Source organism: Citrobacter sp. Cf118 (assembly GCF_030334095.1).
GTDB lineage: Bacteria > Pseudomonadota > Gammaproteobacteria > Enterobacterales > Enterobacteriaceae > Citrobacter > Citrobacter freundii.
In genome coordinates, this window is record NZ_JAOWES010000089.1 from 527481 (window position 1) to 581970 (window position 54490).

Sequence of the window (54490 nt, forward strand, 5' to 3'; positions counted from 1 at the left end):
AAATGCCAAAGCTGACGGAAGATCTGGTGCCGGGCGTTGTGACGCTCACCACGCTGCATAAAGTGCTGCAGAACTTACTGGACGAGAAAGTACCGATTCGTGATATGCGCACTATTCTTGAAACGCTGGCGGAACATGCGCCGCTGCAAAACGATCCGCATGAGCTTACCGCGGTCGTCCGTGTTGCGTTGGGACGCGCCATCACTCAGCAGTGGTTCCCGGGTAATGAAGAGGTTCAGGTTATCGGTCTTGATACTCCGCTCGAGCGTTTGCTGCTGCAAGCGCTGCAGGGGGGGGGTGGCCTGGAGCCTGGGCTTGCAGACCGCCTGCTGGCCCAAACACAGGAAGCGCTGTCCCGGCAGGAAATGTTGGGCGCGCCGCCGGTCTTGCTGGTTAATCACGCGTTGCGTCCGCTGCTGGCGCGGTTTTTACGTCGCAGCATCCCGCAGTTGGTTGTGTTATCGAACATGGAGCTTTCCGATAACCGCCATATCCGCATGACGGCGACCATTGGAGGTAAATAATGCGCAAGTTACTGTGGTTGTTGTTTTTTCCTCTGGTGGCGCAGGCCGCCGGAGAAGGGGCCTGGCAGGCAAGCGGTATGGGGATCACCTTAAATCACCGTGGCCAGTCAGCCTCGTCTGCGCCTTTGGTTCCTGGCCAGCCGGTCTCTGGCTTAATGACGCTGGTAGCCTGGCGCTATGAGCTGAATGGCCCCACGCCCGCAGGTCTGCGGGTGCGTTTATGTTCTCAGTCCCGTTGTGTCGAGCTGGACGGGCAAAGTGGGACCACCAACGGGTTCAATAATGTTCCGGCCATTGAACCGATGCATTTTGTCTGGGAAGTCCCCGGCGGTGGTCGCCTGATCCCCGCGTTACGCATTCAGAGCAATCAGGTGATTGTGAACTACCGTTAACACCCTCCGTCATTCAAACCAGCAGTTGAAACTGCTGGTTGTTTCAACATTCCAGCCTCTCATTCAATTAAATAGAAACGCAGTTTTATAAAATAGGTGACGTACGTTGCCGGACTCTTTGTATTGTTGCCATTTCACGAATCCTTCTGGCAGAAATAGAAAGGTTTCGCTTCCTGTTTGCTTTTACTGTGCCTCTATAAGGATGCCCATTGTCAAAGCGAGGATTGCGGGGCCTCCCAAATACAGCTGCTGCGCCGCAACAGGGGCAGGTCACAGCATTGAATCCGACATTGACAGAGGTTAAGTAAATGATTGTTTACCCGGTTAAACATAGCCCGTTGTTGCGCCAGCCAGAACATTTTATTGCCAGGGATGAATTAAAAACGCTGATCAAAAAGGTGACGCATAACCTGGTCAATATTCATGACGAAACTGGTGAGTTCTTGCTGCGTCTGGACGATGGACGCGTAATTGATACCAAAGGCTGGGCGGGATGGGAGTGGACGCACGGCGTCGGCTTGTACGGGATGTATCAGTACTATCAGCAAACCGGCGATGAAACGATACGCGATATCATCGATAGCTGGTTTGCCGATCGCTTTGCTGAAGGTGCAACCACCAAAAACGTTAACACCATGGCGCCATTTTTAACGTTGGCGTATCGCTATGAAGAGACGCGTAATCCAGCGTATCTACCGTGGCTCGACAGCTGGGCTGAGTGGGCAATGCATGAGATGCCGCGTACCGAGTTCGGCGGTATGCAACACATTACGCTGGCGGAAGAAAACCACCAGCAGATGTGGGATGACACGCTGATGATGACGGTTTTACCGCTGGCGAAGATTGGCAAGTTACTCAATCGCCCTGACTACATCGAAGAGGCAACGTATCAGTTCCTGCTGCACGTGCAAAACCTGATGGATAAAGACACGGGGCTGTGGTTCCACGGCTGGAGCTATGAAGGAAATCATAACTTTGCCAATGCCCGCTGGGCGCGTGGCAACAGTTGGTTAACTATCGTGATCCCGGACTTTCTCGAATTACTTGATTTACCAGAAAACAATGCCGTTCACCGCTATCTGGTACAGGTCCTGAACGCACAAATCGCGGCGCTGGCGAAATGCCAGGATGAAAGTGGGTTGTGGCATACCTTGCTGGACGACTCGCAGTCGTATCTGGAAGCATCGGCAACTGCCGGATTTGCTTATGGGATCCTCAAAGCTGTACGTAAACGCTATGTTGGGCAAGAGTATACGCTGGTGGCCGAAAAAGCCATTCGTGGCATTGTGCAGCATATTTCACCGGAAGGTGAACTGCTGCACACCTCGTTTGGCACCGGGATGGGACACAATCTCGATTTCTACCGCAACATCCCTCGGACTTCTATGCCTTACGGACAAGCGATGGCGATGCTGTGTCTTACCGAATACTTGCGTAAGTATTTTTGATATCGGTATTCGATGGCGCTACCGCTATCGGACCTGATGGTTGAGTCGTCACTGTTTGTACCGTGTTGTCCTGCGGGGCAAAGAGATGATCCATGATTTGACGCATAACCGGCGCGGCGGTGACACCATCGCTGCCGCCGTTTTCCAGAATTAACGCCACCGCGACCTTCGGGTTCTTATAGGGCGCAAATGCGGTATAGAACACGTGGTCGCGCAAGCGGACAGGGATCATCTTCGCATTGTAGGTCTGATTTTCTTTCAGGCTAAAGACCTGCGAGGTGCCGCTTTTCGCCGCAATGCCGTAAGGTGCGGTGTGAAAGAACTTATAACCTGTACCATTTGGTTCATTCGCCATGCCGAACATCGCCTGACGCACCAGTTCCCAGTAGGGTGACGAGGCTGAGGCGATTTGTGACGGTGCTTCTGGAGCCTGATACGGCGTGAGGGTTTTGCCATTTTCTTCATCGAGTAGCAGGTGAGGGACGATAACCTTGCCGTTGTTAATCAGTGCGACCATGGCTTTGACCATCTGGATAGGAGTGGCAATCCAGTAGCCCTGGCCGATGCCAACTGAGATAGTATCCCCCTGATACCAGGCTTTTTTATGCACTTTTTGCTTCCATTCACGGCTCGGGAGCAGGCCGTTATACTCCTCATCAAGATCGATGCCGGTCGGTTTACCGTAACCAAACTGGCTGAGCATGCTGTTAATCCGGTCGATCCCCATCATATACGCCACCTGATAGAAGAATGTATCGGCAGACTCTTCTATCGCTTTGGTGACATCCAGCATACCGTGGCCCGTTTTTTTCCAGTCACGGTAATGTCGCTCGGTGCCGGGTAGCGTCCAGGTAGGAGCACCGAAGAAACTGGTCTGCGGCGTGATCACACCGTTTAGTAATGCTGACATCGCCATATACGGTTTGACCGTTGAAGCGGGGGGGTACAATCCCTGTGTGACGCGGTTGATTAATGGCAGGTCTTTATCCTGGAGTAGCTTGTTATAGTCCTGATAGCTAATGCCTTTGACAAACGGATTAGGGTCATAGCTGGGGTTTGAGACCATCGCCAGTACAGAACCGTCGTGTGGATCTTCAACTAAAACGGCGGCACGCTGGCCAGCCAACAAGCTCTCAATATATTGCTGTAAATGTAAATCCAGCGTCAAATGGATATTTTTTCCGGCAACGGGCGGCACATCTTTGAGCAGGCGTACGATGCGTCCGTGGTTATCTACTTCCACCTCCTGATAACCGGTCTTTCCATGCAGTTCATTTTCGTAATAGCGCTCAATACCTTGCTTACCGATATTGTGATCGGCGGCGTAGTTCTCAGCCTGACCCTTTTGATCCAGAGCTTTCAGGTCGTTGTCATTGATTTTTGAAACATAGCCAAGGACATGTGCCAGCGCCGCGCCATAGGGATACTGGCGGTCTTCGTAGCTATTGATGTTTACGCCGCTAAAATGAAACTGGTTTACCGAGAAACGGGCGATTTCCACATCGGTAAGCGCATTTTTTAGCACGACCGGACGATAGCGGCTGCTGGCTTTTAGCTCATGGCGAAACTGATCAATATCATCAGGAGTGAGGTCAACGATGGGCGTGAGCTGCTGGATTAACGCATTCATATCGCTGATTTTATAAGGCGTAACGGAAATATCGTACCAGGTGACGTTGCGCACCAGCGGGATGCCGTTGCGATCGTAAATCATGCCACGCGTGGGGGCGACGGGTAGCATTTTGATGTCGTTTGCATTCGACCGGGTGGTGTAATACTGGTGCTGACAGATTTGTAAGTTATACAGATTGTAAATCAGGATGCCAAAACAGATGACCACCAGGCCAAAGGCCACCAATACACGCCGCTGAAAGAGTTTTTCTTCCGCCTCAAAATCTCTGAATGTCATTGACCCGTACCCGATTAATTCGCCGCCTAATGATACGGAGGCTTAAACGGGATGACAGGCAAAAAATGTTCCATATCTCTAGGGAAATGTGTCATTCCTTGTGGGCTGTTACAAATTACAGTGAACGTAGCCGCTTCTCGTAGGCCTGATTGCGCTGCCATGAGAACGGGTCAGGGAAAATAAAAAAGCCCGCGACATAGCGCGGGCTTTCACATTACTTGAGGTAATTACATACGTTCTACGGTTTCGATACCCAGTGTATCCAGACCCAGCTTCAGGGTTTTCGCCGTCAGTTGTGCCAGTTTCAGTCGGCTGTTACGAACCTCTTCGTTTTCAGCGCTGAGGATAGGGCAGTGCTCGTAGAAGCCAGAGAACAGACCGGCAACGTCGTATAGGTAAGCACACATCACGTGCGGTGTACCTTCACGTGCAACAACGGTCAGCGTTTCTTCAAACTGCAGCAAACGCGCAGCCAGCTGAGCCTCGCGATCTTCGTTGATAATCACCTGCGCATTTGCCAGCGCGCTTTCGTCGATATCCGCTTTACGGAATACGGACAGTACGCGGGTGTAAGCATACTGCATGTACGGCGCGGTATTGCCTTCGAACGCCAGCATGTTGTCCCAGTCGAAGATGTAGTCGGTGGTACGGTTTTTGGACAGATCCGCGTATTTCACCGCGCCGATACCGACCGCATTTGCCAGCTTTTCCAGCTCATCGGCAGGCATGTCTGGGTTCTTCTCCGCGACCAGGCGACGTGCGCGCTCCAGCGCTTCATCCAGCAGATCGGCCAGTTTAACCGTGCCGCCAGCGCGGGTTTTGAACGGTTTACCGTCTTTGCCCAGCATCATACCGAACATGTGGTGTTCCAGCGGCACCGAATCCGGCACATAACCAGCTTTACGTACGATGGTCCAGGCCTGCATTAAGTGCTGATGCTGACGAGAGTCGATGTAATACAGTACGCGATCGGCATGCAGGGTTTCGTAACGATACTTGGCACAGGCGATGTCGGTTGTGGTGTAGAGATAGCCGCCATCTTTCTTCTGAATGATAACGCCCATCGGTTCGCCTTCCTTGTTTTTATACTCATCAAGGAATACGACGGTAGCGCCTTCGCTTTCAACAGCCAGGCCTTTGGCTTTGAGATCGGCCACGATGCCAGGCAGCATCGGGTTGTAAAGGCTCTCGCCCATGACGTCGTCACGGGTCAGGGTAACGTTGAGGCGATCGTAGGTTAACTGGTTCTGCGACATGGTAATGTCGACCAGTTTACGCCACATCTCGCGGAAGTATTCGTCGCCGCCTTGCAGCTTCACGACATAACTACGGGCGCGTTCCGCGAAGGCTTCATCTTCGTCGTAATGTTTTTTCGCGTCACGGTAGAAACCTTCCAGGTCAGCCAGCGCCATCTCTCCGGCATTTTCCTGCTGCTGTTTTTCCAGCCATGCGATGAGCATACCGAACTGAGTACCCCAGTCGCCGACGTGGTTGGCGCGGATAACCTTGTGACCAAGGAATTCCAGCGTACGCACCGCCGCGTCACCGATGATGGTGGAACGCAGGTGACCAACGTGCATCTCTTTCGCTACGTTAGGCGCGGAGTAGTCAACCACAACGGTTTGTTTAGCCGGTTGGGTGACGCCCAGACGATCGGAAGCCAGCGCCTGCTGAACGTGCTGCGCCAGAAATGCCGGGTCGAGAAAAATGTTGATAAAGCCCGGGCCTGCAATTTCAACTTTGCTGGCAATCCCGTTGAGATCCAGATGAGTCAGCACCTGCTCAGCCAGTTGTCGCGGCGCCATACCCAGTTTTTTAGCGACAGCCATCATGCCGTTAGCTTGATAGTCGCCGAACTGTACTTTTGCTGACTGACGAACCTGTGGTTCGCAATCTGCAGGCGCGCCTGCAGCAATCATGGCCTGACTGACTTTTTCTGAGAGAAGAGCCTGAATATTCACCGGAATACCTTACATTTATGAAGCGGTCTAAAATTCACCGCACCAGTTTAAGAATTAAGGGCGGGATTATACTGCAAATGCCCGTTGCCGTCAGCATTGTGTGTACCGCCAGTAGCCTGAAATATAAACCATGCAATGGCGTAAATTTATCCATGATGTGTTCGGAGAAAACAGCGGTTGGATGGCGCAGCGCAACAGAGTAAATTAGCGACTTTGAACATGGATATGAGCTTTTAATATGGCGAACTGGCAAACCGTTGCAGAACTACAGGATATTTCTGCAGATTTACCGCATTTCACGCAGGCATTAACGGAACTTTCTACCCGTCTTGGGCTGGATATCACAGGCCTGGAAGCCGATCACATTTCCTTGCGTTGCCATCAAAATACCACTGCAGAACGCTGGCGTCGTGGGTTTGAACAGTGCGGTGAATTGTTGTCAGAAAACATCATTAACGGCAGACCTATTTGTCTTTTTAAACTGCATGAGCCGGTTTGTGTGCAACATTGGCAATTTTCCATCGTCGAACTGCCGTGGCCGGGCGAAAAACGTTACCCACATGAAGGCTGGGAACATATTGAAATTGTTCTGCCGGGTGAGGCACAAACGCTGAATGCGCGAGCGCTGGCGCTGCTTTCCGATCACGGTCTGAGTCAACCTGGTATATTTGTGAAAACCAGCTCGCCAAAAGGAGAACGTGAACGTTTACCGAATCCGACGCTGGCGGTTAGCGATGGTAGCGTGACGATAAAATTCCACCCGTGGTCGATTGAAACCATTGTGGCAAGCGAACGTCAGGAGTGAGCATGACTATACTGGAAATCTGCTGTTACAGCATGGAGTGCGCGCACGCGGCGCAGCAAAACGGCGCGGATCGTATTGAGCTTTGCTCGGCACCCAAAGAAGGGGGCTTAACGCCTTCACTGGGCGTCTTGCGTTCTGTTCGCCAGCACATTTCGATTCCCGTCAATCCCATTATTCGTCCACGTGGAGGCGACTTTTGTTACACCGAAGGTGAGTTCGCTGCAATGCTGGATGATATAGCGATGGTCAGAGAACTGGGGTTCTCAGGGCTGGTGACCGGCATTTTAGATGCGAATGGCGATGTCGATATGCCGCGCATGGAGAAAATAATGATCGCCGCCGGTTCACTGCAAGTCACTTTTCATCGTGCCTTTGATATGTGTGCTAACCCACTCAATACGCTTAAAAAATTAGCTGATTTGGGCATCGCCAGAGTACTCACCTCCGGGCAAAAATCAGATGCGGCGCAAGGTTTAACAAAAATAATGGAACTTATTGCGCAGCCTGGTGCTCCAATCATTATGGCCGGAGCGGGGGTTCGCGCCTCGAATTTGTCCCTGTTCCTTGATGCTGGGGTGCAGGAAGTCCACAGTTCTGCCGGAGTATGGCTGGCTTCACCAATGCGTTATCGCAATTCGGGGTTGTCGATGTCTTCGGATGCGCAGGCGGATGAGTATTCTCGCTATGCGGTAGACGGGGCGGCGGTTGCTGAAATGAAAGCAATCATTGCACACCATCAGGCCAACTGATTTTACCGTTGCATCATGTCGCCCAATATGATGCTTGCTCGTACCAGGCCCCTGCAATTTCAACAGGGGCCTTTTTTTCTCCTTCTCCTGCATATTTCGGTCTGCAACTGTGTTGGCTTTCCTCGCTCACCCTGGTCACGTAGTTATCTACGCTCCCAGGGATTTGCTGCGTCGCCGCCTTGTTGCAAACCGAACTATTTTGGAAAAATGGTGCTATACGTAATAGTCATTTGGCAAAAATGACTACGGTTTACGCGCAATCAATACCGCACGCAGTGGGGCAGGGTAGCCTTCCACCGTCTTGCTGTGGTCGTTCGGGTCAAGGAAGTCGGCCAGCGATTCGGTAATCATCCATTCGGTGCGGCGCTGTTCTTCGGTAGTGGTCACACATACGTCGGCAATGCGCACATCAACAAACCCGCATTTTTCCAGCCAGTTTTTTAGCGCCAGTGCAGACGGGATAAAGTAAACGTTACGCATCTGGGCGTAGCGATCGCCCGGCACCAGCACGGTATTTTCATTGCCTTCGACGACCAGCGTTTCCAGTACCAGTTCCCCATCATTAACCAACTGATCCTTTAACTGCCACAGGTGTTCCAGCGGCGAGCGGCGGTGATAAAGCACGCCCATGGAGAATACGGTATCAAAGGCGTTGAGCGCCGGAAGCTGTTCAATACCCAGCGGCAGCAGATGCGCGCGCTGGTCATTGCCCAGCAGTTTACGCACCGCCTCAAACTGGCACAGGAACAGTTGGGTCGGGTCGATACCGACCGCCAGATGTGCGCCCGCGCCAATCATGCGCCACATGTGATAGCCACTGCCGCAGCCGACATCAAGAATGGTACGTCCGGTGAGATCAGACAAGTGCGGCAGGACGCGATCCCACTTCCAGTCGGAACGCCATTCGGTATCGATGTTGACGCCGTACAGCGAGTACGGTCCTTTACGCCATGGCATCAGGTTACGCATCAGGGTGTCTATGCGTTTAAGCTGACCTTCGCTGAGCGGCTCTTTGCTTTCTGCGGTAACGCTATGCAGTAAGTCCAGACGATGCGGCGTTAGCTCGGGCAGAAACTCGACGGCGTTTGACCATTGTTTAAAAAGACCGTGCTGATCGCGCTGCCAGGCAGCGATTTGCGCCGGAAGTGTTTCCAGCCAATGGGACAGATGATTTTTGGCAATCAACTGATAAAAGTTACCAAAATCGATCATGCGCTAACCTCAGCTTTCAACGCCACCAGAGAGCCAAAGTTGAAGCACTGGAACCACAATTCGCTGTGCTCAAAGCCGGCCTGATGCAGTCGCGCTTTGTGCGTTTCGACCGAGTCGGTGAGCATCACGTTCTCCAGCATGCTGCGTTTCTGGCTGATTTCCAGTTCGCTATAGCCATTGGCTCGTTTGAAGTCGTGGTGCATGTTGAACAGCAACTCGCCTACGTTCGCGTCTTCGAAGCTGAATTTTTCAGATAGCACCAACGCGCCACCGGGATTCAGCCCCTGATAAATCTTATCCAACAACGCCTGGCGCTCAGGTGGCTCAAGGAATTGCAGGGTAAAATTCAGCACCACCATCGAGGCATTTTCGATAGTAATGTTGCGAATATCGCCTTCGACAACCTCAACCGGAGTCGGTGCTTTATAAGCGTCGATGTGACGACGGCAGCGCTCAACCATCGCCGGGGAGTTATCGACAGCAATAATTTTGCAATTCTCGTGATGAATATTGCGACGCACCGAGAGCGTCGCCGCGCCCAGAGAACAGCCCAGATCGTAGACCTGCGTGTTGGGTTGTACGAAACGTTCGGCCAGCATGCCAATCATAGAAATAATATTGGAATAGCCAGGAACGGAACGCTGGATCATATCCGGGAAGACTTCAGCTACCCGTTCATCAAAGGTCCAGTCACCCAGACTGGCGATAGGCGCAGAAAAAAGCGTGTCGCGGTGAGACATAACGTAAAAATCCGGGAAAAATAAAGTGGCGTATTGTGCGCTAATGCAGGGAGAAAACCAACTCCCAGGGCATATACCAAAGATTCGCCAGCACCATTAGCAACAGCGAACACCAGGTTGCGCTCATGCCTGAACGGCGCCAGCGGAAAAGCCGGTGGTGGAATCCGTAATAATGCATCAGTCGTCCGGCAATCAACATCAGCCCGCAAAGATGCACCATCCACGTCTCTGCGCCGTTCATTTCCATAAATAACAGCAGCACTAACGCGACGGGAATATATTCCACCGCGTTACCGTGAATGCGGATAGCGCTTTGCAGTTCGCTAAAACCTCCATCGCCATAGGCAACGCGATATTGCATGCGCAGGCGAACAACGTCAAAGGAGAACTTTATTAACAATAACGCACCCAATACGGCATAAAGCGCGCTTACCATACAAACTCCCTTTTAAAATGGCTGATGGCCTTGACTATGATAGGTGGCATTTTCAGAAAAGAGAAGATTGCTGTGGAATAGACGGTGCTGATCCGATCTCTGGCAGAGCACTGCGTAAATCTGACCATAGTGTATCAACAAGCTCCGGGGCCTGCGCGATGTCCGGCGTATGCAAAAACAGATACGGCGTCGTGGTGTGTTGCCATAGTGACAGCTTGGTCAGCCAGACGGCAAAAAGCGCGCTGTTTTGTGCCATATCATCGCTACCGATAAAGCGTACCATCGGATGGTTTGCCGTCACCACCACATGCACCGGAACCTTTGGTTTCTTACGCTGGGCGTCACGTATCGCTTCGGTATGTGGGATTGCGGCATGTACCGGGCGGCTGTCCAGAATCACCCGGTTTACTCCACGCTCGTGTAACCCGCGATTAAATAGCTGTTCGGCTTCGCCTTTGGCAAAGAAGTCTGGATGGCGAACTTCCACACCGTAGGTAAAACATTTGGGGAGCGCGTCGAGAAACTGCCACAGGGCAGGCAGGTCGCGTGGGCTAAAAGTCGCGGGTAATTGCAGCCAGTATTGTCCAATGCGCGATTCCAGCGGCGACATGCGCATAAAAAATTCCTGTACCAGGTCATCACAATTACGCAGCGCGGCCTTATGCGAAATGGTCGCCGGAAACTTAAAACAAAATCGAAACGTATCGGTGGTCTGTGCCTGCCAGCGGGCAACAATATCGGCTTTAGGCAGCGCATACAGCGTGGTATTGCCCTCCACGCAGTTAAAGTGGCGGGCATACTCTTCAAGGCTTGTGATCCCCAAACGCACCCATTTTGGATGCGACCACTGGGGTAAACCGATATAGATCATAGCGCTTGCAAAATCTCCTCCACGCTGCGAACGCGCGCAATGCGGGGGAAAATGTGAGTCATGCTACCCTGGTGTTGCTCAGCACTGGCGGCGCTACAGGCATCCTCTGCAATGATAAGACTGAAACCCAGCTCCCACGCATTTCGCGCCGTCGACTCAACGCCAATGTTCGTAGAGATGCCGCACAGGACGATGGTATCGATACCCCGGCGACGCAGCTGTAATTCCAGATCGGTGCCATAGAAGGCTCCCCACTGGCGTTTGGTTACTTCGAGATCGCTGGTGCATTTACCCAGAGCAGCCGGGTAATTCCACCAGTTTTCGGGCAACGCTTTTGCTGGAGTCTGAGCATCTACTGGTTGTTTCAGCGCTTCGGCGTAATCGTCAGACCACCCGACGCGCACCATTACCACCGGGGAACCGTGGGTACGGAATTTTTCCGCCAACTGCGCGGTGCGGGCAACCACAGCGTGTGCCGTATGAGGTCCGCCAGCGAAAGGCAGGATCCCTTCCTGTAAGTCAATCACGACAAGGGCAGTTGTTTTTGCGTTCAGTTCCAGCATGTTCACTCCAGTAAAAAATAGAATTCCGTTACACCTTAAGCGCGAATCAGTGTGAAAGGGGCGACAATTTTTGTTATTTTTTGTGAGATTACGCAATGCCCGTCCAGGAAACAGGCGTACAGTCAGTACCGGACTTATCGTGCGGCAGAATTTCCAGTATAATAGCCGCCTTTTTTCATTCAGTTGTGACATTCAGCTAAAGCTGCGACTTCGTCATCTGCGAGACAGGTGACAATCCGCCTGCGGCAAAGTTAAGGGATATCTCATGCGTACAGAATATTGCGGACAGCTACGTCTGTCCCACGAGGGGCAGCAGGTGACTCTGTGTGGTTGGGTCAACCGTCGTCGTGATCTTGGTAGCCTGATCTTTATCGATATGCGCGACCGCGAAGGTATCGTGCAGGTATTTTTCGATCCGGACCGTGCGGACGCGTTAAAGCTGGCCTCCGAACTGCGTAATGAGTTCTGCATCCAGGTTACGGGCACCGTGCGTGCGCGTGACGCGAAAAACGTCAACGCCGAGATGGCGACGGGCGAAATTGAAGTGCTGGCCTCCGATCTGACCATCATCAACCGTTCAGACTCGCTGCCGTTGGACTCTAACCACGTCAACACCGAAGAAGCGCGACTGAAGTATCGCTATTTAGATCTGCGTCGCCCTGAAATGGCGCAGCGCCTGAAAACGCGTGCCAAAATTACCAGTCTGGTGCGTCGTTTTATGGACGACCACGGCTTCCTCGACATCGAAACACCGATGCTGACCAAAGCGACGCCGGAAGGCGCGCGCGATTACCTGGTACCTTCTCGCGTACATAAAGGTAAATTCTACGCGCTGCCGCAATCACCTCAGTTGTTCAAACAGCTGCTGATGATGTCTGGCTTTGACCGCTACTATCAGATCGTAAAATGCTTCCGTGATGAAGACTTACGTGCTGACCGTCAGCCTGAATTTACCCAGATCGACGTTGAGACTTCCTTCATGACCGCACCGCAGGTGCGTGAAGTGATGGAAGCGCTGGTGCGTAATCTGTGGCTGGAAGTTAAAGGGGTGGATCTGGGTGATTTCCCGATCATGACCTTTGCCGAAGCTGAGCGTCGTTACGGTTCCGATAAACCAGACCTGCGTAACCCGATGGAGCTGGTTGACGTTGCCGATCTGGTGAAAGACGTTGAGTTCGCAGTGTTCTCTGGTCCGGCAAACGATGCGAAAGGCCGCGTAGCTGCTCTGCGTGTACCGGGCGGTGCCGCACTGAGCCGTAAGCAAATTGACGATTACGGCAACTTTATTAAGATTTACGGCGCGAAAGGTCTGGCTTACATCAAAGTCACCGAGCGTGCGAAAGGTCTGGAAGGTATCACCAGCCCGGTTGCTAAGTTCCTGAACGCAGAAATCGTGGAAGCGATTCTGGCGCGTACCGGTGCGCAAGACGGCGACATGATTTTCTTCGGTGCCGACAACAAGAAAGTGGTTGCCGACGCGATGGGCGCGCTGCGTCTGAAACTGGGTAAAGACCTGAACATTACCGACGAAGCCAAATGGGCGCCGCTGTGGGTTATCGACTTCCCAATGTTTGAAGACGATGGTGAAGGCGGACTGACCGCAATGCACCACCCGTTCACCGCGCCGAAAGATATGACAGCTGCTGAGCTGAAAGCTGCGCCGGAAGACGCGGTTGCTAACGCATACGATATGGTTATCAACGGCTACGAAGTGGGCGGCGGTTCTGTGCGTATTCACAACGGCGACATGCAGCAGACCGTATTCGGTATTCTGGGCATTAACGAGCAAGAGCAGCGTGAGAAATTCGGCTTCCTGCTGGATGCGCTAAAATATGGTACACCACCGCATGCGGGCCTGGCGTTTGGTCTGGACCGTCTGACTATGCTGCTGACCGGTACTGACAACATTCGTGACGTTATTGCTTTCCCGAAAACCACTGCTGCAGCGTGTCTGATGACTGAAGCGCCGAGCTTTGCCAACGAAGCTGCGCTGGCGGAACTGAGCATTCAGGTTGTTAAGAAGGCCGAGAATAACTGATATGAGATACAAACAGCCTGTCTCGGTGTTAGTCGTGATTTATGCAAAGGACACCGGGAGAGTGCTGATGTTACAGCGACGCGACGATCCTGATTTCTGGCAGTCGGTCACCGGCAGCCTTGAAGAGGGTGAAACCGCGTCGCAAGCCGCTATGCGCGAAGTAAAGGAAGAGGTCGCCATTGATGTTGCATCTGAGCAACTGACCTTAATTGACTGTCAACGCACGGTGGAGTTTGAGATTTTTAGCCATTTACGTCATCGCTATGCACCGGGAATTGAACGAAATACTGAATCCTGGTTTTGCCTGGCACTTCCCTCAGAACGAGAGATCGTGTTCACCGAACATCTGACCTATCGTTGGGTTAATGCGGTTGAAGCCGCCCAATTAACCAAGTCGTGGAGTAACCGGCAGGCGATTGAAGAGTTTGTAATTAACGTCGCCTGAAAAGGCGCGCTTTTTGGAGATATTATTTATGGCAGGTCATAGTAAATGGGCCAACACCAGACACCGTAAAGCAGCGCAGGATGCTAAACGCGGTAAAATTTTCACCAAAATAATTCGTGAGCTGGTGACGGCGGCAAAACTCGGCGGCGGCGATCCGGACGCTAACCCGCGTCTGCGTGCAGCGGTTGATAAAGCGCTGGCTAACAACATGACCCGTGACACCCTGAACCGTGCAATCGCGCGCGGTGTGGGTGGTGATGAAGATTCCAACATGGAAACCATCATCTATGAAGGTTATGGTCCTGGCGGTACAGCCGTTATGATTGAATGTCTGTCTGACAACCGTAACCGTACTGTTGCGGAAGTGCGTCACGCGTTCACGAAAACGGGCGGCAACCTCGGTACCGACGGTTCCGTGGCTTACCTGTTCAGCAAAAAAGGCGTGATCTCCTTTGAACAAGGCGACGAAGACGCCATCATGGAAGCGGCGCTGGAAGCAGGTGCTGAAGACGTGGTGACCTTCGACGACGGCGCAATTGACGTTTACACCGCGTGGGAAGAGATGGGTAAAGTGCGTGACGCGCTGGAAGCGGCGGGCCTGAAAGCGGACGCGGCTGAAGTGTCTATGATTCCATCCACCAAAGCAGATATGGATGCAGAAACAGCGCCGAAGTTGTTGCGTCTGATCGATATGCTGGAAGACTGCGACGACGTGCAGGAAGTTTACCATAACGGCGAGATCTCTGATGAGGTTGCAGCTACCTTAGAATGAGGTGGCTGTACCGCAACCTGACAGGAGGTGCGTGATGTCTATCATTCTCGGCATTGACCCGGGGTCGCGCATCACCGGTTATGGCGTTATTCGTCAGGTCGGAAGACAGCTGACCTACCTCGGCAGCGGTTGTATCCGCACCAAAGTCGACGATCTCCCGTCACGTCTGAAGTTAATTTACGCGGGCGTGACGGAAATCATCACCCAGTTCCAGCCGGACTATTTTGCCATTGAGCAGGTCTTTATGGCGAAGAACGCTGACTCGGCGTTAAAGCTTGGACAGGCACGCGGCGTGGCAATCGTTGCGGCGACCAATCAGGATCTACCGGTCTTTGAATACGCGGCCCGCCAGGTAAAACAGACTGTGGTGGGGATCGGTAGTGCGGAAAAAAGCCAGGTCCAGCATATGGTGCGCACGCTGCTAAAACTCCCGGCGAATCCGCAAGCGGATGCCGCGGATGCGCTGGCGATAGCTATTACCCACTGCCATGTCAGTCAGAATGCCATGCAAATGAGCGAGTCGAGGCTGAATCTGGCGCGAGGTCGATTACGTTAGTGACAAATGAGGCTGGATATCTATCCAGCCTTTTTTTATGATAGCGCATTACCTTTTAGCCCTTAACGCAGGAGCGTCACGTGATAGGCAGACTCAGAGGCATCATTATTGAAAAACAACCCCCGCTGGTCCTTCTGGAAACGGGTGGGGTAGGCTATGAAGTGCACATGCCAATGACCTGTTTCTACGAGTTGCCGGAAGCCGGGCAGGAAGCGATTATCTTCACCCATTTTGTGGTGCGTGAAGACGCTCAACTGCTGTATGGCTTTAACAACAAGCAAGAGCGCACGCTGTTTAAAGAGTTAATCAAAACCAATGGCGTGGGGCCGAAGCTGGCGCTGGCGATCCTCTCCGGAATGTCTGCGCAGCAGTTTGTTAATGCCGTTGAGCGCGAAGAGCTTGGCGCGTTAGTGAAATTACCGGGCATTGGTAAGAAAACCGCAGAGCGTTTGATTGTTGAAATGAAAGACCGCTTTAAAGGCCTGCATGGTGACCTCTTTACCCCGGCGGCGGATCTGGTTCTGACCTCTCCGGCCAGTCCGACAACGGACGACGCCGAGCAGGAAGCGGTTGCTGCGCTGGTGGCGTTGGGCTATAAACCACAAGAAGCCAGCCGCATGGTGAGCAAAATTGCCCGCCCTGATGCCAGCAGTGAAACCCTGATTCGTGAAGCGCTTCGCGCGGCATTGTGAGGTAAAGGATGATTGAAGCAGATCGCCTGATTTCGGCTGTCAGCACGACCCCTGAAGACCTGGTGGATCGTGCGATCCGCCCTAAATTGCTGGAAGAGTATATTGGCCAGCCTCAGGTCCGTTCGCAAATGGAGATTTTTATCCAGGCGGCGAAGCTGCGTGGGGACGCTCTCGATCACCTGCTGATTTTCGGTCCTCCAGGTCTTGGTAAAACCACGCTTGCCAATATTGTCGCCAATGAAATGGGCGTTAATCTGCGCACCACGTCCGGTCCGGTACTGGAAAAAGCGGGTGACCTGGCGGCAATGCTTACCAACCTTGAACCCCACGATGTGCTGTTTATCGATGAAATCCATCGTCTTTCGCCGGTGGTGGAAGAGGTGCTGTATCCGGCGATGGAAGATTATCAGCTGGATATCATGATTGGTGAAGGGCCGGCTGCACGTTCGATCAAGATCGATCTGCCACCGTTTACGCTAATCGGGGCGACGACGCGCGCCGGGTCGTTAACGTCTCCGTTGCGTGACCGTTTTGGTATTGTACAGCGCCTGGAATTCTATCAGGTGGCTGATCTGCAGCACATTGTAGGACGCAGTGCGCGTTTTATGGGCCTGGAAATGAGCGATGAAGGCGCGCTGGAAGTGGCACGCCGTGCTCGCGGTACGCCGCGTATCGCCAACCGCTTATTACGCCGGGTACGTGATTTCGCCGAAGTGAAGCATGACGGCACGATTTCAGCAGATATCGCCGCTCAGGCGCTGGATATGCTCAATGTGGATGCGGAAGGATTTGATTATATGGACCGTAAGTTGCTGCTGGCGGTTATCGACAAATTCTTTGGCGGACCGGTCGGACTGGATAACCTGGCAGCGGCGATCGGGGAAGAGCGTGAAACCATTGAGGACGTGCTTGAGCCATATCTGATTCAGCAAGGTTTTCTGCAGCGTACGCCGCGTGGACGTATGGCAACCGTGCGCGCCTGGAACCATTTTGGCATTACACCGCCACAGATGCCTTAATGCATGATGTCGCTACGCTTATAAGGCCTGGGCGATTTTGTAGGCCCGGTAAGCGCAGCGCCACCGGGCAACGCATGCTTAGCTCGCTTGTTTTTTCATCATGCTGAAAATAAACAGCAGCGCGGCACACAGCACCACGGAGGGACCTGCCGGGGTGTCATAGAAGGCCGAGAAGGTCAACCCGCCTGTAACCGCTATCATTCCCACCCCAACGGCAACTCCTGCCATCTGTTCCGGCGTACGGGCAAAGCGACGGGCGGTCGCCGCAGGGATAATAAGCAGCGAGGTGATAATCAACGCCCCGACAAACTTCATCGCCACGCCAATCGTTAACGCCGTAACCAGCATCAGCAGCAGCTTCACGCGTTGCAGCTTCACGCCATCGACAAATGCCAGATCCGGACTGATGGTCATCGACAGCAGGTTACGCCACTGCCAGAACAGAATCGCCAGAACAATAACCACGCCGATGGCGATGGAGATAAGATCTTCAGGCGTCACGGCGAGCAAATCACCAAACAGGTAAGCCATCAGATCCACACGGATGTTGGACATCAGGCTGACGACAACCAGCCCCAGCGACAATGCACTATGCGCCATAATGCCCAGTAAGGTATCGATCGCGAGGTGAGGGCGCTTTTCAAGCCATACCAGACCGCCAGCCAGCAACAAAGTGACGGCGATAACCGCATAGAAAGGGTTTACATCCAGCAGCAGGCCAAAGGCGACTCCCAGCAGCGAAGCGTGGGCCAGCGTATCACCGAAATAAGACATTCGACGCCAGACCACAAACGAGCCGAGTGGGCCAGCAGCACAGGCCAGCATGATCCCGGCTAACCAACCGGGTAATAACAATTCAATCATGAGTGACCATTTCCCCGGCGTAAGACGATACGACCCTGTAAATCGTGGCGGTGATTGTGATTATGACGGTAAATTCCGAGTTGTTCGGCGCCGCGTTGCCCGAACATTGAGATGAATTCCGGGTGCATGGAAACCACTTCCGGTGCACCGGAACAGCAAATATGATGGTTCAGGCACAGTACTTCATCGGTTTTGGCCATCACCAGATGCAGGTCATGGGAAACCATCAGTACGGCGCAATCCAGTTCACGTCGCAACTGGTCGATAAGGTCGTACAGTGCGACCTGCCCATTGACATCTACGCCCTGGGTCGGCTCATCGAGCACCAGTAGCTGAGGTTTATTCAATAAAGCACGGGCTAACAGGACGCGTTGCGTTTCCCCGCCAGAGAGCTTTTGCATCGGCGCATTCATCAGATGTCCGGCCTGAACGCGCTTCAGTGCCGGAAGGATATCCTCTTTTTTGGTGCCGGGACGTAAGCGCATAAACCGGCTTACCGTCAGCGGAAGCGTAGTATCGAGGTACAGTTTTTGCGGTACATAGCCAATCCGCAATTGGCCATTACGCTTGATAACTCCCTCATCAGCCGCTACCAGTCCTAATACAACGCGCACCAGCGTAGACTTCCCGGCACCATTTGGGCCGAGAAGCGTTAAAATTTTACCGGGTCGAAGTTCAAGCGATACGTCAGACAGGACGCGGCGTTGACCATAAGAGACCGAGACATTTTCCAGTGAAACCAAAGTCGTCATATCAATTTTAGTCTTGCAGAAGTTATAGAATGTTATAATATCACATTTCTTACATTCATTACGATGATTGGTCGCATTATGTTACATAAAAATACGCTTCTTTTCGCAGCATTATCCGCTGCTCTTTGGGGTAGTGCAACACAGGCAGCAAATGCTGCTGTGGTGGCCTCGCTCAAGCCGCTGGGATTTATTGCTTCGGCCATTGCGGACGGGGTAACAGACACTGAAGTTTTGCTGCCTGACGGGGCTTCCGAACACGACTATTCACTGCGTCCATCAGACGTAAAACGCTTACAGGGCGCGGACTTAGTCGTTTGGATTGGACCTGAGATGGAAGCGTTTATGGAAAAGTCAGTCAAGAATATTCCTAACGCGAAACAGGTAACGATTGCGCAGCTCAATGACGTGAAACCGTTACTCATGAAAGGTGCTGACGACGACGATGACGATCATGGACACAATGATGCTGGCAGTGAAAAAAGTGACGAGCATCACCATCACGGCGATTACAACATGCATCTTTGGCTTTCCCCAGAGATAGCGCGGGCCTCAGCGGTTGCAATCCATGAAAAATTAGTGGAACTTATGCCGCAAAGTCGAGCCAAACTTGACGCCAACCTGAAGGATTTTGAGGCACAATTAGCCGCAACCGATAAGCAGGTAGGTAACGAGCTCGCACCGCTCAAGGGAAAAGGTTATTTCGTTTTTCATGACGCCTATGGCTACTACGAAAAACACTACGGACTAACACCGCTTGGTCACTTTACCGTGAACCCTGAGATTCAACCTGGTGCGCAGCGTTTACATGAAATAAGAACACAGTTGGTTGAGCAAAAAGCAACCTGCGTTTTTGCTGAGCCACAGTTCAGGCCAGCGGTCGTTGAAGCCGTCGCGAGAGGGACATCCGTTCGAATGGGAACGTTGGATCCGCTCGGTACGAATATCAAACTGGGTAAAACAAGCTATTCAGCGTTTTTGAACCAATTAGCCAACCAGTATGCGAGCTGCCTGAAAGGAGATTAATGAGGAAGTGAATACGTGCAACAGATAGCCCGCTCTGTCGCTCTGGCATTTAATAATCTGCCGCGACCCCATCGTGTTATGCTGGGGTCGCTTACCGTACTGACATTGGCCGTCGCCGTCTGGCGGCCTTATGTTTACCATCCCGATTCTGCACCCATCGTTAAAACTATCGAGCTGGAAAAAAGCGAGATTCGTTCACTGTTACCTGAGGCAAGCGAACCTATTGATCAGGCTGCACAAGAAGACGAAGCCATTCCACAGGATGAACTGGATGACAAAACGTCTGGTGAAGCCGGTGTGCATGAGTATGTCGTCTCCACTGGCGATACGCTGAGCAGTATTCTGAATCAGTACGGCATCGATATGGGCGATATCAGTCAACTCGCTGCTTCCGATAAAGAGCTGCGTAATCTGAAAATTGGTCAGCAGCTTTCATGGACCTTAAGCGCGGAAGGTGACCTGCAGCGTCTGACCTGGGAAGTATCCCGCCGTGAAACCCGTACTTACGATCGCACTGCGACGGGTTTCAAAATGAGCAGTGAAATGCAGCAGGGCGATTGGGTTAACAGTCGTATCAAAGGCACGGTGGGCGGAAGCTTCGTCGCCAGCGCCAAAGATGCCGGGCTGACCAGCTCTGAAATCAGCGCAGTGATTAAGGCCATGCAGTGGCAGATGGATTTCCGCAAACTGAAAAAAGGCGATGAGTTCTCGGTGCTGATGTCTCGCGAAATGCTGGACGGCAAGCGCGAGCAAAGCCAACTGCTGGGCGTGCGTTTACGTTCTGAAGGCAAAGACTATTATGCCATCCGTGCTGCAGACGGTAAGTTCTATGACCGTAACGGTACCGGGCTGGCGAAAGGCTTCATGCGTTTCCCGACGGCGAAACAGTTCCGTATTTCCTCGAACTTTAACCCGCGTCGCCTGAATCCGGTGACTGGACGTGTAGCGCCGCACAAAGGTGTCGACTTTGCGATGCCTCAGGGGACGCCGGTACTGTCGGTGGGCGATGGTGAAGTGGTTGTAGCGAAGCGTAGCGGCGCTGCCGGATACTATGTTGCGGTTCGTCATGGTCGCACCTACACCACGCGCTATATGCACCTGCGTAAGCTGTTGGTGAAACCAGGTCAAAAAGTGAAACGTGGAGATCGTATCGCGCTGTCAGGTAACACCGGGCGTTCAACGGGTCCGCATCTGCACTATGAAGTATGGGTTAACCAGCAAGCCGTGAACCCTTTGACGGCGAAACTGCCGCGTACAGAGGGTCTGACCGGCTCGGATCGCACCGATTACCTGGCGCAGGTGAAAGAAGTTATGCCTCAGCTGCGTTTTGATTAATTAGCACACTGATAAAGCCGGTACGCTATGCGTGCCGGCTTTTTTATTTTGTACGGCGCACGGTGCGCCGCTACACTATCAGCAGATTTACTTTTCGCGGCACCAGACACTGGAAGAGCATGGAAACGAAAAAAAAGAATATTGAGTATATCCCTGAGTTTCATAAATCATTTCGCCATCCGCGCTACTGGGGCGCCTGGCTGGGTGTAGCGGCGATAGCTGGGATTGCGTTAACACCTGCGTCATTTCGCGATCCTATTCTGGCAAAGCTTGGACGGATGGTCGGACGCTTGGGAAAAAGCTCACGTCGAAGAGCACTGATCAATTTATCCCTTTGTTTTCCAGAACGCAGCGAAGCTGAGCGCGAAGCCATTGTCGATGAGATGTTCGCGACCGCCCCTCAGGCGATGGTCATGATGGCGGAACTGGCCATACGTGGCCCGGAGAAGATTCAAAACCGTGTTGACTGGCAAGGCCTGGAAATCATCGAAGAGATGCGGCGCAACGATGAAAAAGTTATTTTTCTCGTTCCACATGGCTGGGGTGTAGATATCCCGGCGATGCTGATGGCGTCCCAGGGACAGAAAATGGCGGCGATGTTCCACAATCAGGGGAACCCGGTATTCGATTACGTCTGGAACACGGTACGCCGTCGCTTTGGTGGTCGTTTGCATGCGCGTAATGATGGCATCAAACCGTTTATTCAGTCTGTCCGTCAGGGATATTGGGGATACTACCTGCCGGATCAGGACCATGGGCCTGAACACAGCGAGTTTGTCGATTTTTTTGCTACCTATAAAGCAACGTTACCGGCGATTGGACGTCTGATGAAAGTCTGCCACGCGCGCGTGGTACCGCTGTTCCCCGTATACGATGGGAGAACGCACCGCCTGACGATCCATGTTCGTCCACCGATGGATGACATCCTGACGGCGGATGACCACACCATTGCCAGACGGATGAACGAAGAGGTGGAGATTTTTGTCACGCCTCATGTCGAACAATACACCTGGATTCTGAAACTGCTTAAGACGCGTAAACCCGGCGAGATTGAGCCCTATAAGCGCAAAGATCTCTATCCGAAGAAATAAAAAAAGCCTCTCAAACGAGAGGCTTTTTTACATTTAAGCGACTTATTCTACGGTCAGAATACGCGTGGTATTGGTTGAGCCGATAGTGCTCATCACATCGCCCTGGGTCACGATCACCAGGTCACCAGAAACCAGGTAGCCTTTATCGCGCAGCAGGTTCACCGCTTCATTGGCGGCAACGACGCCGTCAGTTTCGCTGTCGAAGTGAACCGGGGTGACACCGCGGTACAGGGAGGTCAGATTCAGCGTACGCTCATGACGGGACATCGCGAAAATCGGCAGACCGGAACTGATACGAGAAGTCATCAGCGCAGTGCGACCGGACTCCGTCATTGCGATGATAGCGGTGACCCCTTTCAGGTGGTTAGCAGCGTACATCGCTGACATCGCAATCGCTTCTTCAACGTTATCAAACTGCACGTCAAGGCGGTGTTTAGAGACGTTGATGCTCGGGATCTTTTCAGCGCCGAGACAGACGCGCGCCATTGCCGCGACGGTTTCCGCCGGGTACTGACCTGCTGCTGTTTCTGCAGAGAGCATCACGGCATCGGTGCCGTCGAGGACGGCGTTAGCCACATCCATCACTTCCGCACGAGTCGGCATTGGGTTGGTAATCATCGACTCCATCATCTGCGTAGCGGTGATGACCGCACGGTTCAGCTGGCGCGCGCGACGAATCAACGCTTTCTGAATACCTACCAGCTCAGGGTCACCGATTTCAACGCCCAGGTCGCCACGTGCCACCATCACTACGTCGGAAGCCAGAATGATGTCATCCATCGCATTCTGGTCGCAGACGGCTTCTGCACGTTCTACTTTGGCGACAATTTTCGCATCGCAACCGGCATCGCGTGCCAGACGGCGGGCATAGTTCAGATCTTCACCGCAGCGCGGGAAGGAGACGGCCAGGTAGTCAACGCTGATTTGCGCTGCGGTAATGATGTCGGCTTTGTCTTTTTCGGTCAGGGCTTCAGCAGAGAGACCGCCGCCCAGTTTGTTGATGCCCTTGTTATTGGATAGCGGGCCACCGACGGTGACTTCGGTGAAGACTTTCATGCCCTGAACTTCCAGCACCTTAAGCTGTACGCGACCGTCGTCGAGCAGCAGGATATCGCCAGGCACGACGTCAGCAGGCAGCCCTTTATAATCAATACCGACTTTTTCTTTGTCGCCTTCGCCTTTGCCGAGGTTGGCGTCTAACAGGAACTTGTCGCCAACGTTAAGAAATACTTTACCTTCTTTAAAGGTGGATACGCGGATTTTAGGTCCCTGAAGGTCACCCAAAATAGCTACATGACGTCCCAGTTTTGCGGCAATTTCACGGACTTTATCCGCCCGCAGTTTGTGATCTTCTGGAGAGCCGTGGGAAAAGTTCATACGTACGACGTTCGCACCCGCGGCGATAATCTTCTCAAGGTTGTTATCGCGGTCAGTTGCCGGGCCTAACGTGGTAACGATTTTGGTTCTGCGAAGCCTTCTGGACATGTAATACTCCGTTGACTGAAACAACTTGGTGTTGCGTGAACATTGATCCGGCCGTTCTCAAACATTAACGGTAAATGAACAACCCGGATGATAAAAGGGTAGAACATTGTTATTGCTTTTAGCGGTCATCACTCTTGATGAGTAATTCTTTATCAAAACGCGATTCCTTGAGCGCTTCCTTGACACGCTTCAAGTTATCTCTAAATTTTGCCCCTCGGCGCAAAGTAAATCCTGTAGCCAGCACATCTATCACGGTCAGTTGAGCAAGTCGAGAGACCATGGGCATATAAATGTCAGTATCTTCCGGTACATCGAGGGTAATTGCCAGCGTGGCTTCCCGTGCCAGTGGCGTACCGGGAGAGGTGAGGGCGATAACCATGGCATCGTTTTCCCGCGCTAACTGCGCCAGTTCAACCAGACTTTTGGTTCTTCCGGTATGAGAAATAAGCACAATGACGTCGTCGTCGCTACAATTCATACAACTCATGCGTTGCAGAACAATATCGTCGGAATAAATTACCGGCACGTTAAAGCGGAAAAATTTATTCATCGCGTCATGCGCTACCGCGGCGGAAGAACCTAAACCAAAGAAGGCAATTTTCTTCGCCTGGGTTAATAAATCTACCGCCCGGTTTACCGCCGCGTTATCCAGCGACTGGCGAACGTGGTCGAGGCTTGCCATCGCTGACTCGAAGATTTTCCCCGTGTAAGATTCTACGCTGTCATCCTCATCCACATTGCGATTAACATAAGGGGTGCCATTTGCCAGACTTTGCGCCAGATGCAGTTTAAAATCAGGAAAGCCGCGGGTGTCCATGCTGCGACAGAAACGGTTCACCGTTGGCTCGCTGACATTCGCTTCTACAGCAAGTGCGGCGATGCTTGAATGGATTGCCCGCTCGGGAGAGGCAAGAATAATGTCGGCGACTTTACGCTCTGACTTGCTCAAATGTTCCAGTTTTAACTGGATTTTTTCCAGCATATTCATGATGTAGGTAGACTCATGGGTCATGGGCAAAAACGATTTCAGCGATACGGGGAAACCGATACACAATTTAGTGTATAGATATTACCCCTGCTAATGGAGCAACGGGGCAAAATGGACAGAATAGTTGTTGTTTTTTTTCATTACATGATCGGAGTCGGATTTTCATACTTCGTCATGGGTACGAAAAATACGACTTTTTTATCCATTTTGATGGGTTATACGCCAATAAAGCGGCTGTTCGCGGTAACAGCACGGCTGGATAAGCGTTTACGGTTTCCGGATTCACGTAAAAGCAGTACAGTGCACTGTAATAAAATTACAACCAGTGTCTGGCAAAAGCACCAGGCACTTAATTGAGGAGAATGACATGGCGGTAACGCAAACAGCTCAGGCATGTGACCTGGTCATTTTCGGTGCGAAGGGCGACCTGGCGCGACGGAAATTGCTGCCTTCCCTGTATCAACTGGAAAAGGCCGGCCAGATTAACCCGGAAACCCGTATCATTGGGGTTGGGCGTGCCGACTGGGACAAAGCAGCTTATACCAAGGTTGTGCGCGAAGCGCTCGAAACCTTCATGAAAGAAAAAATCGATGAAGGTTTATGGGAGACCCTCAGCGGTCGTCTGGAGTTTTGTAATCTGGACGTCAATGATACCGCCGCATTTAGCCGTCTGGGTGAAATGCTGGATCAGAAATCACGTACCACTATTAACTATTTCGCGATGCCGCCAAGCACTTTTGGCGCAATCTGCAAAGGTTTGGGTGAAGCAAAGCTGAATGCTAAGCCTGCCCGCGTGGTGATGGAAAAACCGTTAGGAACGTCGCTGGCAACATCGCGCGAAATCAACGATCAGGTTGGCGAGTATTTCGAAGAGTGTCAGGTTTATCGTATTGACCACTATCTCGGCAAAGAGACGGTCCTGAACCTGTTGGCACTGCGTTTTGCCAACTCCCTGTTTGTGAACAACTGGGATAACCGCACTATCGATCACGTAGAAATTACCGTGGCGGAAGAAGTGGGCATTGAAGGGCGCTGGGGCTACTTTGACCAGGCCGGTCAGATGCGCGACATGATCCAGAACCACCTGCTGCAAATCCTATGCATGATCGCGATGTCTCCGCCGTCCGATCTGAGCGCTGACAGCATCCGTGATGAAAAAGTGAAGGTACTGAAATCACTGCGTCGCATCGATCGTTCGAACGTGCGAGAAAAAACGGTTCGCGGTCAGTACACCGCCGGTTTTGCCCAGGGCAAAAAAGTTCCGGGATACCTGGAAGAAGAAGGTGCGAACAAGAGCAGCAATACGGAAACGTTTGTGGCAATCCGTGTGGATATCGATAACTGGCGCTGGGCGGGTGTTCCATTCTACCTGCGTACCGGTAAACGTTTACCGACCAAGTGCTCTGAAGTCGTGGTTTACTTCAAAACGCCTGAGCTGAACCTGTTCAGAGAATCCTGGCAGGACCTGCCACAGAACAAGCTGACCATCCGTTTGCAGCCTGATGAGGGTGTCGATATCCAGGTCCTGAATAAAGTGCCGGGCCTGGATCACAAGCATAACCTGCAAATTACCAAACTTGATCTGAGCTACTCCGAAACCTTCAACCAAACACATCTGGCCGACGCTTATGAGCGTCTGCTGCTTGAAACGATGCGCGGCATTCAGGCGCTGTTTGTGCGTCGAGATGAAGTTGAAGAAGCATGGAAGTGGGTCGACTCTATTACCGAAGCCTGGGCAATGGACAACGACGCACCGAAGCCTTATCAGGCCGGGACCTGGGGACCGGTTGCCTCTGTGGCCATGATTACCCGTGATGGTCGTTCCTGGAACGAATTCGAGTAAAATATCATCTAGCCCATAGGTGTTATTTTACCGGTAACATGATCTAACACAGATTGTAGAATAATTTTTGCACTTTTAAGCCTCGCGTGGATTCACCCGCGGGGCTTTTTTTATTACACTGCCTGAAACGATTTTGCCCCTGAGCTACGGATAACAAGCGATTCAGCTGTTTTTAACCCAACTGAAACACATTGTTTTTCCAACGCTCTGACAGATAAATTTTAGGAGCCTCTATGAATCCGAATTTGTTACGCGTAACACAACGTATCGTCGAACGTTCTCGCGACACACGTTCCGCCTACCTTGCCCGTATTGAACAAGCGAAATCGACTACCGTTCATCGTTCACAACTGGCGTGCGGTAATCTGGCGCATGGTTTTGCTGCCTGCCAGCCGGATGACAAGGCTTCGCTGAAAAGCATGCTGCGTAACAATATCGCGATCATTACCTCCTATAACGACATGCTTTCCGCGCATCAGCCGTACGAACATTACCCGGACATCATTCGTAAAGCGCTGCATGAAGCCAATGCGGTAGGCCAGGTCGCTGGCGGTGTTCCTGCGATGTGCGACGGTGTGACCCAGGGACAGGATGGGATGGAGCTTTCGCTGTTGAGTCGCGAAGTGATTGCTATGTCGGCTGCTGTGGGACTCTCACACAATATGTTCGACGGCGCGTTATTCCTTGGCGTGTGCGACAAAATTGTCCCGGGTCTGGTGATGGCGGCACTGTCATTTGGTCATCTGCCTTCGATCTTTATTCCCTCCGGCCCGATGGCGAGTGGTCTGGCGAACAAAGAAAAAGTGCGTATCCGTCAGCTGTATGCTGAAGGTAAAGTCGATCGTATGGCGCTGCTTGAATCCGAAGCTGCGTCTTATCACGCACCGGGTACCTGTACGTTCTATGGCACGGCAAACACCAACCAGATGGTGGTGGAGTTTATGGGGATGCAACTGCCAGGCTCCTCATTCGTGCACCCGGATGCGCCGCTGCGTGAAGCGTTGACCGCCGCTGCGGCTCGTCAGGTAACGCGTCTGACCGGCAACGGCAATGAATGGATGCCGATCGGTAAAATGATCGATGAAAAAGTGGTGGTCAACGGTATTGTCGCGCTGCTGGCGACCGGGGGCTCCACTAACCATACAATGCACCTGGTCGCAATGGCGCGCGCGGCCGGTATTCTGATTAACTGGGACGACTTTTCCGATCTGTCCGATATCGTGCCGCTGATGGCGCGTCTGTACCCGAATGGTCCGGCAGACATTAACCACTTCCAGGCGGCGGGTGGCGTGCCGGTGTTAATGCGTGAACTGCTTAACGCGGGTCTGCTGCATGAAGATGTGAACACCGTTGCCGGGTTTGGTTTATCGCGCTACACCATGGAACCCTGGCTCAACGAGGGTGAGCTGGACTGGCGTGAAGGTGCGGCGAAGTCGCTGGACAGCAACGTGATAGCCACCTTTGACCAGCCTTTCTCCCACCACGGCGGCACCAAAGTGCTGAGTGGAAACCTCGGCCGCGCAGTGATGAAAACGTCGGCGGTACCGGTAGAAAATCAGGTGATTGAAGCGCCCGCGGTTGTTTTCGAAAGTCAGCATGATGTATTGCCTGCCTTCGATGCGGGACTGCTCGACCGTGATTGCGTAGTGGTTGTGCGCCATCAGGGACCAAAAGCAAACGGAATGCCAGAATTACATAAACTCATGCCGCCACTTGGTGTATTATTGGACCGTTGTTTCAAAATTGCGTTAGTTACCGATGGACGACTTTCAGGTGCTTCAGGTAAAGTGCCTTCAGCAATCCATGTAACCCCAGAAGCCTATGATGGCGGGCTGCTGGCAAAAGTACGCGATGGCGACATCATTCGTGTGAATGGACAGACAGGTGAATTGACGCTGCTGGTTGATGAAGAGGAACTTGCTTCTCGTCAGCCTCATATTCCTGACCTCAGCGCATCGCGCGTGGGCACAGGCCGTGAAATGTTCAGCGCGTTGCGTGAAAAGCTGTCCGGTGCGGAACAGGGCGCAACCTGTATCACTTTTTAAGACTTATTTTGTAATCAGGCGAGAGAAAACTCTGATGAAAAACTGGAAGACAAGTGCAGAAGCAATCCTGACCACTGGCCCGGTTGTACCGGTTATCGTGGTTAATAAACTGGAACACGCAGTGCCGATGGCAAAAGCGCTGGTTGCAGGCGGCGTGCGCGTTCTGGAAGTGACCCTACGTACCGCATGTGCGATGGATGCCATTCGCGCGATCGCAAAAGAAGTTCCGGACGCTATCGTTGGTGCAGGTACTGTACTGAATCCACAACAGCTGGCTGAAGTTACCGAAGCCGGTGCACAGTTTGCTATCAGTCCGGGTCTGACCGAGCCGCTGCTGAAAGCCGCAACGGAAGGCACTATTCCGCTGATCCCTGGTATCAGCACCGTATCTGAACTGATGCTGGGTATGGACTACGGTTTGAAAGAGTTCAAATTCTTCCCTGCTGAAGCAAATGGCGGTACTAAAGCGCTGCAGGCGATTGCGGGTCCGTTCTCACAGGTCCGTTTCTGCCCAACCGGTGGTATCTCTCCAGCGAATTACCGCGACTACCTGGCACTGAAAAGCGTGCTGTGTATCGGCGGTTCCTGGCTGGTTCCGGCAGATGCACTGGAAGCAGGTGATTACGATCGCATTACCAAACTGGCTCGTGAGGCTGTTGAAGGCGCGAAGCAATAATTGCGCAAAATGCCCGGTAATCACTACCGGGCCTGCGAATCTGTAACGGGCCATTCGGCCCGTTTTTTTTATCCAGTAACTTTCACCTGTGCGGCCGCGTCTTTCGCGCGTATCACCGCATCTTCAATGCTCTGTGCTGTGGCCAGCACAACGCCCAGACGACGGCTCCCGTCGATTTCCGGTTTGCCAAAGAACCTAACTTGCATACCCGCACCTACAGCGGCCTGCACGTTATCAAACGTGATATTCTGACTGGTAAGTTGCGGCAGAATAACAGCGGAAGCAGAAGGCCCATACTGGCGGATTTCGCCAACGGGCAGACCGAGAAATGCACGTACGTGCAGGGCAAACTCAGACAGATCCTGCGAAATTAAGGTCACCATACCCGTGTCGTGAGGGCGAGGGGAGACTTCGCTGAAAATCACCTCATCACCGCAGACAAACAGTTCCACGCCAAACAGTCCGTGACCACCCAACGCCAGCACCACCTTGCGGGCAATCTCCTGCGCGCGCGCCAGCGCCAGTTCACTCATCTGTTGCGGCTGCCAGGACTCGCGATAATCGCCATCTTCCTGTCGATGTCCAACCGGCGCGCAGAAATGCACGCCATCAACGGCGCTAACGGTTAGCAGGGTGATTTCAAAATCAAAATTCACTACGCCTTCGACGATAACGCGTCCGGCACCAGCCCGACCGCCCTGTTGAGCATAATCCCAGGCTGCAGTGAGCTGATCGGCTGAACGGATAAAGCTTTGTCCTTTACCGGATGAACTCATTACCGGTTTCACGATGCAGGGGTAGCCGATTTCAGCGACGGCTTCGCGAAAGCGGACTTCACTGTCAGCAAAGCGGTAAGAAGAGGTCGGTAGAGACAATTCTTCGGCGGCGAGGCGACGGATTCCTTCCCGGTTCATGGTCAGTTGCGTTGCTCTTGCACATGGCACAACACGCTGGCCTTCCTGCTCCAGTTTTACCAGCATATCCGTGGCGATCGCCTCAATTTCCGGCACGATATAATGTGGTTTTTCACGCTCGACGAGCTGGCGTAATGCTTCGCCATCCAGCATGTTGATAACGTATGAGCGATGGGCAACGTGCATGGCTGGCGCGTCGGGGTAACGATCCACGGCAATGACTTCCACACCCAGGCGTTGACATTCAATTGCTACTTCTTTACCCAGTTCTCCCGAACCTAATAACATCACTCGCGTTGCTGCTGGACGCAGCGCTGTGCCTAATAACGTCATAAATTAATCCCCTGTTTTATCTGGGCGCAGTATATACGAAAACGTTTGCGTCTGTCTTTATTACCAGGTTGATTTCAGGGCTTAAAAAGAATATACTGTACATAAATACAGGTAATTTAAGAGGCTGCAAAATGGCGGTTGAAGTTAAATACGTAGTCATTCGGGAAGGTGAGGAAAAAATGTCGTTTACCAGCAAAAAGGAAGCCGATGCGTATGACAAAATGCTGGATACAGCAGATCTGCTCGACACATGGCTGGAGCAATCGCCGGTAGCGCTTGAAGACGAGCAGCGCGAAGCGCTTTCCCTGTGGCTGGCTGAGCAAAAAGATGTGCTGAGCGCCATTCTGAAAAATGGCAAGCTGCCTTCGCCGCAGGCTGTCGAAAACGATGCGCACGCTGGGGATGATACTCAGGCTGCCTGAAACGACTTGCGCTCCTGACGTTTTGTACCATGCTTTTCCCTGAATCATTGTGCAATCCCTGACGTTATTTCACGTTGCTACAGGCAATCTGAATGACGAAGGGGAGATTAAGGAGAAAAGAATGTATAAAAAAAGAACGTTATTGAGCCTGCTGCTGCTGTCTGCCAGCGTATCTGTATTTGCGGCAAATATGGAAAGCAAAAACGTCCAGTTCCCCAAGTGTGAGGGACTGGACGCTAACGGTATTGCGGCGAGCGTGAAACGTGATTATCAACAAAATCGCATCGCGCGCTGGGCTGACGATCAAAAGCGCGTCGGGCAAGTCGATCCTGTCGCCTGGGTAAACACGCCCGATATTACGGGCAAAGACGGGAAATGGTCAGTTCCCCTGACGGTTCGCGGTAAAAGTGCGGATATTCACTATCAGGTAAAAGTCGACTGCAAAGCTGGAACAGCGGAGTATCAGCCGCAGTAACGGAGGTATTTGCACATCTTTTGATGACCTGAACACTTCCTGACATCCCCTCGGGTACGCTTTGATGATTATTCGTCTGTACTTGAGGGGCAAAATGGCTAACTGGCTAAATCAACTACAATCTCTTCTTGGGCAAAAAGCTTCCTCCGCGTCATCTTCTGGCGAGCAAGGGCTGAGTAAACTTCTCGTTCCAGGCGCGTTAGGCGGTCTGGCAGGATTACTGGTTGCCAACAAATCTTCTCGTAAATTACTGAGTAAATACGGCACCAGCGCGCTTCTGGTGGGCGGCGGCGCGGTTGCCGGGACTGTGTTATGGAACAAGTACAAGGATAAAGTTCGCGCAGCGCATCAGGATGAGCCGCAGTTTGGCGCACAAAGCTCACCGCTGGATGAGCGAACTGAACGTCTGATTCTGGCGCTGGTTTTTGCGGCGAAAAGCGATGGCCATATTGATGCCAAAGAACGTAGCGCCATTGAGCAGCAGCTCCGTGAAGCGGGCGTGGAAGAGCAGGGCCGCGTTCTGATTGAACGCGCCATCGAACAACCGTTAGACCCTCAACGACTGGCGCATGGGATCCGTAACGAAGAAGAAGCGCTAGAAATTTACTTCCTGAGCTGTGCGGCGATTGATATCGACCACTTTATGGAACGTAGTTATCTCAATGCGCTGGGCGATGCGTTGAAGATCCCGCAGGATGTTCGTGATGGCATTGAACAGGATCTCAAGGAACAAAAACAGGCGTTACCGGGTTAATTACTTACCGCTAAGGCGCATGTTTCGCTTGCATCATTGCTGTCTTTTGCCACCCTTATAGGATGTTTAAGCAAAAGAACAATGACATGCTACCAAAAGCTTCTCGTATTCCCCACGCCATGACGCAGCATGGTGATACTCGTGTTGATAATTATTACTGGTTGCGAGATGACACTCGCTCGCAGCCAGAAGTGCTGGATTATCTGCAACAAGAAAATGCGTATGGCCGTCAGGTTATGGCCTCGCAGCAGGCTTTGCAGGATCGCGTCCTGAAAGAGATTATCGACCGTATCCCGCCTCAGGATGCTTCTGCCCCCTATGTGAAGAATGGTTATCGCTACCGGCATATTTATGAACCGGGGTGCGAATATGCCATCTATCAGCGTCAGTCTGCCTTCAGTGAAGAGTGGGATGATTGGGACACTTTGTTGGATGGGAACCAGCGCGCGGCACACAGCGAGTTTTATACGCTGGGAGGAGTGGCGATATCACCGGATAACACCATCATGGCACTGGCCGAAGATTATCTCTCTCGACGGCAATATGGCGTGCGTTTTCGCAACCTGCAAAGCGGCAACTGGTATCCGGAAGTGCTGGAAAACGTCGAAGCGGATTTGGTATGGGCGAATGATTCTCAGACTTTCTATTACGTGCGCAAGCACGAAACGACGTTATTGCCGTATCAGGTCTGGCGACATACAGTCGGCTCGCCATCGTCACTGGATGAGCTGGTGTATGAAGAAGCCGATGACATGTTTTATGTCAGTCTGCATAAAACCACATCATTGCATTATGTGATTATCCACATTGCCAGTGCGACCACCAGTGAAGTTTTGTTGCTTGATGCAGAACTGGCAGATGCCGAACCGTTGGTCTTTTTAGCGCGACGCAAAGACCACGAATACAGTCTCGATCACTATCAGCACAATTTTTATCTGCGCTCCAACCGTCAGGGGAAAAATTTCGGCCTGTACCGTACCCGTGTTCGTGATGAGCAAGCCTGGGAGACGCTGATCCCACCGCGTGACAACGTGATGCTGGAGGGCTTTACGTTATTCACCGACTGGCTGGTGGTAGAAGAGCGTCAGCGGGGCTTAACCAGCCTGCGGCAGATTAATCGTAAAACGCGCGAAGTGGTCGGGATCGCCTTTGACGATCCGGCATATGTGACCTGGCTTGCCTATAATCCAGAGCCGGAGACATCGCGCCTGCGCTATGGCTATTCCTCCATGACTACCCCGGACACATTGTTTGAACTGGATATGGACACCGGGGAACGTCGTGTGCTTAAGCAGACGGAGGTCCCCGGATTTGATGCGGCGAATTACCGTAGCGAACACGTATGGATAACGGCACGTGATGGCACCGAGGTTCCGGTTTCGCTGGTTTATCATCAAAAGTATTTCCTGAAAGGAAAAAATCCGTTACTGGTTTATGGCTATGGGTCATATGGCGCCAGCATGGATGCCGATTTCAGCAGTAGCCGTTTAAGCTTACTGGATCGCGGCTTTGTTTACGCCATTGCCCATGTGCGTGGCGGTGGTGAATTAGGACAACAGTGGTACGAGGACGGTAAGTTTCTGCGCAAGAAAAATACTTTTAATGATTACCTCGACGTCTGTGATGCGCTGCTAAAAATGGGCTATGGCGCGCCTGAGTTATGTTATGGCATGGGAGGAAGCGCCGGGGGCATGTTAATGGGCGTCGCCATTAATGAGCGCCCGGAACGCTTCCATGGTGTTATTGCTCAGGTGCCGTTTGTCGATGTGGTAACCACAATGCTCGATGAATCAATTCCCCTGACGACCGGTGAGTTTGAAGAGTGGGGTAATCCGCAGGACGAAGAGTATTACACCTATATGAAAAGCTACAGCCCGTATGACAATGTAACCGCGCAGGCGTATCCGCATCTGCTGGTCACGACGGGATTACACGATTCTCAGGTGCAATACTGGGAACCAGCAAAATGGGTGGCAAAACTGCGTGAGCTGAAAACGGACGATCGTTTGCTGCTACTTTGCACGGATATGGATTCCGGACACGGCGGTAAATCCGGGCGTTTTAAATCTTACGAAGGTGTGGCTCTTGAGTACGCTTTTTTGATTGGACTGGCGCAGGGAACACTGCCTGCTCAGGCGTGATCCAAATAGTGTTTTAGCGTTAATCGCAGTTCCGGGCTCATATTATCAAGGTTATTAAATAACCAGCGCAGATAGCCCGGATCGCGTTCAGCCACTTCTGATACCGGTTTTCCGCGGTACTTACCAAAAGTGAAAGTAGTGAGTAACGCGGGACGGCCGGTAATATCGACCATTTGATCGACTGTCCAGCCTGACGTCTGCATGATGTCGATCAGGAGTGCCGCAGTGATGTAGCAGTCGTACAGGGCGCGGTGATGGTGGAGACCCGCTGGCGTCTGTACGCTCAGCTTGCGCGATTTATACAGCGCCATGTTGCTGTATTTGATCCCCGGCCACAAACGACGGGAGAGCTTCATGGTGCAAATCCACTCTCCGGGCATATCGGGTAATACGCGGCGGTCAAAGCTGGCATTGTGCGCCACGTACCACTCGCTGCCGTAATACTGCGGGATGACGTCTTCAATCCACGGCTTATCGGCCACCATTGCTTCAGTAATGCGATGGATAGCCATCGCCTGTGGGCTGATGGGGCGGTCAGGGCGTACCAGGTGGCTCATTGGGTTGACTATTTTTCCGTCAACCACATCGACAGAAGCAATTTCAACAATGCCTCCCTGTAGACCACAGGTTTCTGTATCTATTATGCGCAACATGCCATGCTCCTGACCCAAAACGACTAGCGTAATGGAATGATATCACCTTGCCAACCCCGTGGCGTGCGTTGACCGGTTAACAGCAAAGAACCGCTGTCTGCGCGAACAATCAATCGGCCTCGCTCATCCCATAACGCGCTGCTGCCACGCGCATTGGCCATTAATACAGCTATGGCAAACTTATGCGAGAAACTCTGGAGACGAGATGTGGAGGAGAGCAATTCGGGTTCGCTAATGGACTGACTACTGGTGAACAGGGAGTAAGCCGGGTCGATATCGATACCTTCCGGCTGGCTATCCACTACGCTAATGGCATTTTGCTGTCTGGCGATACAGGCTCCGTGACTTTGATGAAACGTTAAGGGCGAGGTCATCCAGGGAGAAAAGAGCGCGATGCCTTTTACGAACCGGTTGTTATGTTCCACCGGTAGTCCCGCAATGATTGTCATACGATAAGTCACGGCGGCATGGGCGAGAGGTTCTAACAGCGCTTCATCGGGTGGGGCAGGAAGCGCGTCATGTTCATCAACACAACCTAACAAGGAGAGGGAAGGAAAGACCAGCAATTCACATTGGCATTGGGCGGCTGCCTGAATGAATTGCAGGTGATGTGCGACATGCTCGGTAACTGAGGTGTGAAGAGGTTCGTACTGCGCTGCTGCGATTTTCCAGTGTGACATAATGATTTCCTTTTCATAGTGTCTACAATCATCCTGAAAGTATAGATTAAGAATATGCTTATACTGTAGCAGCCATCATGTAAGGAATCGTAACGTAGTATAAGTTTTATTTAACTTTAGGCTCGTAAGGTAAACGTGAAAGGGAAACGGATGCCAGTCGGTGCGCGATGAGTCTTTCGCGAAACCAGTCGCGTAAATGTTCGGGCTGTTCGCGTTCAACAACTTCGGCAACAACCGGCATGTTGTATCGCTCCTTGAATGCCACTCCCGCGGCAGCCAGATCGACATTGACCTTATCCATTTCCGCTTGCTCAAGTTTGGCCAGATTGATGTTCATGGGCTTCTCCTTTTCTCTGTCTTTCGGCGCGCAAAGTTACTAAGAGTGTGCATTAATGGCAAGACCGAAATGATGATTCTCGACTCGATCATTGTAGAAGGTTATTCTCTATAGATTAGACATAACAAAAAGGAATAGTTGAAATGGCTTCATCTGCATCTATGCTTCGCAGCGCTCTCATCGTACTCGCCAGCGTGCTGGCAACGCCCGCCGCCCTGGCGCATGCCCACCTCACAAAACAAAGCCCGGCTGCTAATGCCGAGGTTGCGGCATCTCCTCAGGCGTTGACGCTGAATTTTTCTGAAGGCGTAGAGCCGGGATTCAGCGGCGCAAAGCTGACAGGTCCAAACAAAGAACAGATCAAAACGGGCAAGGCGTCACGCAGTGAGCAGGACAAAACGCAGCTGATTGTTCCGCTTGATCAAACACTTGAAGCAGGAAAATATACGGTCGACTGGCACGTTGTTTCCGTGGATGGTCACAAGACGAAGGGGCAATATACCTTTAGCGTGAAATAACCGATGCTGGCATTTACCTGGGTTGCTTTACGGTTTATCCATTTTACCACGTTGATGCTGGTGTTTGGCTGTGCGCTTTACGGCGCATGGCTGGCTCCCGTTTCGGTTCGTCGTTTAATGATGCGTCGTTTTTTGCGTCTGCAACGGCATGCCGCAACGTGGAGCTTTATCAGCGCGACGCTGATGCTGGCGATCCAGGGTGGGTTAATGGGCTCAGGCTGGCGGGATGTTATCTCTACAGATGTATGGGGCGCGGTGTTGCAAACGCAGTTTGGCGGAGTCTGGTTATGGCAGATTATCCTCGCGCTGGTCACTCTGGTGGTGGTTATTATCGTACCGCGTAGCATGCCGCGACGGCTGTTAATGCTGACGATTGCGCAGTTTATTTTGCTGGCTGGCGTAGGGCATGCGACGCTGCATAGTGGTATTACTGGGGCAATCCAGCAGGTTAACCATGCCTTGCATCTGATATGCGCCGCCGCCTGGTTCGGTGGCCTGCTACCCGTACTTTACTGTATGCGAATGGCGCATGGCCGCTGGCGAGAACAGGCCATCAGCACCATGATGCGTTTCTCCCGCTACGGGCATCTTTTTGTTATCGGTGTTTTACTTACCGGTATTATGAATGCGCTGTTTATTGTTGGTTTTTCTGTTCCCTGGCACATGGCTTACGGGCGGCTGCTTTTGTTAAAAGGTGCCCTGGTCATGCTAATGGTGGCGATTGCGCTGGTGAATCGGTATGTTCTGGTACCACGCATGCAGCAGGATAACCGCGGCATGACTCTCTATTTTATTTGGATGACCAAGCTGGAATGGGGTATAGGAGCCGTTGTGCTGGCAATTGTCAGCCTGTTCGCAACCCTTGAACCTTTCTGATTGATGGACTGGCGAAACGCATGAAAAAAATCATTATCTCTTTATTACTCCTGGCAAGCTCCGGAGCCGCGCTGGCTGCGCCGCAGGTCATTACCGTCAGCCGTTTTGAGGTTGGCAAAGATAAGTGGGCGTTTAATCGGGAAGAGGTGATGCTGACCTGCCGCCCGGGTAACGCGCTGTATGTCATCAATCCCAGTACGCTGGTGCAATACCCGTTGAATGATGTTGCCAGACAGCAGATGGAGAGCGGAAAAACCACGGCAAAGCCGATCGAGATTATCCAGATTGATGATCCGGCGAAACCGGGCGAAAAAATGAGCCTGGCACCGTTTGTGGAGCGTGCAGAAAAGCTCTGCTAATTGTCAGATGTAGCGCTCTGATTTCCAATAAAAAACCGCAAGGTTCTCGCACGAGAACTTGCGGTTTTTGCGTTTGGATGTGTAACAAACGTCCTTTTTTTCCGGCCACTTTAGTCGCGGACTGGAAAACCTGGCGCTGTCATCTATTCTTAAATGGCAGGGTAACTTAGCCTGCATTAATGCCAACTTTTAGCGCACGGCTCTCTCCCAAGAGCCATTTCCCTGGACCGAATACAGGAATCGTATTCGGTCTCTTTTTATTTGCTTGTTTTCGTTGGGTTTTTTCGGTGTCATCACGAAATCCCACGAAAATTACTCGAAATTTCCATATCCTGTCTAAACCATAACATATTCTGCACCGCGTGCGTCTAGGTATTTTTTGGTCATTGTTAAATTTTTATGCCCCAGCAGTCTCTGTGCGAAATCCTCTCCGCGCTCCCTTTCATACAGCCTGCTCGCCAAGCTCCTGATCTCATGGAAAGGAGGAGGGTTGGGACCAAACTTTAACTCTGTAGAATCCCGGATGTCAGAAAATGCCTGGGTAATTCCGTCCGGAGTTAACGGACCAGGCTTCCTGCCTCCACGTCTCACCGCTGAATACAGCATGAAGTCTGACGGGTTGTTTTTACGACAACGGTCGATAACATCCTGCAATACCAAATCAGCAGAGTCCAGTCGCAAATCAAGTGGCAACGCCAATTTGTGACCTGTCTTTTCCTGCGTGACAAACAATCTTCCATCCCTGATATCGCTGAATCTGAACAACGATACGTCCTCTCTTCTTTGCCCGGTGACAAGTGCCAGGTCACATGCGTTTGCAGCCCATTCGGAATGGGCGGTTGCGGCATTCCTTATTATCTCGAACTGTTCAAGCAAAAGACGCTCACGCTTCACTTTGGGTGTCGGGGTTCTTGTCGGCTCTGCCGGATTCCTTTCAATATGTCCCTCGACAATCGCCTCCCTGAAAATATCCAACAATACCGAACGCAGGCCGGAGGCCATACTCTTCTTGTCGCAGAGTATGTAACTCTCCAGGAAAGTAGATACGTCCTTTGTGCTTACCGCCGATAGCGGCATACGTCCGAACTCATCACTGATAGTGGCGATCTGGTTGCGCCTGACCTTCATCGTGTTGGGCTTTAATTCTCTTCGCTCAAGAATTACTTCGTAGCGCTCAAGCCACGCTTTTACCGTAAATGTTGGTGTTTCCTTTATACGGTCCAGCAGCGCTGACGGAAGGTAATTCTGTTCGATGTAGTTATTGGCTTCGATAGCCTGAGAAATGGCGTCCTTTCTGTCGATCCGGCCAAGAGATAACTCTTGACCAGTAATCGGGTTTCGCCAGCTATAAAGCCTGTCTCTTTTACGATAGGTCAGGTTACGGGGCAGGTTAGCGTCGTAACGAACTGGCCTTTTCGCCATGAGTCAGTCTCTCCAGTAGAGTGCCGCCAGTTGGCAGCGCTAAGTGTTTTGCTTTGGGACGAAGGTGCTTTTTGCTCGGATCTACATAGATAGCATCTGGCTGAACCTTATATTCTTTGCCGTGAAGTTCCGGGGCAGGGTATATACGTCCCTCCCGAGCCCATCGGCGAAGTGTTGAAAGAGACGGCGGGGTTGAATAAGTTGAATTCGCCCATTCCAGCAGATTAAGAAGCTTGGCCATACTACCTCCGGCTTCCGGCAACTCATTATAGAACTGCCGGAAAACTGTTAATGAAATATCGTTATCAACTTACTTGGCCCGGCAGTGCGCGTAAGCGGCGCATGCCTGTCATAGCCGTGGCCACGTAGCTCGCTTTACGGTTAACCACCTCGACCCAGACCTTCACGCCTTCAACTCTCACTGTGTATGTCTCCTTCATCTTGCTGCGCCCGTAGTCGCCGTAGCGTTCGTGATGAGTGGCCAGCGCGATGTCGCATGCCTGACGCGCTAACGGGGATTGCTGATTGCCTCGGTTAATCAGTTTCATGCTTCACCGCCATCTGGGTTGGATGATTGACGGAAAATTGCTCGGGACGGCGACCAATCGCAATATGTATCAGTTTCGGTATGCCCGAAAATTGTCTTACAGCGGCGGATATGGGCGCAGTCGCCGCAAGTCTTACCCTTCGGGAGTTTCATTTTGTCGGGGTCTGCCGGGTTATAATTCAGCTCAGTCATTCCAGTCCTCCAGCTCGTTCTGAATTTCCTCGTCGATCTCGTCATTGGTGGCATCATGATTGAGATATGTGAGAGCTTCTTTCCGATACTGTGCGCGGCGTTCGCTGTACCATGCTGAAAACTCAGGTGACCAGCCTCGACCATTACCCTGAAAATCTACCAGAGCGTTGTCCTCTGCCATGCGCTCAACCATGCAGTCGGCAGTTGTCAGGGCGCACTCACGGATATACTGGCGTAGATCCCGCTTGCGCCAGTACGGGCTATATTTCGAGTCGCAACGACCTTTAAATTCGACGGCCCAGCGACGGATGCAACGTGCATTTAATGATTTGCTCATCTCGTTACCGGGAGGGCGAACCCTCCCGCCTTCCTCAGCTCACGTATTCCGGTTTCATATCTGCCAGGGTAATGCTGAACTTATCGTGCAGCTCGTCGCCCAGATGACGTTTCGCCGTTGCCAGAACTCGCTCAACTTCCCCGAAACGCGCTGCTGCATCCGGTTCGTCCGGAGACGGTAGGGAGTTGATCGCGGCCTCAACCTTGTTACGTGAATCAACCAGATAATAGCGTTTTACTGCTTTGTTCTTCAGTTCGGTGAACAGGGCTGAACCCAGTGTGGCCTTCGCACTTTCGATATCAGCGCGTAGTGCTTTGGCGCTATCAACATCCTGTGCGGCATCGATGCGTTCGCGGAAACCATCTGCCAGTGAGTCGTTGTTTCCTGATTTTTCCTGCTTGCTCTGCATGGTTGTTATGGTGTCACCTGAAATTTCAGACAGGCTAACGTGTTGCGCCGGAGCAGGGTTAACTTCTCGCTCTTCACGGCGATCATCCAGTTCATCAGGGGTATACACGCCGAGAATTACATCCGGGCAGAACAGTCTCGCCCAACGTTTCACGGCGAGATAAGCGAGCTGTTGGCGAGGGTCGTCAGCCCAAAGCGTTGAATTACGAGTCCTGGCCTGTGCCAGTAGCAGGTCAAGTTCCCTCGGTTGATCTTCACCTTTCAGCGTTGCGCGGATGATGATGCCAATGCCCGTTTCGTCAGCAAGGGTCCAGCCAGGAACACGGTATTCTCCTTTGTCGCCTTTACGAATCTGGTATTTCCCGACTACTTTTTCCCATGGCCCGTACCACTCATATTCAAAGCGGTTTGCCAGCACGCCGCTGCGTGAAATCACAGCATTTACCAGTTGCGCCTCGTATCCGAGAACGCCGTTAATCAGGTGCGTTTTCTGTGCTACGGCAAAGGGATTCATCTGCCATTGTGCCGCCTGCATTGCTACTGCCATGCAGTCAGCCTGATTTCCCTGCAGGTGTCTGGGGACTGTCGCCGCACCCTGCGCCATAATTTGAGCAAACGCGCTTATGGCGTTCAGATACTGGGAATCAAACAGGGCCACGTTGGAGTTAATCACGGCGTTCTGGTCAGCTACAGTTACGTTAGTGTTTTGCATCTTCATTCCCCTTATGCCTGAGTACGCAGCGCTTCAAGGCGGCGCAGGTCGAAGTCGTTCAGTTCGTCGGTGTAATCAGCGGTGATCGGTGCTGGCCATTCGCCAGTGTCAAAGCCGGTAGCGATAGCGCGCATCGCCTTGCGGTACTCGAGCATGCCCAGTTCCAGCAGTTCGGCTGATGCCTCGATGATGGCGATCCAGTGGTAGTTCTCGTCTTTGTTGACGAAAATCCAGAAGAACTGGTCCAGCGCAGCTGTCTCGCAATACATTGCCGCGCTCAGGTGGTAGTCACGGTCGATGATTTCGCGGTGCAGTTTGGCGCGCAGTCCTTCCTGCTTAATGTTCCACATGCTGATGGTTTTCAGGTCGGCGCCGATGCGCACCCCGTCCAGGTCGATTTCCAGATCCGGGCGTACACGGACTTCGAGTCCGGTTTCGTCGTCAAAGCCGAAGTAGCTCACCTCAACGGCGCGGCTTGGGTGCTGAAGCAACATGCCGGCGGTCGGGTGCTGGAGCAGGGCTTTCTGAATGCTCAGTGCAGTGCTCAGCTGCTGGCGGGTGACCAGCACTTTCCCATGCGGATTCTCGCGCCACGCATCCAACAACTCGTCGGCGAAGACGGCTTCCGGATTAACAGACTTCACGGCCTGAATCAGATCTGCTTTGGTACCGGACACTTTCAGCGGCGCCAGTTTCTGCGCTTCCTGTGCAACCAGGTCAGGATTGATGATTGCCAACTGCTCGAGTAACGCATCACGGCTACCACTGGTTTTCACCTGTGCAGGCAAAGTGGCGTTGTATTCCTTGATGCAGGCTTTCATCGCCGCTGCAGTCTGCTTCTGATCCGCTTCGATACGCTGGTACTCTTCGGGTAGCGACATATAGCTCTGGCCTGTTTCTTCCAGCGACCCGCCGAGCGGCAGTTGTGCAGGCAAAGTGGCGTTGTATTCCTCTAGCAAAGCTTTGATGTCGTCTGCGCTCAGTTGCGCTGGCAGGCTGGCGTTGTACTCATCAATAAACGCGCGGATCGTTGCTGTGGTGGTAAATGCGCCTTCCGGAATTACGGGTTCAACGCTGAATTCTTCATCGAGTTGCTCTGGCTGCAACGCCAGCGCATGTACCAGGTTACCCATGTCCAGAACCGGAGAGCGTTCTTTGATGATGGTTTTCTCTACGTGACGCGCATTGAAGTACATCAGCGAAACACGTGCGTCTTTCACCTGGGTAGAGCTGATTCCGTTCGCTGCGTGATAAACCTCGTTCGGTAGACCTTCATAGCGACCTGGCTCGAAGTAAGCGGGGTAAACAGCAGCTGGTTCGTCAGATTGCGCTTCTGGCTCGGTTTGTGCCGCAACTGGTTCGGTTTGGTTTACAGAACCGCAATTTTGGGCGACAGAATCTGTATTCTGGTTTACATCGGCTTGCTGGCTGGTATGTGACTCTTCACCAGTTTCCAGACTGCTTTCGCCTGACTGCACTTCATCACCAGCCTGCTCTTCATCACTAACAGTTTTTTCCATCTGCACATTGCTGGTGGTCTCCGGAGCCTTTTTCGTGCCATGAGTTGCTGAGTTCTGCAGTAAAGCCGTAACGTCGAATATTCCGTTACCGACATTTTTAACCAGCTCTTGTTCGACATTCTGTGGTTGTGCTGCCGCTTCCTCTGCGCGGCGGCGTGCTCCTTCTTCACGCACGCGTTGCTGGTTCTCTTCGTGAGTGCAGAAGGATTTGCGCGGAGACTCCTTGCTTTCAGGTTGGGAAATTTCCTGTGCTGCGGGTTCAGCCTCATGTAATGGCAATAACTCGACTTCGGAATTGAACTCGGCTGTCATGGTCTGGTTAACAAATTCCAGGTGAGCGACAGGAGTGAGATGAATGTTTTCCGGCGCGATACGTACCAGGTTAAAAATAGCCGTGCGGTTAACGCCAAGAACGCCGGGCTGATTGCGCAGAATGCTGCTCCATGATTTCCACGGTTCTTCTTTTTTTGTCACGATTTCTTTAGCGCGACGAAGAATGCTGCCCGGGATCTCGAAGTGGTTGAAGTCCATAGGCAGAAGGGCACAGGCAATCTCTAAATCGAGAGTGTCAAGCGTGTGGTGCGCATCAGGTCCACGGTCAGTGACGTAACCGCCGTCGGCATTGGTGCCGGAATCAGTACGCTGCACGCTACTGATGCGATTACCGGCGGCCCATTCGCGAACGAGGATACCGCGGTCGATGTGATCTGTAGCGAACCACAATTTCAAAAACTGGATTAAGGTTGCGAGTTCAGGGATTTTTCCATCGACAGGGAATACTTTCTTAACGGCATTCACGACTTTATGAATATCGTGCTCAATGGATTTTTTGAATGCTTCCACATTTTCAGCAGCCAGCAGGAGGTTCTGGACGTACGCGTCATCGATGTCCATCTCAAGGCGGACAATCTCTTTTTTCTGCACGGCGTCGACGTGATAGAGATATTCACCATCACCGATGAACTGAGCTAGGACGCGCTGGCGGAATGGCAGGGTGGCAACAACGATCAGGTTCGGTTGCTGTGTCTGCTGGGATTGCTCTTCGGTATCGACTTCACCATCAACGACGCCACCTTTTGCCCGACCGTTCTCGTCGGTCTGGATACCGTCCTCAACAGTGAGATCTTGACCCGTTGTAACGTCAGCAGCGCTGCTGGTTTCAGTTTTGAGCAACTGCAACTTACCACTGCGCCAGTCTTCTACCAGTTGATTGCGGTCACCGGCATCGGTGTTCACCCAGTCAGACATGAATGCAGCGATCAATCTTGGTTCGTGCTCTTCGTCTGGTGCGAAAATGTCCTTAACCGCCTGAATCATTTTCCACTCAGCATTCAGACTGAGTTCGCCAACTTCAGGAACATCATTTTTAACCTGCAGCAGGTTCTGGAGATAGGTATTGCTTTCGTCCAGTGACATTTCGCTGGCAGCCAACTGCTGCTCTTTAGTTACGTGGGTTTGGTATTTATCGTTCATCAGATGGAAGGCAAAGCGGACCGCTGGAGTACGGTTTTCAACCGGGACAATTTCGGACGCAGTCGCGTCTTCAACGATTACGGTCGGAGTAGGTGTGGAGGGGGCGTCAACGGAACCAGTAGACACACCAGCGGCTTTTGGCAGCCAGGTGCGCCCATCGTCCTGAAGCTCGTAGCGATCACACCAGGTTAAATCAACTTCACCTTCTTTCGGCAGGCCGCCGACAACTGGGAAATCAGTGCGAATCGGTTTGGCGTAGTCCTTACCTCGACCCGTTTCGATGCCAGCGTCTTCCAGAGCAACATCCAGCATCAGGTTGGCGCGAGCCTCAGTTTTTGCAGTGAACCAGACCACTGCATCTTGCTTTCCGGATTTCTGAGTAGCCTTGGCTACATAAAAGAATTCCATGTGAGATCCTCTTTTTTGGGTGTTAGAATCCCCGGACCATTGATAGCGCCCATTGGGTTAACTTTGGTTTTAATGTTGTTTCCGGTGTAACTTTGGTCGGTACCACCGGACGTAGATCCCGCCTTGCGCGGGTTTTACGTTAGCCTTCGTGCGCCATCTGGTCGTAAGAAGCGCAACGTTTGGAGCAATACTCTTTCTCTTTGCGCGCCAGTTGTGAGCCGTTGCGATAGAGTAGGGTGCTTTTGATTACTTCTTCCGGTTTAACCGGTTTGCCGCAGTAACCGCATTTCTTGTCTAACATGACATCCTCCGCTAGTGGCTGAGTCCATGCTCCAGACCGTTCAGATAAACTTCAACCAGCAAATCCTTGGTGTAAGTCATCTCCACGCCGCGATGCAGATACAAACGTCCGCGAGCGTTAGCTAATGCCGTCCAGGTTGAGTCTTTGTGTTTGACGAGCATCCCCGGCTGAACTGCGCCGCGGTTTACTGTCTGTGTACCGTAGTGCTGATGAACCATGATGTTCTCCAGTTTTTCTGAGTGAACTTCGCTGGTGGCGCCGCGGCGCTGATCTTCACGGTTGAGCTTTTTCACTCTGCAATTCGCCACCGCGAAGCTCACTTCTGTTTCTTGCCTTGTCGCCGGCTAGCGGAACGTTTCAAACCTACTGCGCGTTAATCTCACCACCTCATTCCGGTCTTCGTATGCCCCGGACGGCTACTTCGTGGGCGTCCTGCCTCGGTGGTTGTGTTGATGTGGATTTATATTAAGCCTTAGACTTAATTCATGTCAAGCCTATAGCTAATGCTGAGATTAAGTTTACGGCTTATTTTTTTGACGAATGCATGTGAGCAGAGGATGCTATGGTCAGAAAAACATCATTGAGGGTGGGCTATGGAAAAGTTTTACATGGGTTATAACGATGTATGTCAGGCGGTAGGTAGAGCGACGCTGAATCTGATATCACATGGAGACGCGCCAACTACTGAGGCGATCATTTCAATGCTTGAGTCGCTGGGGGATATTGAGCAGAACGATTTTTGGCGACAGGTGTTCAGGTTTGCAGCTGAGGAAGTGCGAAAAGGGTAGGCAAAAGAAACCCGGTGCGGTGGCCGGGCTCGGAGTGAGGACTAGGCATTTAGCATGTGCGTCACTCGGTGCTAATCTTTCTGGGGGGCACAATGGAGCGGAACGATGAAGAATAAAGACGAACAGACTGGGTTGATTGGCTTGGCGATTGGCGCAGCAGTGATTGGCTTGGTATCAGCTCAAAAACCCATTAACCGGGCGAGCATCATTGACGAACTGGTGAGACTGGGGATACAGAAGGGCGATGGCGTTCAGGATGAGGTGTTTGAGAAGGCGGCGGAGTTGGTGAGTAAAGGGGTATAAAAACCCGGCGCGATGGCCGGGTTATTTGATGAAGTATTTAGAAAAGACAGCTATAAGCACGGTAACTACCAGGGCTATAACAATCTTCCATGTCTGCCCGTTTAGTTCCTTATGTAAATCTTCCTTCGTACACATGGTAGCCTTGATAACTGCCAAGTCTGAACTGATAGAGATAACTTTCTCTTCCAGTCTTTCAACTCGTTTTAGCATATCATCACCTCCGCCGTTACCACCGCCATAATCAATAGTATGGGGTAATGTGCCATCTTCTTCAATGGGCTGGCCGGTTCTAATATTTACTGGCTGTACCATGAAGATTACTCCACTTTTTCCATTGTGTTAGCCAGCCAGTTTTTTGCAATAACAAAATGGCAATCGTGGCTATCAATAAACAATCTGTTCTCCGACTCAACATGTCCAGTGTGAAGTAAAACCCTCACGGTATAAAGTCCTTCAGAGGGAATAGAAATGTTCGATAATAAAGTTGTAGAGAGGGCTATAAAGTCATTTCGATCGGAGACAGTTGTACCCATAAGCCTGGAGTCTACAGCCGGGGCCTTTCCTGGTATCAATGATTTTCCTTCAAACAAAACATCAACATCAAAACTGTACGGCCGGTTTGAATTTAGGATTAATCCTGCGGAAACATAAAAAGATAGTTTTCCAGGAAACTCACTCACTGTCCAACCTATGTCAGGATTGAATGGGCCTGAAGCACGCATGCCTTCTCTAATAAAAGTAGGATACGCGAATGCTATTTTGGGGTTGTCGTTATTGCTCATGTTTATCCCGTTTTATCCATGCTTCCTGTGTGTCTGAGAAGTGTTACTCCGCATCACCCTTAATCCGCCGCCCCATATACTTGGCGTACAGCTCATCGAGTTCCTTCAACCGCAGAGATACGATCCGCAACATGTTCTGTTGTTCTTCTTCTGGCAACTGGCGATAAAGCTCAAGTAGCCGCTGCTCGTCCGGCTTAAGGCCATCCTTCTCTCCAACATCCTCGCCAAGCAGCCAGGGGACGGATACCCCAGCAGCATCAGCAACCGCTAATGCAGAACTTTTGCTGATAACCCCTTTTTTAAACCAGCCGTTTACGGACTGCGGAGTAATCCCCGCAACCCTTGCCATATCAGATTTTGTCATCCCCCGCTGCGTCAGTTCTGTCAAACGCTCGATGAGAATCGGGTTAAGTATTTTTTTCTCAGCCATATCAAAAGAATAAGCCTTTTGCTTATAAAATAAAATTCGCCCAAGGCTTGATTTATGTTTAAGTCTAAGGCTTAATTTGTTCGTGTATCTTTTGGAGACAATGATGAACGGATTAGAGAAAGCTATCAAAAAAGCAGGTAATGCCAGCAATCTTGCAGCATTACTGGGCATAAAGCCCATGTCAGTTAGCCGCTGGAAGACACGCTATAAAGGTGCTGTTCCTCCGGACCGCGTATTACCGATTTTCAGGGTAACAGGTATTACACCACATGAACTTCGACCAGATTTGTATCCCAACCCTACGGATGGATTACCAGCTCAGGAAGCGAGGGCATAACCATGCAGTCACTGTCACTTCATCAAAATAGCGGATATCAACCGGCTGCGATGATAAATCGCAATCAACCTGTCTCGGTAGATAAACATGACCAGATCCGCGATGCCGTTCGTGCGTGGGCGGGTGTAGATGGTCAGGACGTAGTTACGGCTCTGATCATCGAAGAGTACCAAGCGCAAGGGGGAGACGAGATCACTTTCCCTGATGACCTCAGCCGACAGCGTCAGAAGCTTTTCCGCTTTCTGGATAACCATTTCAACAGCGAACGGTACCGCGAAAACGTTCGTCAGCTGACTCCGGCAATCCTCGCTGTCCTGCCGATTGAATACCGCAATCGTCTGCTACCAGAAGACAACGTAATGGCTCGTCTGGCAAGGCTGGAGAAGGAAACCAGCGAAGCGAAGATTGCTGTCGCGATGGATGCTCCACGACATCAGAAGCTGAAAGAGCTGAGCGAGGGGATCGTGGAAATGTATCGCGTTGACCCTGGGTTAACCGGTCCGTTGATGGAAATGGTGCAGATGATGCTGGGGGCTATATGATCGGTTCAAAAATGGCGAAAGCCGCGGTGCGCGAACACCAACGGCTTTCAGGTGCAAAAACTGTGCGTAATTGCGGAGAACAGTATGTCAAATACCGCTGAAATATACAAATTCCCCACGCGGCAGGGGATACAGGAGAGCAGCATGGCTGAACTGGAGAAAGGCTATCTACGCTTAGCCAACCAGATTCAGGATGCCCTGTGTATCGTCGAGCTATCCGGGCGCGAGTTCCGGGTGCTGAATGCTATCGTTCGCCTGACCTATGGCTGGTCTAAGAAATCAGACCGCATCGCCAATAGCCTCATTGCAGACAAAACGACGCTGAAGGTGAAACACGTATCTGAAGCCGTGCTTAGCCTTGCCTACCGGAACATCATCATTCTGCGCCGAATTGGGCAAACCAGATACATTGGGATTAATACCAGCCTGGATAAATGGGCGTACACCAAGCCTAATTGCACTAAGTGTCCAGCGGCTTTCCCGCCTGCTGAAGTTGTTACATGGGTTATCACCATCCCTGAATTCAGGGATAGCAGTTTTACCCATTCAACCATCCCTGAAAACGGGGATGACCATCCCCAAAAACAGGGAGAGGTATCCCTGAAAACAGGGAACACCAAAGACATTCTTCCAAATACAAATATAAATACAGATCTAACCCCCTCTAATCCCCCAAAGGGGAGGGTGAAGTTTGACCCGCTGACAATTCAAGTTCCTGAGTGGCTTGATTCTGTGTCCTGGAGTGAGTGGGTTGCTTATCGCCAGCAGTCTGGTAAAGCCATCAAGACCGAAATGACGGTCACCAAAGCCTTCAAGCTGCTGAAGGCATGCCTGGACGAAGGGCATGACCCGGTTGATGTGATCAACACCAGTATCGCAAACGGGTACCAGGGACTGTTCAAACCAAAATTCGCTCTCAACGACCGCAAAACGGGCAGGGATGTGAATCGCATTTCTGAGCCAGATAAAACCATTCCGAACGGATTCAGGGGGTAACGGTGAAAAACATTGTTAATTCCGGAAGCGCTCTTGAGCGCCTGAAGAAACTCATTCCGCCAGGCGTTCAGCCGAAGTTCACCAGCGCAGCAGAGCTGCTGGCGTGGCAGCGGGAAGAAGGCCTGAAACATTGCGAAGAGCTGGACAAGCTGAATCAGAAAGCGCGCACAGAGAAAATCTTCGGCCGCTCTGGCATCCAGAGTCTGCATCGCAGCTGCACGTTCGCCAACTACGAAGTATCCGGTGATCAACAGCGCAAGGCCTACACCATGGCGAAAAGCTACGCGCAGAACTTTGGGGCTGGCTTTGCGAGCTTCGTGTTCAGTGGTGGGCCCGGTACCGGGAAAAACCATCTGGCAGCGGCAATCGGGAATCATCTCCTGTCCGGTGGGCAATCTGTGTTGGTGGTGACAATCCCTGATTTGATGCTGCGCGTACGCGAGTGCTACGACGGTGGTCAGTCAGAGGCTTCGCTTCTCGATGACCTATGCAAAGTCGATCTGCTGGTGCTGGATGAAGTCGGTATTCAGCGCGGTAGCAACGGGGAGAAAGTCATTCTGAATCAGGTTATCGATCGTCGTCTGTCATCGATGCGTCCGGTTGGCGTTCTGACAAATCTGAACCATGACGAACTTCTCGGTGCATTGGGCGCGCGGGTTATTGATCGCCTCCAGATGGATGGTGGGATGTGGGTGAACTTTGACTGGGGCAGCTATCGCAAGAACGTTAGCCATCTCCGGATCGTTAAATAACCTCGAGGGAAAAGCACTATGGCAAGCAAATCACTGTGGGCAATCGTCGATTTTCTTCGGGTTAATCAGACGATCACGCCGCGTCAGGTTCAGAACCTGTTGGGATGCGACTGCAAGAAGGCACACAACCTGCTGCTTCACCTGACACGCAAAGCGGTAGTTATCCGTACTGGCGAACTGCATCGCCCTGTCTACATGTTTCAGCCCAGCGGGGAGTTGAACATTAAGCAGATCAAATCGAAAGTGAGAAGAAACATGGTTACTTCAGTTTGCCGCACGAGTCCGGCTATGCAGCGAGTTTTGGCGTTTTACGGGAGGACATCGGGATGACTTTCAACAACCACCTGGCGCACGGTCCTGTATCACTCGAGCGGCTGCAACAGATAAGCGAAATACTCACCAAGGCAGCAGCACAAAGCGACGGCGGTAATGTCGGCTATGCGATGGCTGATGCTGTGAAGGTGATTAACGGGGGGATTGCCCGTGAGCAAATACGCCGTGAACATGCAGCCTGGTCACAGGCTACTTTCGGCGATGTCGGTCCAGTTGGTCCGCTGAAGCACCTTTCCAAAGAAGCGCTCGAGGCTGCTGCTGAACCTGACGACCTTAGCGAATGGGCTGATATGCAATTCCTGTTATGGGATGCGCAACGTCGTGCCGGTATCAGTGATGAGCAGATTAACCTGGCGATGGTAGAAAAGTTGGCAGTTAACAAACAACGTCAATGGCCTGAGCCGAAAGACGGTGAGCCAAGGCTACACATCAAGGAATCCGACAACTCTCCTGTGACTCCGGAGGGGACCACCTGCAAATACTGCGGCGGTACAGGTTATTTCCGTTGGAAAAAATCCGCAAATACCTTCCCGTGTCCATGTATGGGATGCGATTTGCCAGCAGCACCTATGCAGGAGGTGAAGTGATGGACCCACAACTGGAATACGCTACGAAGCGTATCGTCGAACTGGAAAGTATGTTGCTGGTGGATGTTGAGGAAACCGTCTGGCCTGCCGAAGTGGGAATGGTCTACAGCCAGGTTGAAAGTGCCGTGGATCTCCCGTCACATCACCAGCGCCGCCTTAAACATCACATCAATCGCATGTGGCTGGAGAAAATGCCGGTACCGGCCATCATCACATCGGCACAGTCACTGGCCATCGCCATGGAGAAATACGCGTGAGAGAAATCATCGTTGATAATTTTGCTGGTGGTGGCGGTGCGTCAACCGGCATTGAAATGGCGATCGGTCGCAGTGTTGATATTGCGATTAACCATGATGAAAATGCTGTGGCGATGCATACCACGAACCACCCGGATACGTTGCACTATTGCGAGTCTGTGTATGAGGTTCGCCCAAAAGTAGCTACCGCAGGTCGTCCAGTGGCTTTGGCGTGGTTTTCTCCCGATTGCCGACACTTTTCTAAAGCCAAAGGCGCTAAACCTGTCGAGAAAGCGATCCGCGGACTGGCCTGGGTAGTATTACGCTGGGGGCTGGATGTTGAGCCGCGGGTAATGAAACTGGAGAATGTCGAAGAGTTTAAAACGTGGGGGCCGCTACTGGCTGGAGAAATGCGACCAGACCCATTCCGCGCAGGCGAAACTTTCGAAGCCTTTATTGGCATGCTGACAACCGGCATCCCGGCGAACCATCCGGCGCTAGTAGAATGCTGTGAGTTTCTGAATATATCGCTTGATAGCGATGACGCAGCTCGACTGGTTAAAGGTCTGGGCTATGTCGTTGAATATCGCGAGCTGAGAGCCTGCGACTACGGCGCACCGACAATCAGAAAACGTTTCTTCATGGTCATGCGCCGCGATGGGAAGCCGATTGTGTGGCCGGAACCAACGCATGGGGATCCGAAATCACCTGCGGTTCAGGCTGGCAGGCTGGCGCCATGGCGTACAGCTGCGGAGTGTATCGACTGGTCAATTCCTGCCCCATCGATATTCGGGCGCAAAAAGCCGCTGGCAGAAAATACCCTGAAGCGGATCGCGCGCGGCATACAGCGATTTGTTATCGACAGTGCGTCGCCGTTCATCGTGAAGTGCAATCACACTAGCACCAAAACGAGTTACGACTGTTTCCGTGGTCAGGCGCTGGGCGAGCCTTTGCAAACCATTACTAAAACCCACGGTTACGCGTTAGCCGTACCGCACCTGACAAAATTCCGTACCGGCGCCACCGGGCAGGCACTTACTGAACCGGTACCGACGGTAACCGCCGGAACATCGTCACGCCCTGGCGGAAATGGTCATGCTCTGGGAATTGTTGAGGCTGCACTGACACCGTTTCTGGCCGGTAATGGCGGTAGTGAATACCAGGCTAAACCGCGCCTGTTGGATAAACCTGCTCACACCATTCTGAAGCAATCCCGCGCCTGCCTTGTTGCGCCAGTGATAGCCCGCCAGTTTGGAGCCAGCGTCGGACACCGAGCGGATGAACCGAGCGCAACCATCACCGCTGGTGGTGGCGGTAAATCTCAACTGGTAACACCAACGTTGATCCAAATGGGTTATGGCGAACGACCTGGACAAGAACCGCGTGTGCTGCGGCTGGATAACCCACTGGGGACCGTTACTGCAGGTGGAAATAAATTCGCGACGGTGAGCGCGTTCCTGGCGAAACACTACGGCGGTAACTATACGGGACCGGGTGTCAGTATGGATGAACCCGCGCACTCCGTGACCACTGTCGACCATCATGCAGTAGTTGCCTCTCATCTGGTGAAACTGCGTGGAACGTGCCGCGACGGGCAGCCAACTAGCGAGCCAATGCCAACGGTGACGGCGGGCGGGCTGCACGTGGGGGAGGTGAAAACCACTTTAGCGGTCGATGAATACGACGAATATCGCGCGCAGCAGACGCTTGAGTTTTTGCGGGAATACTGCGGTGAGGATTGCGACGGGCTGGTGACTGTTGACGGCATCACTTATCGCATCGTTGATATCGGCATGCGTATGCTGCAACCGCACGAGCTATACCGCGCGCAGGGCTTCCCGGAGTGGTACATCATCGACCAGGACTATCGGGGTAAGAAGTACGCGAAGGACAAGCAAGTTGCCCGCTGCGGCAACGCTGTGCCGCCACCGTTTGCAGAGGCATTGGTGAGGGCTAATTTGCCAGAACTGTGCCAGCCAAAGGATATTGCCGCCTGACTCAACCCCGCTACGGCGGGGATTTCCTCCCCTTCAAGCCTTTTTGCATAACTGATTTAGTAAATTCCAAATACTCGGAAAAACTTAGCGTATACAACAGCATGGCTTTGGCGAAAAGTGCTATTAACCACTTGAATATGAGGTTCAATAGGTATACTGTATGAATGTACAGTATATTGGTGTAGAGGGAATTATGAAGATAGAACTTACCATCAACAAATCAAAAGACCTGCCGCGCGGCGCCATACCCGCACTCGAGAAAGAGTTGCTTAAACGACTTCAGAATCAATATGAAAATTGTTCTCTGGTTATCCGCATGGCTGGCGGTGATAGCCTGACTGTTTTCGGTGGCGACAAGGGCGATAAAACGAAGGTGGAGGAAATCCTGCAGGAAACATGGGAAAGCGCCGACGACTGGTTTTACTGAACTTGGGTTAGCCGGCGCGCAGATAACAGAATACCAAACATGTGTATCCCTTTAATGCTGTTGCCGACATTTTTAACCGCGTCTGTGTCGATTGAAGGGAGAAATTTAAGTGAGTAATTCAGCATTGAAGGCATCAGATGACCATTGGTACGACCTTGTCAGACGTTCTGATGGTTGCGTTATGTTTAGCTTTCCTTCATCTGGCAGGCATCTGATTTATCGCGTTAATGGAATGATATCGATGCGACCGTTACTCGATGATGAAGAAGTCTTTACTCCCAATGGTTTTGTGCAATTTATCCGCCGTCTTGGCTACCGGGTAACTCCGCCTTCTGATAATATGAAATCAACGGTCTGAACAACCGTAACCTACTGCGCCACGGAGAGAAACCATGGCGCACGAACTACAACTCATCAAGCAGTCCTCAGGAATCCTGATCCCCGCGACGCCGGAGACCAGCGATATTCTGCAATCAAAAATCAAACTCGGCGCCGTGCTGGTGGCAGAGTTCCGGCAGGTACGCAACCCGGCGTTTCACCGTCGCTTTTTCGCGTTACTCAATCTCGGTTTCGAATACTGGGAACCCACCGGCGGGGCGATCTCTTCCAACGAACGCAAGCTGGTAACCGGCTACGCCAAATTCCTTGCCTCGTTCGCGGGAAGCGAAGCAGCTCTCCTGGACGCTGCCGAGCAATATCTCGACCGTATCGCTGATAAGCGCGCAGGTAGCATCAGCATCTGCAAATCCTATGACGCATACCGTGCATGGGTGATCGTCGAGTCTGGCCACTATGACGCTATTCAGCTTCCTGACGGCACCCTCCGTAAACATCCCCGCAGTATTGCCTTCGCCAACATGGACGAAACCGAGCTCCAGCAGTTGTACAAAGCCGCGCTCGATGTTCTGTGGCGCTGGGTATTGTCCAGGGCATTTAAGGATCAGCGTGAAGCGGAAAACGCCGC

Annotated in this window: 64 protein-coding genes (2 of these 64 only partly in view); 37 read left to right on the forward strand and 27 right to left on the reverse strand. The window is 52.1% G+C overall.

The window, feature by feature from the left end; translation table 11 throughout:
* From flhA to bglB, 3 genes are all read left to right on the forward strand, one after another.
* Window positions 1-524, forward strand: the final stretch of a protein-coding gene (gene flhA / locus OGX67_RS26295; protein WP_003034666.1) for a flagellar biosynthesis protein FlhA. Its footprint begins 1555 nt before the window's first position; only the last 524 of its 2079 coding nucleotides appear in the window; the start codon falls outside the window, past its left edge; it ends in the stop codon at window positions 522-524.
* Window positions 524-916 (forward strand): flagellar protein FlhE, encoded by a 393-nt coding sequence (gene flhE / locus OGX67_RS26300; protein ID WP_003034667.1) that lies wholly within the window; start codon window positions 524-526, stop codon window positions 914-916. Before flhA ends, flhE begins: the two co-directional genes overlap by 1 nt.
* Window positions 917-1224: 308 nt before the next feature.
* Window positions 1225-2364 carry a beta-galactosidase BglB gene (bglB, locus tag OGX67_RS26305; RefSeq protein WP_257646578.1) on the forward strand — a complete coding sequence of 380 codons (1140 nt, stop codon included), beginning with the start codon at window positions 1225-1227 and terminating at the stop codon, window positions 2362-2364.
* On the opposite strand, the gene mrdA2 is transcribed toward bglB, so the two are convergent.
* The gene (mrdA2, locus tag OGX67_RS26310; protein ID WP_071696443.1) at window positions 2336-4273 is read right to left on the reverse strand and encodes a peptidoglycan DD-transpeptidase MrdA2; all 1938 of its coding nucleotides are present in this window, start codon (window positions 4271-4273) and stop codon (window positions 2336-2338) included. The genes bglB and mrdA2 overlap by 29 nt on opposite strands.
* Before the next feature lie 227 nt (window positions 4274-4500).
* Window positions 4501-6234, reverse strand: a complete 1734-nt coding sequence (gene argS / locus OGX67_RS26315) for an arginine--tRNA ligase (RefSeq protein ID WP_071696444.1) — start codon at window positions 6232-6234, stop codon at window positions 4501-4503.
* 238 nt (window positions 6235-6472) lie between these two features.
* Here argS and OGX67_RS26320 point away from each other — a divergent pair, with 238 nt between their 5' ends.
* A complete protein-coding gene (locus OGX67_RS26320) occupies window positions 6473-7039 on the forward strand; it encodes a VOC family protein (RefSeq protein ID WP_003034677.1) in 567 nt (188 codons plus the stop codon).
* A 2-nt stretch (window positions 7040-7041) separates the two neighbouring features.
* Window positions 7042-7788, forward strand: a complete 747-nt coding sequence (cutC, locus tag OGX67_RS26325) for a copper homeostasis protein CutC (protein WP_257651101.1) — start codon at window positions 7042-7044, stop codon at window positions 7786-7788.
* A 243-nt stretch (window positions 7789-8031) separates the two neighbouring features.
* Here cutC and cmoB read toward each other — a convergent pair whose 3' ends face one another.
* The 5 genes from cmoB to OGX67_RS26350 are packed head-to-tail and all read right to left on the reverse strand — an operon-like array spanning window position 8032 to window position 11610.
* Entirely contained in the window at window positions 8032-9000 is a 969-nt protein-coding gene (cmoB, locus tag OGX67_RS26330; RefSeq protein WP_200054526.1) for a tRNA 5-methoxyuridine(34)/uridine 5-oxyacetic acid(34) synthase CmoB, read from the reverse strand.
* Entirely contained in the window at window positions 8997-9740 is a 744-nt protein-coding gene (cmoA, locus tag OGX67_RS26335) for a carboxy-S-adenosyl-L-methionine synthase CmoA (RefSeq protein WP_003034686.1), read from the reverse strand. Before cmoA ends, cmoB begins: the two co-directional genes overlap by 4 nt.
* 40 nt (window positions 9741-9780) lie before the next feature.
* A complete protein-coding gene (locus tag OGX67_RS26340) occupies window positions 9781-10176 on the reverse strand; it encodes an MAPEG family protein (protein ID WP_003034689.1) in 396 nt (131 codons plus the stop codon).
* A 52-nt stretch (window positions 10177-10228) separates the two neighbouring features.
* Window positions 10229-11047, reverse strand: a complete 819-nt coding sequence (locus OGX67_RS26345) for a DUF72 domain-containing protein (protein WP_268044516.1) — start codon at window positions 11045-11047, stop codon at window positions 10229-10231.
* Window positions 11044-11610, reverse strand: a complete 567-nt coding sequence (locus tag OGX67_RS26350; RefSeq protein WP_044700301.1) for a hydrolase — start codon at window positions 11608-11610, stop codon at window positions 11044-11046. The genes OGX67_RS26345 and OGX67_RS26350 overlap by 4 nt, the downstream gene beginning before the upstream one ends.
* Window positions 11611-11875: 265 nt before the next feature.
* On the opposite strand from OGX67_RS26350, the gene aspS reads away from it, so the two are divergent.
* The 6 genes from aspS (at window position 11876) to ruvB (ending at window position 17132) form a co-directional block, all read left to right on the forward strand.
* Complete coding sequence (gene aspS, locus OGX67_RS26355; protein WP_003034862.1) at window positions 11876-13648, forward strand: aspartate--tRNA ligase; 1773 nt, start codon at window positions 11876-11878, stop codon at window positions 13646-13648.
* A 1-nt stretch (window position 13649) separates the two neighbouring features.
* Entirely contained in the window at window positions 13650-14093 is a 444-nt protein-coding gene (nudB, locus tag OGX67_RS26360; RefSeq protein WP_003844155.1) for a dihydroneopterin triphosphate diphosphatase, read from the forward strand.
* A 28-nt stretch (window positions 14094-14121) separates the two neighbouring features.
* Complete coding sequence (locus tag OGX67_RS26365) at window positions 14122-14865, forward strand: YebC/PmpR family DNA-binding transcriptional regulator (protein WP_003034865.1); 744 nt, start codon at window positions 14122-14124, stop codon at window positions 14863-14865.
* Window positions 14866-14899: 34 nt separating this feature from the next.
* Window positions 14900-15421, forward strand: coding sequence for a crossover junction endodeoxyribonuclease RuvC (gene ruvC, locus OGX67_RS26370; protein ID WP_003034867.1), 522 nt, complete (start codon window positions 14900-14902; stop codon window positions 15419-15421).
* An 80-nt stretch (window positions 15422-15501) separates the two neighbouring features.
* Window positions 15502-16113, forward strand: coding sequence for a Holliday junction branch migration protein RuvA (gene ruvA / locus OGX67_RS26375; RefSeq protein ID WP_003034869.1), 612 nt, complete (start codon window positions 15502-15504; stop codon window positions 16111-16113).
* 8 nt (window positions 16114-16121) lie between these two features.
* Window positions 16122-17132 (forward strand): Holliday junction branch migration DNA helicase RuvB, encoded by a 1011-nt coding sequence (gene ruvB, locus OGX67_RS26380; RefSeq protein WP_003034872.1) that lies wholly within the window; start codon window positions 16122-16124, stop codon window positions 17130-17132.
* A 78-nt stretch (window positions 17133-17210) separates the two neighbouring features.
* On the opposite strand, the gene znuB is transcribed toward ruvB, so the two are convergent.
* Together znuB and znuC are read right to left on the reverse strand one after the other, a co-directional pair.
* Window positions 17211-17996: a zinc ABC transporter permease subunit ZnuB gene (znuB, locus tag OGX67_RS26385; protein ID WP_003034874.1), complete on the reverse strand. Its 786-nt coding sequence runs from the start codon at window positions 17994-17996 to the stop codon at window positions 17211-17213.
* Window positions 17993-18748 (reverse strand): zinc ABC transporter ATP-binding protein ZnuC, encoded by a 756-nt coding sequence (gene znuC / locus OGX67_RS26390; RefSeq protein ID WP_003034877.1) that lies wholly within the window; start codon window positions 18746-18748, stop codon window positions 17993-17995. Before znuC ends, znuB begins: the two co-directional genes overlap by 4 nt.
* A gap of 78 nt (window positions 18749-18826) precedes the next feature.
* On the opposite strand from znuC, the gene znuA reads away from it, so the two are divergent.
* The 3 genes from znuA (at window position 18827) to lpxM (ending at window position 22197) form a co-directional block, all read left to right on the forward strand.
* Window positions 18827-19771, forward strand: a complete 945-nt coding sequence (znuA, locus tag OGX67_RS26395) for a zinc ABC transporter substrate-binding protein ZnuA (RefSeq protein ID WP_003844151.1) — start codon at window positions 18827-18829, stop codon at window positions 19769-19771.
* Between the two features lie 15 nt (window positions 19772-19786).
* Window positions 19787-21106, forward strand: a complete 1320-nt coding sequence (mepM, locus tag OGX67_RS26400) for a murein DD-endopeptidase MepM (RefSeq protein WP_003034883.1) — start codon at window positions 19787-19789, stop codon at window positions 21104-21106.
* A 119-nt stretch (window positions 21107-21225) separates the two neighbouring features.
* On the forward strand, window positions 21226-22197 hold the full coding sequence (lpxM, locus tag OGX67_RS26405; protein WP_071696730.1) for a lauroyl-Kdo(2)-lipid IV(A) myristoyltransferase: 972 nt from the start codon (window positions 21226-21228) through the stop codon (window positions 22195-22197).
* A 42-nt stretch (window positions 22198-22239) separates the two neighbouring features.
* On the opposite strand, the gene pyk is transcribed toward lpxM, so the two are convergent.
* Together pyk and OGX67_RS26415 are read right to left on the reverse strand one after the other, a co-directional pair.
* Window positions 22240-23682: a pyruvate kinase gene (pyk, locus tag OGX67_RS26410; RefSeq protein WP_003034890.1), complete on the reverse strand. Its 1443-nt coding sequence runs from the start codon at window positions 23680-23682 to the stop codon at window positions 22240-22242.
* A 118-nt stretch (window positions 23683-23800) separates the two neighbouring features.
* Entirely contained in the window at window positions 23801-24670 is an 870-nt protein-coding gene (locus OGX67_RS26415; RefSeq protein ID WP_003034893.1) for a MurR/RpiR family transcriptional regulator, read from the reverse strand.
* 367 nt (window positions 24671-25037) lie between these two features.
* On the opposite strand from OGX67_RS26415, the gene zwf reads away from it, so the two are divergent.
* The 3 genes from zwf to kdgA all read left to right on the forward strand — a co-directional run bounded on the left by zwf (window position 25038) and on the right by kdgA (window position 29234).
* Window positions 25038-26513 carry a glucose-6-phosphate dehydrogenase gene (gene zwf, locus OGX67_RS26420; RefSeq protein ID WP_003034896.1) on the forward strand — a complete coding sequence of 492 codons (1476 nt, stop codon included), beginning with the start codon at window positions 25038-25040 and terminating at the stop codon, window positions 26511-26513.
* 233 nt (window positions 26514-26746) lie between these two features.
* The gene (gene edd / locus OGX67_RS26425) at window positions 26747-28558 is read left to right on the forward strand and encodes a phosphogluconate dehydratase (protein WP_003841668.1); all 1812 of its coding nucleotides are present in this window, start codon (window positions 26747-26749) and stop codon (window positions 28556-28558) included.
* Between the two features lie 34 nt (window positions 28559-28592).
* Window positions 28593-29234, forward strand: coding sequence for a bifunctional 4-hydroxy-2-oxoglutarate aldolase/2-dehydro-3-deoxy-phosphogluconate aldolase (kdgA, locus tag OGX67_RS26430; RefSeq protein WP_003034901.1), 642 nt, complete (start codon window positions 28593-28595; stop codon window positions 29232-29234).
* 68 nt (window positions 29235-29302) lie between these two features.
* On the opposite strand, the gene purT is transcribed toward kdgA, so the two are convergent.
* A complete protein-coding gene (purT, locus tag OGX67_RS26435; protein ID WP_071684720.1) occupies window positions 29303-30481 on the reverse strand; it encodes a formate-dependent phosphoribosylglycinamide formyltransferase in 1179 nt (392 codons plus the stop codon).
* 131 nt (window positions 30482-30612) lie between these two features.
* Here purT and yebG point away from each other — a divergent pair, with 131 nt between their 5' ends.
* The 4 genes from yebG (at window position 30613) to ptrB (ending at window position 34273) form a co-directional block, all read left to right on the forward strand.
* A complete protein-coding gene (gene yebG / locus OGX67_RS26440; RefSeq protein WP_003034906.1) occupies window positions 30613-30903 on the forward strand; it encodes a DNA damage-inducible protein YebG in 291 nt (96 codons plus the stop codon).
* Between the two features lie 121 nt (window positions 30904-31024).
* On the forward strand, window positions 31025-31378 hold the full coding sequence (gene yebF / locus OGX67_RS26445) for a protein YebF (protein WP_257651114.1): 354 nt from the start codon (window positions 31025-31027) through the stop codon (window positions 31376-31378).
* Between the two features lie 94 nt (window positions 31379-31472).
* Window positions 31473-32132, forward strand: coding sequence for a tellurite resistance TerB family protein (locus tag OGX67_RS26450; RefSeq protein WP_257651115.1), 660 nt, complete (start codon window positions 31473-31475; stop codon window positions 32130-32132).
* Window positions 32133-32218: 86 nt separating this feature from the next.
* On the forward strand, window positions 32219-34273 hold the full coding sequence (ptrB, locus tag OGX67_RS26455; RefSeq protein ID WP_257651116.1) for an oligopeptidase B: 2055 nt from the start codon (window positions 32219-32221) through the stop codon (window positions 34271-34273).
* Here the strand turns inward: ptrB and exoX are convergent.
* The 3 genes from exoX to OGX67_RS26470 all read right to left on the reverse strand — a co-directional run bounded on the left by exoX (window position 34264) and on the right by OGX67_RS26470 (window position 35943).
* Window positions 34264-34926 (reverse strand): exodeoxyribonuclease X, encoded by a 663-nt coding sequence (gene exoX, locus OGX67_RS26460; RefSeq protein ID WP_257651117.1) that lies wholly within the window; start codon window positions 34924-34926, stop codon window positions 34264-34266. The genes ptrB and exoX overlap by 10 nt on opposite strands.
* A gap of 23 nt (window positions 34927-34949) precedes the next feature.
* A complete protein-coding gene (locus tag OGX67_RS26465) occupies window positions 34950-35606 on the reverse strand; it encodes a carbon-nitrogen hydrolase family protein (protein ID WP_003841657.1) in 657 nt (218 codons plus the stop codon).
* Between the two features lie 106 nt (window positions 35607-35712).
* The gene (locus OGX67_RS26470; RefSeq protein WP_003034925.1) at window positions 35713-35943 is read right to left on the reverse strand and encodes a DNA polymerase III subunit theta; all 231 of its coding nucleotides are present in this window, start codon (window positions 35941-35943) and stop codon (window positions 35713-35715) included.
* A gap of 143 nt (window positions 35944-36086) precedes the next feature.
* Here OGX67_RS26470 and yobA point away from each other — a divergent pair, with 143 nt between their 5' ends.
* From yobA to OGX67_RS26485, 3 genes are read left to right on the forward strand one after another with little or no spacing between them, the layout of a single operon-like run.
* Window positions 36087-36461, forward strand: coding sequence for a CopC domain-containing protein YobA (yobA, locus tag OGX67_RS26475; protein ID WP_003034928.1), 375 nt, complete (start codon window positions 36087-36089; stop codon window positions 36459-36461).
* Window positions 36462-36464: 3 nt separating this feature from the next.
* A complete protein-coding gene (gene copD, locus OGX67_RS26480; RefSeq protein WP_003034931.1) occupies window positions 36465-37337 on the forward strand; it encodes a copper homeostasis membrane protein CopD in 873 nt (290 codons plus the stop codon).
* Between the two features lie 20 nt (window positions 37338-37357).
* Window positions 37358-37696: a YebY family protein gene (locus OGX67_RS26485; protein WP_003034934.1), complete on the forward strand. Its 339-nt coding sequence runs from the start codon at window positions 37358-37360 to the stop codon at window positions 37694-37696.
* 336 nt (window positions 37697-38032) lie between these two features.
* Here the strand turns inward: OGX67_RS26485 and OGX67_RS26490 are convergent, their stop codons facing one another.
* The 9 genes from OGX67_RS26490 to OGX67_RS26530 form a co-directional block, all read right to left on the reverse strand.
* Window positions 38033-39118, reverse strand: a complete 1086-nt coding sequence (locus tag OGX67_RS26490) for a tyrosine-type recombinase/integrase (RefSeq protein WP_286527968.1) — start codon at window positions 39116-39118, stop codon at window positions 38033-38035.
* Complete coding sequence (locus OGX67_RS26495) at window positions 39087-39359, reverse strand: excisionase (RefSeq protein WP_286527971.1); 273 nt, start codon at window positions 39357-39359, stop codon at window positions 39087-39089. Before OGX67_RS26495 ends, OGX67_RS26490 begins: the two co-directional genes overlap by 32 nt.
* 64 nt (window positions 39360-39423) lie before the next feature.
* Window positions 39424-39666: a DUF4060 family protein gene (locus tag OGX67_RS26500; protein ID WP_137375969.1), complete on the reverse strand. Its 243-nt coding sequence runs from the start codon at window positions 39664-39666 to the stop codon at window positions 39424-39426.
* On the reverse strand, window positions 39663-39857 hold the full coding sequence (locus tag OGX67_RS26505) for a hypothetical protein (protein ID WP_016156723.1): 195 nt from the start codon (window positions 39855-39857) through the stop codon (window positions 39663-39665). Before OGX67_RS26505 ends, OGX67_RS26500 begins: the two co-directional genes overlap by 4 nt.
* On the reverse strand, window positions 39850-40194 hold the full coding sequence (locus OGX67_RS26510) for a hypothetical protein (RefSeq protein WP_286527977.1): 345 nt from the start codon (window positions 40192-40194) through the stop codon (window positions 39850-39852). Before OGX67_RS26510 ends, OGX67_RS26505 begins: the two co-directional genes overlap by 8 nt.
* 34 nt (window positions 40195-40228) lie before the next feature.
* Window positions 40229-41314, reverse strand: a complete 1086-nt coding sequence (locus OGX67_RS26515; protein ID WP_286527982.1) for a RecT family recombinase — start codon at window positions 41312-41314, stop codon at window positions 40229-40231.
* An 11-nt stretch (window positions 41315-41325) separates the two neighbouring features.
* Window positions 41326-44715: a RecE family exodeoxyribonuclease gene (locus tag OGX67_RS26520; protein ID WP_286527984.1), complete on the reverse strand. Its 3390-nt coding sequence runs from the start codon at window positions 44713-44715 to the stop codon at window positions 41326-41328.
* A gap of 139 nt (window positions 44716-44854) precedes the next feature.
* On the reverse strand, window positions 44855-45016 hold the full coding sequence (locus OGX67_RS26525; RefSeq protein ID WP_286527986.1) for a YdaE family protein: 162 nt from the start codon (window positions 45014-45016) through the stop codon (window positions 44855-44857).
* Between the two features lie 11 nt (window positions 45017-45027).
* Window positions 45028-45234, reverse strand: a complete 207-nt coding sequence (locus OGX67_RS26530) for a cell division inhibitor protein (protein WP_286528169.1) — start codon at window positions 45232-45234, stop codon at window positions 45028-45030.
* Between the two features lie 375 nt (window positions 45235-45609).
* Between OGX67_RS26530 and OGX67_RS26535 the strand changes: the two genes are divergently transcribed.
* Both OGX67_RS26535 and OGX67_RS26540 read left to right on the forward strand, forming a co-directional pair.
* Window positions 45610-45804, forward strand: coding sequence for a hypothetical protein (locus OGX67_RS26535; RefSeq protein ID WP_149330489.1), 195 nt, complete (start codon window positions 45610-45612; stop codon window positions 45802-45804).
* A gap of 105 nt (window positions 45805-45909) precedes the next feature.
* Window positions 45910-46107 (forward strand): hypothetical protein, encoded by a 198-nt coding sequence (locus OGX67_RS26540; RefSeq protein ID WP_128612435.1) that lies wholly within the window; start codon window positions 45910-45912, stop codon window positions 46105-46107.
* A 21-nt stretch (window positions 46108-46128) separates the two neighbouring features.
* On the opposite strand, the gene OGX67_RS26545 is transcribed toward OGX67_RS26540, so the two are convergent.
* Genes OGX67_RS26545 through OGX67_RS26555 form a run of 3 tightly spaced genes read right to left on the reverse strand, consistent with a single transcriptional unit; the run spans window position 46129 to window position 47319 of the window.
* Window positions 46129-46419, reverse strand: a complete 291-nt coding sequence (locus tag OGX67_RS26545; RefSeq protein ID WP_233594572.1) for a hypothetical protein — start codon at window positions 46417-46419, stop codon at window positions 46129-46131.
* Between the two features lie 5 nt (window positions 46420-46424).
* Window positions 46425-46889 (reverse strand): hypothetical protein, encoded by a 465-nt coding sequence (locus tag OGX67_RS26550; RefSeq protein ID WP_071667480.1) that lies wholly within the window; start codon window positions 46887-46889, stop codon window positions 46425-46427.
* A gap of 43 nt (window positions 46890-46932) precedes the next feature.
* Window positions 46933-47319 (reverse strand): helix-turn-helix domain-containing protein, encoded by a 387-nt coding sequence (locus OGX67_RS26555; protein ID WP_086512835.1) that lies wholly within the window; start codon window positions 47317-47319, stop codon window positions 46933-46935.
* A 103-nt stretch (window positions 47320-47422) separates the two neighbouring features.
* Between OGX67_RS26555 and OGX67_RS26560 the strand changes: the two genes are divergently transcribed.
* From OGX67_RS26560 to OGX67_RS26610, 11 genes are all read left to right on the forward strand, one after another.
* Window positions 47423-47656 (forward strand): transcriptional regulator, encoded by a 234-nt coding sequence (locus OGX67_RS26560; protein WP_038641081.1) that lies wholly within the window; start codon window positions 47423-47425, stop codon window positions 47654-47656.
* A 2-nt stretch (window positions 47657-47658) separates the two neighbouring features.
* The gene (locus OGX67_RS26565; protein ID WP_286528000.1) at window positions 47659-48198 is read left to right on the forward strand and encodes a toxin YdaT domain-containing protein; all 540 of its coding nucleotides are present in this window, start codon (window positions 47659-47661) and stop codon (window positions 48196-48198) included.
* Window positions 48199-48282: 84 nt separating this feature from the next.
* Complete coding sequence (locus tag OGX67_RS26570; protein WP_286528002.1) at window positions 48283-49194, forward strand: replication protein; 912 nt, start codon at window positions 48283-48285, stop codon at window positions 49192-49194.
* A gap of 2 nt (window positions 49195-49196) precedes the next feature.
* The gene (locus OGX67_RS26575; protein ID WP_286528006.1) at window positions 49197-49946 is read left to right on the forward strand and encodes an ATP-binding protein; all 750 of its coding nucleotides are present in this window, start codon (window positions 49197-49199) and stop codon (window positions 49944-49946) included.
* A gap of 18 nt (window positions 49947-49964) precedes the next feature.
* Entirely contained in the window at window positions 49965-50276 is a 312-nt protein-coding gene (locus OGX67_RS26580) for a hypothetical protein (RefSeq protein WP_286528009.1), read from the forward strand.
* Window positions 50273-50866 carry a DUF550 domain-containing protein gene (locus tag OGX67_RS26585; RefSeq protein WP_286528012.1) on the forward strand — a complete coding sequence of 198 codons (594 nt, stop codon included), beginning with the start codon at window positions 50273-50275 and terminating at the stop codon, window positions 50864-50866. The genes OGX67_RS26580 and OGX67_RS26585 overlap by 4 nt, the downstream gene beginning before the upstream one ends.
* Complete coding sequence (locus tag OGX67_RS26590) at window positions 50866-51123, forward strand: hypothetical protein (protein ID WP_286528171.1); 258 nt, start codon at window positions 50866-50868, stop codon at window positions 51121-51123. Before OGX67_RS26585 ends, OGX67_RS26590 begins: the two co-directional genes overlap by 1 nt.
* Window positions 51120-53099, forward strand: coding sequence for a DNA cytosine methyltransferase (locus OGX67_RS26595; RefSeq protein WP_286528015.1), 1980 nt, complete (start codon window positions 51120-51122; stop codon window positions 53097-53099). The genes OGX67_RS26590 and OGX67_RS26595 overlap by 4 nt, the downstream gene beginning before the upstream one ends.
* 193 nt (window positions 53100-53292) lie before the next feature.
* Complete coding sequence (locus OGX67_RS26600) at window positions 53293-53526, forward strand: DinI-like family protein (protein ID WP_286528174.1); 234 nt, start codon at window positions 53293-53295, stop codon at window positions 53524-53526.
* Window positions 53527-53635: 109 nt separating this feature from the next.
* Window positions 53636-53884: a hypothetical protein gene (locus OGX67_RS26605; protein ID WP_286528017.1), complete on the forward strand. Its 249-nt coding sequence runs from the start codon at window positions 53636-53638 to the stop codon at window positions 53882-53884.
* A 34-nt stretch (window positions 53885-53918) separates the two neighbouring features.
* Window positions 53919-54490 carry the 5' portion of a DUF1367 family protein gene (locus tag OGX67_RS26610; RefSeq protein ID WP_286528021.1) on the forward strand. The gene runs 28 nt beyond the window's last position, so 572 of the gene's 600 nt are visible here — the first part of the coding sequence; its start codon is at window positions 53919-53921; the stop codon falls past the right edge of the window.

Bases quoted from the DNA above. Each gene is read 5' to 3' on its own strand.
- OGX67_RS26510 (WP_286527977.1), bottom strand. From the start codon at position 40,194: ATGAGCAAATCATTAAATGCACGTTGCATCCGTCGCTGGGCCGTCGAA.
- OGX67_RS26535 (WP_149330489.1), top strand. From the start codon at position 45,610: ATGGAAAAGTTTTACATGGGTTATAACGATGTATGTCAGGCGGTAGGT.
- OGX67_RS26340 (WP_003034689.1), bottom strand. From the start codon at position 10,176: ATGGTAAGCGCGCTTTATGCCGTATTGGGTGCGTTATTGTTAATAAAG.
- OGX67_RS26495 (WP_286527971.1), bottom strand. From the start codon at position 39,359: ATGGCCAAGCTTCTTAATCTGCTGGAATGGGCGAATTCAACTTATTCA.
- copD (WP_003034931.1), top strand. From the start codon at position 36,465: ATGCTGGCATTTACCTGGGTTGCTTTACGGTTTATCCATTTTACCACG.
- OGX67_RS26485 (WP_003034934.1), top strand. From the start codon at position 37,358: ATGAAAAAAATCATTATCTCTTTATTACTCCTGGCAAGCTCCGGAGCC.
- znuB (WP_003034874.1), bottom strand. From the start codon at position 17,996: ATGATTGAATTGTTATTACCCGGTTGGTTAGCCGGGATCATGCTGGCC.
- OGX67_RS26555 (WP_086512835.1), bottom strand. From the start codon at position 47,319: ATGGCTGAGAAAAAAATACTTAACCCGATTCTCATCGAGCGTTTGACA.
- OGX67_RS26540 (WP_128612435.1), top strand. From the start codon at position 45,910: ATGAAGAATAAAGACGAACAGACTGGGTTGATTGGCTTGGCGATTGGC.
- cutC (WP_257651101.1), top strand. From the start codon at position 7,042: ATGACTATACTGGAAATCTGCTGTTACAGCATGGAGTGCGCGCACGCG.
- ruvC (WP_003034867.1), top strand. From the start codon at position 14,900: ATGTCTATCATTCTCGGCATTGACCCGGGGTCGCGCATCACCGGTTAT.
- OGX67_RS26530 (WP_286528169.1), bottom strand. From the start codon at position 45,234: ATGGTTCATCAGCACTACGGTACACAGACAGTAAACCGCGGCGCAGTT.
- OGX67_RS26585 (WP_286528012.1), top strand. From the start codon at position 50,273: ATGACTTTCAACAACCACCTGGCGCACGGTCCTGTATCACTCGAGCGG.
- zwf (WP_003034896.1), top strand. From the start codon at position 25,038: ATGGCGGTAACGCAAACAGCTCAGGCATGTGACCTGGTCATTTTCGGT.
- OGX67_RS26450 (WP_257651115.1), top strand. From the start codon at position 31,473: ATGGCTAACTGGCTAAATCAACTACAATCTCTTCTTGGGCAAAAAGCT.
- OGX67_RS26350 (WP_044700301.1), bottom strand. From the start codon at position 11,610: ATGCTGGAACTGAACGCAAAAACAACTGCCCTTGTCGTGATTGACTTA.
- ruvB (WP_003034872.1), top strand. From the start codon at position 16,122: ATGATTGAAGCAGATCGCCTGATTTCGGCTGTCAGCACGACCCCTGAA.
- yobA (WP_003034928.1), top strand. From the start codon at position 36,087: ATGGCTTCATCTGCATCTATGCTTCGCAGCGCTCTCATCGTACTCGCC.
- OGX67_RS26565 (WP_286528000.1), top strand. From the start codon at position 47,659: ATGCAGTCACTGTCACTTCATCAAAATAGCGGATATCAACCGGCTGCG.
- OGX67_RS26590 (WP_286528171.1), top strand. From the start codon at position 50,866: ATGGACCCACAACTGGAATACGCTACGAAGCGTATCGTCGAACTGGAA.
- OGX67_RS26505 (WP_016156723.1), bottom strand. From the start codon at position 39,857: ATGACTGAGCTGAATTATAACCCGGCAGACCCCGACAAAATGAAACTC.
- OGX67_RS26560 (WP_038641081.1), top strand. From the start codon at position 47,423: ATGAACGGATTAGAGAAAGCTATCAAAAAAGCAGGTAATGCCAGCAAT.
- OGX67_RS26490 (WP_286527968.1), bottom strand. From the start codon at position 39,118: ATGGCGAAAAGGCCAGTTCGTTACGACGCTAACCTGCCCCGTAACCTG.
- cmoA (WP_003034686.1), bottom strand. From the start codon at position 9,740: ATGTCTCACCGCGACACGCTTTTTTCTGCGCCTATCGCCAGTCTGGGT.
- OGX67_RS26465 (WP_003841657.1), bottom strand. From the start codon at position 35,606: ATGTCACACTGGAAAATCGCAGCAGCGCAGTACGAACCTCTTCACACC.
- bglB (WP_257646578.1), top strand. From the start codon at position 1,225: ATGATTGTTTACCCGGTTAAACATAGCCCGTTGTTGCGCCAGCCAGAA.
- flhE (WP_003034667.1), top strand. From the start codon at position 524: ATGCGCAAGTTACTGTGGTTGTTGTTTTTTCCTCTGGTGGCGCAGGCC.
- ptrB (WP_257651116.1), top strand. From the start codon at position 32,219: ATGCTACCAAAAGCTTCTCGTATTCCCCACGCCATGACGCAGCATGGT.
- yebF (WP_257651114.1), top strand. From the start codon at position 31,025: ATGTATAAAAAAAGAACGTTATTGAGCCTGCTGCTGCTGTCTGCCAGC.
- nudB (WP_003844155.1), top strand. From the start codon at position 13,650: ATGAGATACAAACAGCCTGTCTCGGTGTTAGTCGTGATTTATGCAAAG.
- OGX67_RS26470 (WP_003034925.1), bottom strand. From the start codon at position 35,943: ATGAACATCAATCTGGCCAAACTTGAGCAAGCGGAAATGGATAAGGTC.
- yebG (WP_003034906.1), top strand. From the start codon at position 30,613: ATGGCGGTTGAAGTTAAATACGTAGTCATTCGGGAAGGTGAGGAAAAA.
- OGX67_RS26365 (WP_003034865.1), top strand. From the start codon at position 14,122: ATGGCAGGTCATAGTAAATGGGCCAACACCAGACACCGTAAAGCAGCG.
- OGX67_RS26550 (WP_071667480.1), bottom strand. From the start codon at position 46,889: ATGAGCAATAACGACAACCCCAAAATAGCATTCGCGTATCCTACTTTT.
- OGX67_RS26600 (WP_286528174.1), top strand. From the start codon at position 53,293: ATGAAGATAGAACTTACCATCAACAAATCAAAAGACCTGCCGCGCGGC.
- kdgA (WP_003034901.1), top strand. From the start codon at position 28,593: ATGAAAAACTGGAAGACAAGTGCAGAAGCAATCCTGACCACTGGCCCG.
- OGX67_RS26515 (WP_286527982.1), bottom strand. From the start codon at position 41,314: ATGCAAAACACTAACGTAACTGTAGCTGACCAGAACGCCGTGATTAAC.
- OGX67_RS26520 (WP_286527984.1), bottom strand. From the start codon at position 44,715: ATGGAATTCTTTTATGTAGCCAAGGCTACTCAGAAATCCGGAAAGCAA.
- pyk (WP_003034890.1), bottom strand. From the start codon at position 23,682: ATGTCCAGAAGGCTTCGCAGAACCAAAATCGTTACCACGTTAGGCCCG.
- OGX67_RS26525 (WP_286527986.1), bottom strand. From the start codon at position 45,016: ATGTTAGACAAGAAATGCGGTTACTGCGGCAAACCGGTTAAACCGGAA.
- OGX67_RS26570 (WP_286528002.1), top strand. From the start codon at position 48,283: ATGTCAAATACCGCTGAAATATACAAATTCCCCACGCGGCAGGGGATA.
- znuC (WP_003034877.1), bottom strand. From the start codon at position 18,748: ATGACGACTTTGGTTTCACTGGAAAATGTCTCGGTCTCTTATGGTCAA.
- OGX67_RS26500 (WP_137375969.1), bottom strand. From the start codon at position 39,666: ATGAAACTGATTAACCGAGGCAATCAGCAATCCCCGTTAGCGCGTCAG.
- aspS (WP_003034862.1), top strand. From the start codon at position 11,876: ATGCGTACAGAATATTGCGGACAGCTACGTCTGTCCCACGAGGGGCAG.
- exoX (WP_257651117.1), bottom strand. From the start codon at position 34,926: ATGTTGCGCATAATAGATACAGAAACCTGTGGTCTACAGGGAGGCATT.
- OGX67_RS26415 (WP_003034893.1), bottom strand. From the start codon at position 24,670: ATGAATATGCTGGAAAAAATCCAGTTAAAACTGGAACATTTGAGCAAG.
- lpxM (WP_071696730.1), top strand. From the start codon at position 21,226: ATGGAAACGAAAAAAAAGAATATTGAGTATATCCCTGAGTTTCATAAA.
- OGX67_RS26545 (WP_233594572.1), bottom strand. From the start codon at position 46,419: ATGGTACAGCCAGTAAATATTAGAACCGGCCAGCCCATTGAAGAAGAT.
- znuA (WP_003844151.1), top strand. From the start codon at position 18,827: ATGTTACATAAAAATACGCTTCTTTTCGCAGCATTATCCGCTGCTCTT.
- purT (WP_071684720.1), bottom strand. From the start codon at position 30,481: ATGACGTTATTAGGCACAGCGCTGCGTCCAGCAGCAACGCGAGTGATG.
- cmoB (WP_200054526.1), bottom strand. From the start codon at position 9,000: ATGATCGATTTTGGTAACTTTTATCAGTTGATTGCCAAAAATCATCTG.
- OGX67_RS26345 (WP_268044516.1), bottom strand. From the start codon at position 11,047: ATGATCTATATCGGTTTACCCCAGTGGTCGCATCCAAAATGGGTGCGT.
- edd (WP_003841668.1), top strand. From the start codon at position 26,747: ATGAATCCGAATTTGTTACGCGTAACACAACGTATCGTCGAACGTTCT.
- mrdA2 (WP_071696443.1), bottom strand. From the start codon at position 4,273: ATGACATTCAGAGATTTTGAGGCGGAAGAAAAACTCTTTCAGCGGCGT.
- OGX67_RS26580 (WP_286528009.1), top strand. From the start codon at position 49,965: ATGGCAAGCAAATCACTGTGGGCAATCGTCGATTTTCTTCGGGTTAAT.
- OGX67_RS26320 (WP_003034677.1), top strand. From the start codon at position 6,473: ATGGCGAACTGGCAAACCGTTGCAGAACTACAGGATATTTCTGCAGAT.